General features: G+C 60.0%; 51 protein-coding genes and 4 tRNA genes (1 of these 55 running past the window's edge). 25 read left to right on the forward strand and 30 right to left on the reverse strand.

Annotated elements, in window-relative coordinates:
- The first annotated feature begins 11 nt into the window (after positions 1-11).
- The 4 genes from AB5Y84_RS13620 to AB5Y84_RS13635 all read left to right on the forward strand — a co-directional run bounded on the left by AB5Y84_RS13620 (position 12) and on the right by AB5Y84_RS13635 (position 372).
- Positions 12-87, forward strand: a tRNA-Lys gene (locus tag AB5Y84_RS13620).
- A gap of 17 nt (positions 88-104) precedes the next feature.
- Positions 105-180, forward strand: a tRNA-Val gene (locus tag AB5Y84_RS13625).
- A gap of 24 nt (positions 181-204) precedes the next feature.
- Positions 205-280: transfer RNA gene (locus AB5Y84_RS13630), tRNA-Lys, on the forward strand.
- A gap of 16 nt (positions 281-296) precedes the next feature.
- Positions 297-372, forward strand: a tRNA-Val gene (locus AB5Y84_RS13635).
- Between the two features lie 305 nt (positions 373-677).
- Here the strand turns inward: AB5Y84_RS13635 and AB5Y84_RS13640 are convergent.
- A complete protein-coding gene (locus AB5Y84_RS13640) occupies positions 678-1,991 on the reverse strand; it encodes a sodium-dependent transporter (protein WP_368177166.1) in 1,314 nt (437 codons plus the stop codon).
- 431 nt (positions 1,992-2,422) lie between these two features.
- Here AB5Y84_RS13640 and AB5Y84_RS13645 point away from each other — a divergent pair, with 431 nt between their 5' ends.
- Positions 2,423-3,142: an ABC transporter substrate-binding protein gene (locus tag AB5Y84_RS13645; RefSeq protein ID WP_058059681.1), complete on the forward strand. Its 720-nt coding sequence runs from the start codon at positions 2,423-2,425 to the stop codon at positions 3,140-3,142.
- Positions 3,143-3,145: 3 nt separating this feature from the next.
- Here AB5Y84_RS13645 and AB5Y84_RS13650 read toward each other — a convergent pair whose 3' ends face one another.
- Together AB5Y84_RS13650 and AB5Y84_RS13655 are read right to left on the reverse strand one after the other, a co-directional pair.
- Positions 3,146-4,459, reverse strand: a complete 1,314-nt coding sequence (locus AB5Y84_RS13650; RefSeq protein ID WP_368177167.1) for a sodium-dependent transporter — start codon at positions 4,457-4,459, stop codon at positions 3,146-3,148.
- A 211-nt stretch (positions 4,460-4,670) separates the two neighbouring features.
- Positions 4,671-5,510 (reverse strand): isopenicillin N synthase family oxygenase, encoded by an 840-nt coding sequence (locus tag AB5Y84_RS13655; RefSeq protein ID WP_124928531.1) that lies wholly within the window; start codon positions 5,508-5,510, stop codon positions 4,671-4,673.
- A gap of 207 nt (positions 5,511-5,717) precedes the next feature.
- On the opposite strand from AB5Y84_RS13655, the gene AB5Y84_RS13660 reads away from it, so the two are divergent.
- A complete protein-coding gene (locus tag AB5Y84_RS13660) occupies positions 5,718-6,281 on the forward strand; it encodes a DUF2799 domain-containing protein (RefSeq protein ID WP_236269543.1) in 564 nt (187 codons plus the stop codon).
- A 51-nt stretch (positions 6,282-6,332) separates the two neighbouring features.
- On the opposite strand, the gene AB5Y84_RS13665 is transcribed toward AB5Y84_RS13660, so the two are convergent.
- Both AB5Y84_RS13665 and AB5Y84_RS13670 read right to left on the reverse strand, forming a co-directional pair.
- Positions 6,333-7,151: a Cof-type HAD-IIB family hydrolase gene (locus AB5Y84_RS13665; protein WP_110303556.1), complete on the reverse strand. Its 819-nt coding sequence runs from the start codon at positions 7,149-7,151 to the stop codon at positions 6,333-6,335.
- 110 nt (positions 7,152-7,261) lie between these two features.
- Positions 7,262-8,491 carry an MFS transporter gene (locus AB5Y84_RS13670; RefSeq protein WP_368177168.1) on the reverse strand — a complete coding sequence of 410 codons (1,230 nt, stop codon included), beginning with the start codon at positions 8,489-8,491 and terminating at the stop codon, positions 7,262-7,264.
- Between the two features lie 106 nt (positions 8,492-8,597).
- Here AB5Y84_RS13670 and AB5Y84_RS13675 point away from each other — a divergent pair, with 106 nt between their 5' ends.
- Together AB5Y84_RS13675 and AB5Y84_RS13680 are read left to right on the forward strand one after the other, a co-directional pair.
- Entirely contained in the window at positions 8,598-9,221 is a 624-nt protein-coding gene (locus AB5Y84_RS13675) for a helix-turn-helix transcriptional regulator (RefSeq protein WP_368177169.1), read from the forward strand.
- A 311-nt stretch (positions 9,222-9,532) separates the two neighbouring features.
- Complete coding sequence (locus tag AB5Y84_RS13680) at positions 9,533-10,009, forward strand: Lrp/AsnC family transcriptional regulator (protein WP_005304871.1); 477 nt, start codon at positions 9,533-9,535, stop codon at positions 10,007-10,009.
- Between the two features lie 131 nt (positions 10,010-10,140).
- Here AB5Y84_RS13680 and AB5Y84_RS13685 read toward each other — a convergent pair whose 3' ends face one another.
- A complete protein-coding gene (locus tag AB5Y84_RS13685; RefSeq protein WP_101529649.1) occupies positions 10,141-10,458 on the reverse strand; it encodes a hypothetical protein in 318 nt (105 codons plus the stop codon).
- Between the two features lie 145 nt (positions 10,459-10,603).
- On the reverse strand, positions 10,604-10,831 hold the full coding sequence (locus AB5Y84_RS13690; RefSeq protein WP_040068243.1) for a hypothetical protein: 228 nt from the start codon (positions 10,829-10,831) through the stop codon (positions 10,604-10,606).
- A gap of 206 nt (positions 10,832-11,037) precedes the next feature.
- Here AB5Y84_RS13690 and AB5Y84_RS13695 point away from each other — a divergent pair, with 206 nt between their 5' ends.
- Together AB5Y84_RS13695 and chrA are read left to right on the forward strand one after the other, a co-directional pair.
- Positions 11,038-11,493, forward strand: a complete 456-nt coding sequence (locus AB5Y84_RS13695; protein WP_167574215.1) for an NUDIX hydrolase — start codon at positions 11,038-11,040, stop codon at positions 11,491-11,493.
- A gap of 58 nt (positions 11,494-11,551) precedes the next feature.
- Positions 11,552-12,718 (forward strand): chromate efflux transporter, encoded by a 1,167-nt coding sequence (chrA, locus tag AB5Y84_RS13700; protein WP_368177170.1) that lies wholly within the window; start codon positions 11,552-11,554, stop codon positions 12,716-12,718.
- A gap of 74 nt (positions 12,719-12,792) precedes the next feature.
- On the opposite strand, the gene msrB is transcribed toward chrA, so the two are convergent.
- The 4 genes from msrB to malQ form a co-directional block, all read right to left on the reverse strand.
- Complete coding sequence (msrB, locus tag AB5Y84_RS13705) at positions 12,793-13,179, reverse strand: peptide-methionine (R)-S-oxide reductase MsrB (RefSeq protein WP_368177171.1); 387 nt, start codon at positions 13,177-13,179, stop codon at positions 12,793-12,795.
- Between the two features lie 68 nt (positions 13,180-13,247).
- Positions 13,248-15,404 carry a glycogen debranching protein GlgX gene (gene glgX, locus AB5Y84_RS13710; RefSeq protein WP_103250917.1) on the reverse strand — a complete coding sequence of 719 codons (2,157 nt, stop codon included), beginning with the start codon at positions 15,402-15,404 and terminating at the stop codon, positions 13,248-13,250.
- A complete protein-coding gene (gene glgB / locus AB5Y84_RS13715) occupies positions 15,404-17,581 on the reverse strand; it encodes a 1,4-alpha-glucan branching protein GlgB (RefSeq protein ID WP_167574211.1) in 2,178 nt (725 codons plus the stop codon). The genes glgX and glgB overlap by 1 nt, the downstream gene beginning before the upstream one ends.
- Positions 17,582-17,663: 82 nt before the next feature.
- Positions 17,664-19,853 (reverse strand): 4-alpha-glucanotransferase, encoded by a 2,190-nt coding sequence (gene malQ / locus AB5Y84_RS13720; protein WP_368177172.1) that lies wholly within the window; start codon positions 19,851-19,853, stop codon positions 17,664-17,666.
- 348 nt (positions 19,854-20,201) lie between these two features.
- On the opposite strand from malQ, the gene gap reads away from it, so the two are divergent.
- Positions 20,202-21,197, forward strand: a complete 996-nt coding sequence (gene gap / locus AB5Y84_RS13725; RefSeq protein WP_005335708.1) for a type I glyceraldehyde-3-phosphate dehydrogenase — start codon at positions 20,202-20,204, stop codon at positions 21,195-21,197.
- Positions 21,198-21,283: 86 nt separating this feature from the next.
- On the forward strand, positions 21,284-22,150 hold the full coding sequence (locus AB5Y84_RS13730; protein ID WP_335817628.1) for a D-hexose-6-phosphate mutarotase: 867 nt from the start codon (positions 21,284-21,286) through the stop codon (positions 22,148-22,150).
- Positions 22,151-22,220: 70 nt separating this feature from the next.
- Here the strand turns inward: AB5Y84_RS13730 and nadA are convergent, their stop codons facing one another.
- Positions 22,221-23,294: a quinolinate synthase NadA gene (nadA, locus tag AB5Y84_RS13735; RefSeq protein ID WP_167574208.1), complete on the reverse strand. Its 1,074-nt coding sequence runs from the start codon at positions 23,292-23,294 to the stop codon at positions 22,221-22,223.
- 140 nt (positions 23,295-23,434) lie between these two features.
- Between nadA and AB5Y84_RS13740 the strand changes: the two genes are divergently transcribed.
- Positions 23,435-25,540, forward strand: a complete 2,106-nt coding sequence (locus tag AB5Y84_RS13740) for a methyl-accepting chemotaxis protein (protein ID WP_368177173.1) — start codon at positions 23,435-23,437, stop codon at positions 25,538-25,540.
- Between the two features lie 69 nt (positions 25,541-25,609).
- On the opposite strand, the gene AB5Y84_RS13745 is transcribed toward AB5Y84_RS13740, so the two are convergent.
- On the reverse strand, positions 25,610-26,065 hold the full coding sequence (locus tag AB5Y84_RS13745; protein WP_005354718.1) for an NfeD family protein: 456 nt from the start codon (positions 26,063-26,065) through the stop codon (positions 25,610-25,612).
- Positions 26,062-26,985, reverse strand: coding sequence for an SPFH domain-containing protein (locus AB5Y84_RS13750; protein WP_201978555.1), 924 nt, complete (start codon positions 26,983-26,985; stop codon positions 26,062-26,064). The genes AB5Y84_RS13745 and AB5Y84_RS13750 overlap by 4 nt, the downstream gene beginning before the upstream one ends.
- Before the next feature lie 197 nt (positions 26,986-27,182).
- Here AB5Y84_RS13750 and cysG point away from each other — a divergent pair, with 197 nt between their 5' ends.
- From cysG to cysC, 5 genes are all read left to right on the forward strand, one after another.
- Positions 27,183-28,619: a siroheme synthase CysG gene (cysG, locus tag AB5Y84_RS13755; RefSeq protein ID WP_368177174.1), complete on the forward strand. Its 1,437-nt coding sequence runs from the start codon at positions 27,183-27,185 to the stop codon at positions 28,617-28,619.
- 72 nt (positions 28,620-28,691) lie between these two features.
- Complete coding sequence (gene cysD, locus AB5Y84_RS13760; protein WP_332306478.1) at positions 28,692-29,624, forward strand: sulfate adenylyltransferase subunit CysD; 933 nt, start codon at positions 28,692-28,694, stop codon at positions 29,622-29,624.
- A 12-nt stretch (positions 29,625-29,636) separates the two neighbouring features.
- Positions 29,637-31,064 carry a sulfate adenylyltransferase subunit CysN gene (gene cysN / locus AB5Y84_RS13765; protein ID WP_368177175.1) on the forward strand — a complete coding sequence of 476 codons (1,428 nt, stop codon included), beginning with the start codon at positions 29,637-29,639 and terminating at the stop codon, positions 31,062-31,064.
- 4 nt (positions 31,065-31,068) lie between these two features.
- Complete coding sequence (locus tag AB5Y84_RS13770; RefSeq protein ID WP_005362933.1) at positions 31,069-32,793, forward strand: SLC13 family permease; 1,725 nt, start codon at positions 31,069-31,071, stop codon at positions 32,791-32,793.
- Positions 32,794-32,931: 138 nt separating this feature from the next.
- Complete coding sequence (gene cysC, locus AB5Y84_RS13775; RefSeq protein ID WP_368177176.1) at positions 32,932-33,522, forward strand: adenylyl-sulfate kinase; 591 nt, start codon at positions 32,932-32,934, stop codon at positions 33,520-33,522.
- 340 nt (positions 33,523-33,862) lie between these two features.
- On the opposite strand, the gene AB5Y84_RS13780 is transcribed toward cysC, so the two are convergent.
- From AB5Y84_RS13780 to AB5Y84_RS13825, 10 genes are all read right to left on the reverse strand, one after another.
- Positions 33,863-35,032 (reverse strand): DUF4062 domain-containing protein, encoded by a 1,170-nt coding sequence (locus tag AB5Y84_RS13780; protein ID WP_368177177.1) that lies wholly within the window; start codon positions 35,030-35,032, stop codon positions 33,863-33,865.
- Positions 35,033-35,482: 450 nt separating this feature from the next.
- Positions 35,483-37,120, reverse strand: a complete 1,638-nt coding sequence (locus tag AB5Y84_RS13785; RefSeq protein WP_368177178.1) for a PAS domain-containing methyl-accepting chemotaxis protein — start codon at positions 37,118-37,120, stop codon at positions 35,483-35,485.
- A gap of 276 nt (positions 37,121-37,396) precedes the next feature.
- Positions 37,397-38,257, reverse strand: a complete 861-nt coding sequence (locus AB5Y84_RS13790; RefSeq protein ID WP_064341696.1) for a TIGR03899 family protein — start codon at positions 38,255-38,257, stop codon at positions 37,397-37,399.
- A 104-nt stretch (positions 38,258-38,361) separates the two neighbouring features.
- Positions 38,362-38,835 (reverse strand): DUF3299 domain-containing protein, encoded by a 474-nt coding sequence (locus AB5Y84_RS13795; RefSeq protein WP_026034852.1) that lies wholly within the window; start codon positions 38,833-38,835, stop codon positions 38,362-38,364.
- Between the two features lie 31 nt (positions 38,836-38,866).
- Complete coding sequence (locus AB5Y84_RS13800) at positions 38,867-40,114, reverse strand: ABC transporter permease (RefSeq protein ID WP_043821722.1); 1,248 nt, start codon at positions 40,112-40,114, stop codon at positions 38,867-38,869.
- On the reverse strand, positions 40,108-40,797 hold the full coding sequence (locus AB5Y84_RS13805) for an ABC transporter ATP-binding protein (RefSeq protein WP_021229566.1): 690 nt from the start codon (positions 40,795-40,797) through the stop codon (positions 40,108-40,110). The genes AB5Y84_RS13800 and AB5Y84_RS13805 overlap by 7 nt, the downstream gene beginning before the upstream one ends.
- 4 nt (positions 40,798-40,801) lie before the next feature.
- Positions 40,802-41,416 carry a DUF2796 domain-containing protein gene (locus AB5Y84_RS13810; RefSeq protein ID WP_368177179.1) on the reverse strand — a complete coding sequence of 205 codons (615 nt, stop codon included), beginning with the start codon at positions 41,414-41,416 and terminating at the stop codon, positions 40,802-40,804.
- A 32-nt stretch (positions 41,417-41,448) separates the two neighbouring features.
- On the reverse strand, positions 41,449-41,748 hold the full coding sequence (locus tag AB5Y84_RS13815; protein WP_199427620.1) for a DUF2607 family protein: 300 nt from the start codon (positions 41,746-41,748) through the stop codon (positions 41,449-41,451).
- A gap of 44 nt (positions 41,749-41,792) precedes the next feature.
- A complete protein-coding gene (locus tag AB5Y84_RS13820) occupies positions 41,793-42,335 on the reverse strand; it encodes a YtfJ family protein (protein ID WP_266135247.1) in 543 nt (180 codons plus the stop codon).
- A 220-nt stretch (positions 42,336-42,555) separates the two neighbouring features.
- Entirely contained in the window at positions 42,556-43,446 is an 891-nt protein-coding gene (locus tag AB5Y84_RS13825; protein ID WP_005335678.1) for a hypothetical protein, read from the reverse strand.
- A gap of 139 nt (positions 43,447-43,585) precedes the next feature.
- On the opposite strand from AB5Y84_RS13825, the gene AB5Y84_RS13830 reads away from it, so the two are divergent.
- The gene (locus tag AB5Y84_RS13830; RefSeq protein WP_150389616.1) at positions 43,586-43,933 is read left to right on the forward strand and encodes a hypothetical protein; all 348 of its coding nucleotides are present in this window, start codon (positions 43,586-43,588) and stop codon (positions 43,931-43,933) included.
- Positions 43,934-43,961: 28 nt separating this feature from the next.
- On the opposite strand, the gene ppa is transcribed toward AB5Y84_RS13830, so the two are convergent.
- The 3 genes from ppa to AB5Y84_RS13845 all read right to left on the reverse strand — a co-directional run bounded on the left by ppa (position 43,962) and on the right by AB5Y84_RS13845 (position 47,279).
- Positions 43,962-44,492, reverse strand: a complete 531-nt coding sequence (gene ppa / locus AB5Y84_RS13835; protein ID WP_005335667.1) for an inorganic diphosphatase — start codon at positions 44,490-44,492, stop codon at positions 43,962-43,964.
- Between the two features lie 215 nt (positions 44,493-44,707).
- Positions 44,708-46,288, reverse strand: a complete 1,581-nt coding sequence (locus AB5Y84_RS13840) for a DUF3369 domain-containing protein (RefSeq protein WP_368177180.1) — start codon at positions 46,286-46,288, stop codon at positions 44,708-44,710.
- Positions 46,289-46,397: 109 nt separating this feature from the next.
- A complete protein-coding gene (locus tag AB5Y84_RS13845; RefSeq protein ID WP_005354677.1) occupies positions 46,398-47,279 on the reverse strand; it encodes a LysR family transcriptional regulator in 882 nt (293 codons plus the stop codon).
- Between the two features lie 158 nt (positions 47,280-47,437).
- On the opposite strand from AB5Y84_RS13845, the gene AB5Y84_RS13850 reads away from it, so the two are divergent.
- Both AB5Y84_RS13850 and AB5Y84_RS13855 read left to right on the forward strand, forming a co-directional pair.
- The gene (locus tag AB5Y84_RS13850) at positions 47,438-47,824 is read left to right on the forward strand and encodes a multidrug efflux SMR transporter (protein ID WP_368177181.1); all 387 of its coding nucleotides are present in this window, start codon (positions 47,438-47,440) and stop codon (positions 47,822-47,824) included.
- A complete protein-coding gene (locus AB5Y84_RS13855) occupies positions 47,821-48,141 on the forward strand; it encodes an SMR family transporter (RefSeq protein WP_005335659.1) in 321 nt (106 codons plus the stop codon). Before AB5Y84_RS13850 ends, AB5Y84_RS13855 begins: the two co-directional genes overlap by 4 nt.
- A 78-nt stretch (positions 48,142-48,219) precedes the next feature.
- Here AB5Y84_RS13855 and AB5Y84_RS13860 read toward each other — a convergent pair whose 3' ends face one another.
- The 3 genes from AB5Y84_RS13860 to hrpB all read right to left on the reverse strand — a co-directional run bounded on the left by AB5Y84_RS13860 (position 48,220) and on the right by hrpB (position 53,519).
- Entirely contained in the window at positions 48,220-48,621 is a 402-nt protein-coding gene (locus AB5Y84_RS13860; RefSeq protein ID WP_005362902.1) for a VOC family protein, read from the reverse strand.
- Between the two features lie 58 nt (positions 48,622-48,679).
- A complete protein-coding gene (gene mrcB, locus AB5Y84_RS13865) occupies positions 48,680-50,998 on the reverse strand; it encodes a penicillin-binding protein 1B (RefSeq protein ID WP_368177182.1) in 2,319 nt (772 codons plus the stop codon).
- A 73-nt stretch (positions 50,999-51,071) separates the two neighbouring features.
- A complete protein-coding gene (hrpB, locus tag AB5Y84_RS13870; protein ID WP_368177183.1) occupies positions 51,072-53,519 on the reverse strand; it encodes an ATP-dependent helicase HrpB in 2,448 nt (815 codons plus the stop codon).
- 178 nt (positions 53,520-53,697) lie between these two features.
- On the opposite strand from hrpB, the gene thpR reads away from it, so the two are divergent.
- The 4 genes from thpR to gluQRS form a co-directional block, all read left to right on the forward strand.
- The gene (thpR, locus tag AB5Y84_RS13875) at positions 53,698-54,240 is read left to right on the forward strand and encodes an RNA 2',3'-cyclic phosphodiesterase (protein ID WP_368177184.1); all 543 of its coding nucleotides are present in this window, start codon (positions 53,698-53,700) and stop codon (positions 54,238-54,240) included.
- Positions 54,237-54,980, forward strand: coding sequence for a DNA/RNA nuclease SfsA (gene sfsA, locus AB5Y84_RS13880; RefSeq protein WP_368177185.1), 744 nt, complete (start codon positions 54,237-54,239; stop codon positions 54,978-54,980). Before thpR ends, sfsA begins: the two co-directional genes overlap by 4 nt.
- 119 nt (positions 54,981-55,099) lie before the next feature.
- Positions 55,100-55,549, forward strand: coding sequence for an RNA polymerase-binding protein DksA (gene dksA / locus AB5Y84_RS13885; RefSeq protein WP_005335644.1), 450 nt, complete (start codon positions 55,100-55,102; stop codon positions 55,547-55,549).
- Between the two features lie 111 nt (positions 55,550-55,660).
- Positions 55,661-56,009 carry the start of a tRNA glutamyl-Q(34) synthetase GluQRS gene (gene gluQRS / locus AB5Y84_RS13890; RefSeq protein WP_257725352.1) on the forward strand. The gene runs 560 nt beyond the window's last position, so 349 of the gene's 909 nt are visible here — the first part of the coding sequence; its start codon is at positions 55,661-55,663; its stop codon lies off the right edge, out of view.

The raw sequence follows: 56,009 nt of genomic DNA on the forward strand, positions 1-56,009 counted from the left end.
ATGATTTAGATGGGTCGTTAGCTCAGTCGGTAGAGCAGTTGACTTTTAATCAATTGGTCGCTGGTTCGAATCCAGCACGACCCACCATCATTTCAAGAATCCCAGGTCGTTTAGCTCAGCTGGGAGAGCACCTCCCTTACAAGGAGGGGGTCACTGGTTCGATCCCAGTAACGACCACCAGTTTGTAGAAAAAATGATTTAGATGGGTCGTTAGCTCAGTCGGTAGAGCAGTTGACTTTTAATCAATTGGTCGCTGGTTCGAATCCAGCACGACCCACCATCATTTCAGAATCCCAGGTCGTTTAGCTCAGCTGGGAGAGCACCTCCCTTACAAGGAGGGGGTCACTGGTTCGATCCCAGTAACGACCACCATATTCGCAAGCGAGGCTGAGATATCAGCTGCGGTTGCAGAGAAAGTCCCCACTCAGATGGGGATTTTTTTTGCCCGCAATTCAGTACTCCAGCTTCTTCTGTTGCCGTTGTGGCGAGCCAAGCACCACTTCTTATAGTGCCACTCTGCCACTCCGATCCTTCTTCATCCTGCTCTTCCGAGATTGTTCGACGGCCACTGACTTCACTCCTGTCCATCGTGATGCTGCTTATATGAACGCCTGTTAAAGCAAACGCTAGCAATAAAAAGGGCAGGCCAAAGCCTGCCCGCAAAGATGCGTAAGGTGCTACATGATCCCGCGGATCAGGATCCCGCTGATCAGCAGCGGCGCCACCACGCGCCAGCACCAGAGCAGCGCCAGACGCAGGGCGGGTGACAGGCCTACAGGGAGAATGGCATCACCCAGGCGCCAGCCCAGCAGCAGGGTCAGTACCAGACCAAACAGCGGCATCATCAGGTTGGAGGTCAGATAGTCGAGCAACTCGAAGATGGTCTTGCCAAACAGGGTCAGATCACTCCAGGGGCCGAACGACAGGCTCACCGGAATGCCGGAGGCCATGATGAGCAGAGTCAGTACCCTGCAGGCGCCACGACGCGACCAACCCCACTCCTCGGTAGTGAAGCGCACCAGATGCTCCAGCATGGAGATGGAGGAGGAGAGAGCGGCGACCAGCAGCAACAGGAAGAAGATCACCCCCAGCCCCTGACCGAACGGCAGATGACTGAACACGGCAGGCATGGTCATAAAGGTGAGCCCTGGGCCCGCGGTGGGATCGATGCCGGTGGAGGCCAGCGCCGGGAAGATCATCAAGCCCGCCAGCACCGAGATAAGGCTTGCCAGTGTGACCACCCAGACCCCGGAGCGCAGCACCCCTTCGCTATTGGGCAGGTAGGCGCCATAGGTCGTGTGTACCCCGAGCCCGATGGAGAGGGAGAAGAAGGCCAGTCCCAGCGCGTCCAGCACGCTCTGGCCGGTCAGCATGGAGAAGTCCGGCAGCAGCAGCTGGCGTACACCCGCCATGGAGCCCGGCATGGAGAGGCCAACCCCCACCAGCAGCAGCATCATGATGAAGAGCGCGGGCATCATCCAGCGCAGTGCCCGCTCAACCCCTTTCTGAATACCCCCCTGCACGAACCACCAGGTCAGGCCTGCGAAAATCAGATGGGTCAGCACCGGCCACCAGGGGTTGCTGACATAGCCGTTGAACAGGGCGGTGAGGGCGCTCCCCTCGCTCAGGTTGAGCTTGCCAGCCATCGCCAGCGCGGCGTAACCCACGGTCCAGCCGCCCACCACGCTGTAGAAGCTGTAGATAAAGAAGCCGCAGGCGATCCCCATATACCCCATCCAGCGCCAGTTCGGCCCCACCAGTTTGCGAAAAGCGCCGAGCACCCCGCGCTGGCTATGGCTGCCGAGCAGGGTTTCGCCGACCTGTACCGTTACCCCCAGGGTGAAGCTGAACAACAGAAACACCAGCAGAAAAGCGCCACCGCCATTGGTGGCGGTCACATAGGGAAACTTCCAGATGGCACCAAGGCCAATCGCTGTGCCTGCTGCGGCCAGCACATGACCGAGACGGGAAGACCACTGAACCTGGCTCATACAACCTCCGGGTAACACGACATCGAAGCAATACTCCTGAGTAGCAATAAACGACAGACCATAAAAAAGGCCGCCTGAGGCGACCTTTGCAATGAACATTCAGAAAAACTGTGCGTGCAAGGTCACCTCTCTTGCGAGCTAAAAAATCGACCAAACAGCACGAGGATGGCAGACATGAGGTGGCAACCTGACTAATGAATGAGGAAACAGCCTAAACCATGGAAAGAATAATTGACACATAAAATCAAAATTTTTTATGTGTGCCGCTGTCACCACTCTGGCTATACGTACAACTCAGTGGGGGAAAACCTCGCCGAGCCGCATCTTTTCTACCTTGTGGCTATTTACTGGGCGATAATCGACGTAGCTTCTTCTGGAACTAGTGACCGCTACATGGCGCTGACGGGAACAACGATGAAACAGGATGTCGTATGAGATGGATGGTGCTGCCCTGGTTACTGATCAGCCTGAGTGTGTCGGCGCAGCCCGGATTAACCCTGCTGAGTCACGACTTACCCCCCTTTACCGAATACCGCGATGGCAAGCTCGACGGATTTGCCATTCGCCTGATCGATGAGGTGCAGGAGGAGCTTGGCACCCGTTATCCGGTGCGGATTTACCCGCTCAAGCGGGCGCTGGCGCTGGCACGGGTCGAGCCCGGTTATGGACTGTTCGTGGTACAGCGGCTCCCGGAGCGGGAGTCCCATTTCAAATGGGTTGGCCCGCTCTTTATCAATCGGGTCTTTATCTATCAGGCGCCGGATAGTCGCCATCCGCTGACCTCGCTGGCGCAGCTGCGAGATCTGCCCAGAGTGGGGGTCGTGCTGGGTAATGCCGATGATGTGCGGCTGACCCATGAGGGCTACACCAATCTGGTGCGCTACAAGACGGTCGGGGAGGCGATAGAGCGGCTGATGCTGGGCAAGATCGATGCCTTGCCGATGGCGGAGCTGGTGATGGAGGCCACCCTCGACAAGATGGGGTTATCCCGGCGCAGCATCGTCAGCAGTGGCGTACTGCTCCATCAGGCCGGTCTCTATATCGTCTTCTCCAAGGGAACGGATGATGCCGAGATCACCCGCTGGCAGCATGCCCTGGAGGCCGTCAGAGCCGCACAGGGGCGGGCCGATGAGCCCACCCGCGAAGAGTAACCGTCACACCAGACCGCGAATCAAGATCCCGCCGATCAGCAAGGGGGCAATCCAGCGCCAGCAGTTCATCAGCAAGTGATGCCAGTGGCTGGCAATCCCTTGCGGCAATGCCTTGCGTCCCAGCTTCCAGCCCAGCAGCAGCGTCAGCATCAGGCCGAACAGCGGCATCATCAGGTTGGAGGTGACAAAGTCCAGCAGTTCGAAAATGGTTTTGCCAAACAGGGTGGCGTGTTGCAGCGGGCCAAACGACAGGCTGACCGGAACACCGCTAACCATGACGAATCCAGTGATGGCGCTGCAGGCCGTGCGGCGTGACCAGCCCCAGGTCTCGCACAGGAAGCACTGCAAATGCTCCAGCAGGGAGATGGCCGAGGAGAGCGCCGCAAAGACCAGCAGGGCGAAGAAGATCACCTCAAGCACCTGACCGAAGGGCAGCAGCTGAAACACAGCCGGCATGGTCATAAAGGTGAGACCGGGGCCGGAGGCCGGGTCGATACCGGTCGAGGCCAGCACCGGGAAAATCATCAAGCCCGCCAGTACTGCCACCATACTGGCCAGCAGCACCACCCAGAGGCTGGAGCGACCAACCCCTTCGCTGGTCGGCAGATAGGCACCGTAGGTGGTGTGAATGCCCAGACCGATGGAGAGGGAGAAGAAGGCCAGCCCCATGGCATCGAGCACGCCGGACATCCCCAGCTTGCTGAAGTCGGGCATCAGGAAGTGACGTACTCCCGCCATCGCATTGGGTAGGGTGAGGCCAAAGGCGACCAGCATCAGGATCATCAGGAACAGGGCCGGCATCATCCAGCGCAACGTACGCTCCACCCCTTTCTGAATGCCCCCTTGCACCACCATCCAGGTGAGGGCGGCAAACAGCAGGTGAGTGAGGATTGGCCAGACGTCGCCGCTGACATAGTCATTGAAGTGGGCGGTGAGGGCCGCCGCATCGCCATGGTTGAGCTGGCCTGAGATGGCCATGCCGGTATAACCCAGGGTCCAGCCGCCCACCACGCTGTAGAAGCAGTAGATGAGCAGGGTAGAGATCACCCCCATTACCCCAACCCAGCGCCACTGTTTGCCGAGCAGATCGGAGAAGGCACCCACTACCCCGCGGCGACTCATGCTGCCGAGCAGGGTTTCCCCCATCAGTACCGCCACCCCCAGGGTGAAGCTGAACAGCAGAAAGACCAGCAGGAAGGCGCCGCCGCCGTTGACGGCGGTGACGTAGGGGAATTTCCAGATTGCGCCGATACCGACCGCGGAACCCGCTGCGGCGAGGATGTAGCCGAGTCGGGATGACCATTGGGACTGCTTCATAAGAACTCCAATCGAGCGCCCCTTGGCAGGGGCAGAATGGCGCTCATGTTACGGAGGTCACGGCGCAATCACTACGACGGTTATCAGGCATAAATGCGATTTATTGGCACGATTGGCTAATTTAATTCTGTTTTTTGCCCAATCCTGCCACCAAATAAAAACCGGAGCGAGATTGCTCCGGTTTGGTCTCTGACAACTGCTCGTCGGTGGACTAGATCACCCCCAGCTCCCGCAGCCGCTCCATCAGGTAGCTGTGGGCAGTATGGCGCTCGGAGAGCACCACATCCGGGCGCGGATGGAGGAACAGCGGCAGGGAGATACGCGACTTGGCGGCGCTGCCACCGGTCGGGTTGATGACGCGGTGAGTGGTGGAGGGATAGTAGCCGCGAGAGGCCTCCTGCAGCATGTCGCCGATATTGATGATGAGGGTGCCAAAGTCGCACGGCACGTCCATCCACTCGCCATCGGAGCCCTTCACCTGCAGCCCCGGCTCGTTGGCGGCGGGCAGAATGGTGAGCAGGTTGATATCCTCGTGGGCGGCGGCGCGGATGGCGCCCGGCTCCTCGGTACCATCGAACGGCGGATAGTGCAGCACCCGCAGCAGGGTCTTCTGGCTCTCTTCGATCATCGAGGAGAGGGGGCAGCTGTAGTTGGCGGCGATATCGGCCGGGGTGTACTGCTCCACCCAGCCCAGCAGCTCGGCGGCCAGACCGTTGGCCAGACGATAGTACTCCATCGCCTGCTCTTTCAGCTCTTCCGGCATCTGGCCCCAGGGGTAGATGTGGAAGTACTCCTTGATGTCTTTCTGGCTATGGCCCTTGGCCACCTCGGAGACCGACGGCGGGAAGTAGCCATCCTGGGTTTCGCGGTTGAACAGGAAATCCTGCTTCTGCTCGCTCATGAAGAAGCGATACCAGTTGTCGTAGATGGACTGCACCAGCTCTTTCGGAATGGGGTGGTTGGTCAACACGCCAAAGCCGGTGGTTCGCAGGGATTCGGTGAAGCGTTGGGCCGCATCGGGTGAGCGGTAATCGACGGTCAGGACTTTCATTGTTTTTGTTGCGCGTCAGTTAAAAGATGGCGCAGTTTACCTTGCACCTGATAACAAGGAAAGCGGGTTGGCCACCCCGTCTGGCACGGCGTTGAATAGTGACAAAAACATCAAATAAACCGCACCAGACCGCACGGGAGCGGATCCCTTGTTATGGCCTTTTATCCTCTCTAGAATGCCGCTCACTATCTTTTCCGGAGTCTGTTCATGTCCCCCAAAATCCTGTTGCTGACCCTGCCGGTATTGCTGGCGGGATGCAGTGCCCTGTCAGAAGATGAGTGCCGCACCATGAGCTGGTACAACCTGGGTTATCAGGATGGATCGGAAGGCAAAACCCGTCAGGCGAGCCGCGATTACGTTTCGTCATGCAGCGAATATGGCCTCAAAGTGGATGAAGCCGAGTGGAAACGGGGCTACGACAAGGGGCTGGAGCTCTACTGCATCCCCGAGCTGGCTTACAGCAAGGGCAAGGAGGGGCAGGCTTATCTGGGGGTATGCCCCAATGACGCCAGCTTCCTCAAGCAGTATCAGCGTGGCTACGAAGAGTACAAACTGGCCGCCCGCATGCGGGAGATCAGCGACGAGCTGGAACGTACCGAGCGGGATATCGATACGCTGGAGCGCAGCATCCGCAACGAAACCAACACGGAACAGCGTGACTATTACCGCGCCAAGCGCGATCGGGCCATTCGCCACTACGAATCCCTGCGCCGGGAGTACAACCGTCTGCGTTATCCGGATCGGGTGATCCAGTTTTCCTTCGGCGGTTAATCCCTCTCTTCATGGCCAGCCCGCGTGCTGGCCATGTTGCATCCTGTCAGCTCAGGGCAGTACCCAGCGCTGCAGCGCCAGTGCGATACCATCTTCGTTGTGGTCGGCCGTGACCCGATGGGCATGGCTCTGGATCTGCGGGGCCGCATTGCCCATGGCCACCGCCAGCCCCACCTGCTCGAACATGCTGATGTCGTTGTTGTTGTCCCCAAACGCCACCACCTGCTCCATCGCAATTCCTTCGCTGGCAGCCCACTGGGCAAGCCGGTTGCCCTTGCTGCAACCGGGCTGTACCAGCTCTACCGCATAGGGGGCCGCCCAGTCACGGGTAAAGGGCATCTGCTTGACCACCTCGCCCATAAAGGTGTGCAGGCGTGCCGGATCCTGATTGAACAACTCCAGCTTCCAGACCGGGTTGTCGAGCCAGCCTGCCAGCTCCTCGACCGGGTGGAGGGCGATCTTGAGGTGGTCCGGCTGATTGGCCGACCAGTGGCGGATGCGGGTGACATGCTCTTCGCAGCCGATGTAGCCGATCCCCTCGCTCAGGTGGAACAGGGCGCCCATCTGTTGTGCCTCGACCGCGGCCAGCAGCTCGGTAAGCGGGGCGGCCGCCAGCGGGTCGCCACTTAGGATCCGGTTCTGCACCGGATCATAGAGATAGGCGCCGTTGCTGCAGATGAGGGGCGTATCGAGGGCTAGCTCGTGGTGGAAGGGGCGCGCCGTCATGTAGTGGCGCCCCGTGACCAGCAGCACCTTGATGCCGTGGGCGCGGGCCTGCGCCAGGGCTGCCCGGGTGGCCGACGAGATCTTGTGATCCCGGGTCAGCAGGGTGCCATCCATATCGAGCGCGATGGCCTTGTACTCACTCATAGCTCCTCCAGCATCGAACAAATCCGCAAAGAGCTTTACCGTCCCAGACCCGGCGCCCCGATGCAAGTCTTGCCCGCAGCCGAAGCGCCGAACTGTGATCCCTTCGTGGCTCAGGTGCAGCTGGCCAGCTGTTGACGACGGTCGGCACGGCGACGCAGCAGATAGAAACCGGCGGCACTGGCAAGGGAGCAGAGGGTGGCGAGATAGAAGGGCCACTCGGTACCGGCCAGCAGCACCAGACTGCCGAGCAGCACCGCCAGGATCTCGCTGCCCACGGCGAGGGCTCGGTAGAGCCCCATCGCCTGCCCCTGCTGCTCCGGGTGACTGCGGTTGGAGATCGCCACCGAGGTGGCCAGCTCCCCCAGACTCATGCCGATGCCAGCGGGAACGAAGGTTAGTGCCAGCCCCCACCAGTGCACGGGCAGGATAAAGAGCAGCATGCCGCTCGCCATCACCAGATGGCCGACAATCCCGAGGGTGCTGCCGCGCCAGTGACGGGCGATGCGGGAGCCGAGCCAGGAGCCTGCCATCATGGGCAGGCTCACCAGCACCGCCGCCTGCGCCAGCTGGGCCGGATCCCAGGCCAGCCTCTCCACCAGCCAGATATTGAAGTAGGTGAAATAGAGCTGCACGGCGCCATAACTGATCAGGGTAAGTGCGAAGTAGGGCAGCAGGGCCGGTTGCAGCAACAGCTGGCGGCTGGAGAGGGTCGGGGCCTGCCGGGTGGCCGCCACCGGAGGACGATAGGGGATCAGCCAGTAGACCAGCAGCAGGTTGAGCAGGGTCATTCCTACCGCCAGCCAGGCGGCCAGACTGTAATCCCCCGAGATCACCGCGGCGTAGCCACCGATCATCGGCCCCACGACCCAGCCCAGATTCATGCCGATGTTGATCCAGGCGAAGCTGCGGGCCTTGTGCTCCTTGCCGGCGAGATCCGCCGCCATCGCCTGCACGATGGCGATGTTGCCGTTGCACAGCCCCTCCACAATCCGGCTGAGCAGCAACAGGGGGAGTGAGCGCCAGGCGATACCGAGTGCCATCAGGGCATAGCCTGCCAGTACCCCCGCCAGCGAGAGCAACAGCAGTGGCTTGCGGCCATAGCGGTCGGAGAGGCGCCCGAGCCAGGGGCTGCCCACCAGCTGGAACAGGGGATAAAGCCCCATGATGACCCCCAGCCACACTTTGCGGCTCCAGTCGGAGGCTTCCGGCGTCAGCATGCCGTGGGCCGGATCCAGCAGCAAGGGTGCCAATACCGGGGAGGGGAGACTGAAGCCTGCAACTGCCAGCGTGACCGTCATGACCAGCACCCAGAGGGGATTTTTGTGCCCGTGTTTCTCCATGTTGCCCCCATTAAATAAAGTTATTGGTTTATTTATGCTGATTCATAGACGGGGTTAAGTAAAGTGAATTATTGATTTAATAAAGGGTGCTCCCCATAATGAGATCATGAACGCAAGCACCGACAAGATCCTGTTTCTGCTCAAGAGCCATGGCCCGCAGAGCGCCGCCGCGCTGGGGGAGCAGTTGCAGATGACCTCCATGGGCGCCCGCCAGCACCTGCTCACGCTGGAGCAGGAGGGGTGGGTCACATTCAGCGACGAGGCGCGCGGGCGCGGTCGTCCCGTGCGGCTGTGGCAGCTCACCGAGCAGGCCTGGCAGCGCTTCCCCGATACCCATAGCGACCTGACCGTGCAACTGATCGACAACGTGCGCGAGCTGTTTGGCGAGGAGGGGATGGAACGGCTGATCCAGCAGCGGGAGCAGCAGATGCTTGCTCGCTATCAGGAGGCGCTGGGGTCCCATGGCCTCTCTGGTCGGTTGGCGGCGCTCAAGGAGCTGCGTACTCGCGAGGGCTATATGGCGGAAATCCGCTGTGAGGAGGATGGCAGTTGGCTGCTGTGGGAGAGCCACTGCCCCATCTGTGCGGCGGCGCGCACCTGCCGTGGTTTCTGTCGCAGCGAGCTGGCGCTGTTTCGCCAGCTGCTGGCGCCGGCGACGGTGGAGCGGGAGCAATATCTGCTGGAGGGGGCGCATCGCTGCCTCTATCGCATCACGCCGCCCGCGCTCTGATTGCGCCAAACGCCCAAAAACAACAAAGCAGGCGCCGGGATGCCTGCTTTGTTGCCTTCGGGGAGGGGGTTCTCTCGTTCCAGCCCGTCGTTTCTCGATAAGGTAAGACGGCTGATGGGGCTCTTGACCCGGTAAGGTCCTTCACCGCAGAGACCCGGTCAGGTATCTGCTTTGCCACCGGAAGATGTAACCATAGTATCCCTCCCGTGCCGGTGAGTGGTTGCAAAGTAACCACTTATTTCGGTTGTTTTTGCAATAGTTCACCCTTAATCTAGGAAAAGTGGATTAGTCATTGCAACGAGGAAGGGTAAATGCTGAAACTTGATCGCATAGACAGACATATTCTCGAGCTGATGCAGGAGAATGGCCGCATCAGCAATCTGGAACTGGCCGAGCTGGTCGGGCTCTCACCGTCCCCCTGCTCCCGCCGGGTCAAGGCGCTGGAGGATGCCGGCCTCATCGACACCCACGTTACTCTGCTCAACGCCCGCCAGCTTGGCCTCACCCTCACCGCCTACATTCACATCTCCATGGACAGACACACGCCCGAGCGGTTCGAAAACTTCGATCGCGCCATCAGCGAGTTGCCCGAAGTGCTGGAGTGTGACCTCATCACCGGCAACGATGCCGACTACCAGCTCAAGGTGGTGGTGCGCGACATGGAGCACTATCAGCACTTCCTGCTGGACAAGCTGACCCATATTCCGGGGGTGACCGGGGTGCGCTCCAGCTTCGTGCTGCGCCGCATCAAGCACAAGACGGCGCTGCCGCTCAACCATCTGGGTTGAGGCTGCGCAAACCGCTTAATAGAAACAGAAAGAGGAGGCCACTGGCCTCCTCTTTTGCTATTCGCTCTTGGTTATTCGGTAGTGGTTATCGGTCTGGATTAGCTGTCGCGGTGACGGGGCGACTGCCGCTGTCAGACGCTGACCTGGCTGATGTCTTCCACCTGCAGCAGCCAGCCGCTCAGCTCCTGCTGCGGTTCGCCGCTAACTCGCAGCCGCTCGCCGGTCGGCACCCACTGCCCCTCGGGCAGGGAGACCAACAGGCTCTCGCTGCCGTTGTCGAACAGCCAGCGATCTTCGCCAAGCGATTCAATCAGATAACCTTCCATCTCCACTCTGGACTCGGCTTGCCAGGATGGCGCAACGGAATCACGGCTCTCGATGAAATCCCCCTGAACACCAAAACTGGCTAGCCCCCACAGAATGGAGAGCCCGACGATGGATGTTTGCATCTTGTCTCTCCTCTTTTGGAACTGTAGGGCCAGTATGGGAACAGAAAACTGAGCGCACCATGAACAAGGTGGCAAAGTGCTGGCGAGATCGCGAAAAAATCCGGTCAATTGGCCGGCAGTGTCATTTTATGGTGCCTGGATCACACTATTTGGCGGCTTCTTCTGCCATCCGTTCAGCTCTTGGCTTATTCGTCCACATGGCTACCCCGCGATGATCCCCACAGATCCCCTCTGCCACCACGGCGCGAACCCGGGTGCCATCTTTGCAAATGGCCTGCCAGGCGTCGGCATCATCGATGGCGAGCGAGTTGGGGGACGGCGTGGTTTGGCAAGCCGTGAGCAGCAGAGCGCACAGGGGGAGCAATTTTTTCATGGCGGACTCCTCGGGGTGATGGGGGACTGAGAGGATTGGGATGACCTCTCCATCCGGGCTTCACTCCCCAGCATCAGTGATAACCGGTTAAGGGGCAAGGGGAGGTGCCACCGACAGGCGCAGGTGCCGTGCAGCCGGGGCTTGCCCTGTGCCCTCCTTGGGCCTAAGGTGGGGCCGTTTTACTGCCTGATTGAAGGAGCGTTTTCATGTCCACTCTCTATCCCCGTGTCGGGGTCGGCGTCATCCTGACCAACGCCCAAGACCAGGTGCTGCTTGGCAAACGCAAAGGGAGCCATGCCCCCTACTGGTCGATCCCGGGTGGTCATCTGGAGTTGGGGGAGAGCTTCGAGTCGGCGGCGATCCGCGAGGTGGCCGAGGAGACCGGACTTGAGATCCACGGGCCCGAGGTGGTAGCGGTGACCAACAATCTGGAGACCTGGCGCGAGAGCGGGCTGCACTATATCTCGGTGACGCTGCATGCCCGGGCCGATGGCGAACCGCAGCTGCTGGAGCCGGAGAAGTGCGAAGGCTGGGTCTGGTGCGATCCGCGCGAGTTGCCCGAGCCCCATTTCGACGCCAGCCGTCAGTCCATCGCCTGCTGGCTGGCGGGACGCTGCTATCTGCCGGGTGATGTGCCAATGGTGTCGGCCGAATCAGCCTGATTGTCATAAAACGATCATCGCGCTGTCATAATATCCCCTCTCCATCGGGAGAAGAGAGATGAGGGAGAAGAGCGTGGGACAGGTATTTATTCAGTTTTTATGGCTGGGATGCATCAGTTTTGGTGGTCCGGCCGCTCATATCGGTTATTTCCAGCGCGCCTTCGTCCAGCGGCTCGGTTGGCTCACACAGGCCGAATTTGCCCGCTTGCTGGCGCTGTGCCAGCTGCTGCCGGGACCCGCCTCCAGCCAGCTTGGTTTCGCCATCGGTCGTCATCGCGCCGGTCTGGGTGGGGCGCTCTCTGCTTTTGTTGGCTTCACGCTTCCCTCATTTCTTCTGCTACTGGCGGCTGCGATCGGTATCGGTCAGCTGGGCAGCAATCTGTGGCTTGATGCGGCGCTGCACGGCCTCAAGCTGTTGGCGCTCATCGTGGTGGCCGATGCAGTGCTCACCATGAGTCGTCAGTTCTGTGCCACTGGAATGACCCAGGGGATCATGGTGGTGACCGCTGCTGCACTCTGGTGGCAGCCCGGTCTGCTGACTCAACTGTTGATGCTGGCGGGAGCGGCGCTGATCTGCGCCCGCAGCCAGTGCGGGGCGGGTAGTCGCCCTGCCTCCGCCGAGTTGCCTTCTGCCGCCAGCAGTCAGCCTCATTGGCCGACCCTGTTGCTGTTTGGCATCCTTTTTATCGGCCTGCCGCTGCTCGGCAGCCCGCTTGGCCAGCTGGTTGCTGACTTCTATCGCGCCGGCAGTCTGGTGTTTGGCGGTGGCCATGTGGTGCTGCCGCTGCTGCAAGAGAGCGTGGGCCACACTCTCAACGAGCAGCAGTTTCTGACCGGTTACAGTCTGGCGCAGTTGGTGCCGGGCCCCATGTTTACCCTTGCCACCTATCTTGGTGCCCAGTTGTTGCCAGGGACGCCACTGCTCGGTGCAGTGTCGGCGACCCTGGCGCTCTTTGCGCCCGGCTTTCTGCTGCTCTGGGCGGTGGGCCCCTGCTGGCAACAGTGGCTGGCCCGGCCCCGTCTGGCGGGGGCCGTCACTGGTATCAACGCCGCCGTAGTGGGCTTGTTGCTGGCGGCCCTCTATCAGCCGGTGTGGCAGAACGCGGTGCTGGCGCCGACCGATCTGGCGCTGGCGGCCATAGGCTTTTATCTGCTGCGGGTGGTGAAGTTGCCGGTGCCGGCCATCGCTGCACTGCTGGTGATGGCCGCCATCCTGCTGGCGTGAATGCGTTGAAATCCCGATAAAAAAACGGCGCCTCCATAACGGAGGCGCCGTTTTTATTGCAATGGGTAAGCCGCTTAAGCGTCGGGATCGAAATCCAGACTCAGGCTGTTGACGCAGTAGCGCTGGCCAGTCTCGGTCGGTCCATCGGGGAAGACGTGACCAAGGTGAGAGCCGCACTGGCGGCAGGTGAGCTCCACCCGCTTCATGCCGTGGCTGTTGTCCTCGGTGTACTCCACCGTCCCCTCGATGGCCTTGTCGAACGAGGGCCAGCCGCAGCCGGAATCAAACTTGGCTCCTGAGTGAAACAGCACGCTCTTGCAGCAGACACAGAGGTAGTCGCCGCTCTTGCGATTGTGGAGCAGGGCGCCGCTGTAGGGGCGCTCTGTGCCCTTCTCCCAGCAGACGTGAAACTGCTCGGGGGTCAGTTTGCTGCGCCACTGTTCCGGATTGTTACTGCTCATACCGACTCCTTGCCATCCATACCGGAGCCCAGCATAGCGGCTCCGTAAAGCTGACTCCAGCATGCCTCTTATGCTTTGCCTGTATCTGTGATCGAGGTGGCAACCATCTCCTCACCGGATGCAGGGAGAATTTCCTGCTGCGGTGGCTGGGCATCCTCCGCCGTGCTGGCCAGCGCCACCCGCTCCAGCAGTTTGAGGGAGTGGGCCCGGCCGACCGCCACCTGCCGTTTGATGTCATCGGGCAGAAAGGGCAGCCCATCGTTGGTGGCGGTGTCGATGGTCTGGATCCACTCCAGCCCTTCCCCCGGAGGCGGCAGGCGGAACTGGATATCGTAGTCGCTGGCGTTGAACAGCACGTACCAGCGCTCGCCGACACAGTTGATCATGCCGATATCCATGGCGAACGCCTGCCCCATGGGGGCGTGCCAATCCTGATCGGTGAGCTGGTGGCCGTCCGGGTGATACCAGTTGACCTGATGGCAGCTGGACGGGGTGCCATTCCAGCTGTCGTCGCTCAGCTGCAGGTTGGAGAAGACGCAGGACTCCGCCCGCAGCGCCATCATCTGCTGTGTGAAGGCGAACAGCCGCTCATCCTCCGGTCGCCACTGCCAGTTGACCCAGCTGATCTGGTTGTCCTGACAGTAGGCGTTGTTGTTGCCAAGCTGGCTGCGGCCCATCTCGTCGCCGGCGAGGAAGTGGGGAGTACCTTGGGAGAGCAGCAGGGTGGCAATCAGATTGCGCTTCTGCTGCTGGCGCAGGCTGTTGACCCGCGGATCCAGGGTCGGCCCCTCTACCCCGTGGTTATAGGAGAGGTTGTTGCCGTGGCCGTCCCGATTGTCTTCACCGTTGGCCTGATTGTGGCGCTGGTTGTAGGAGACCAGATCCTCCAGGGTGAAACCGTCGTGATAGCAGAGGTAGTTGACGCTGGTGTGGGGGGAGCGCCAGTTCTTCGGGAAGATATCCCGCGAACCCACCAGACGGGTGGCAAAGTCCCCCATCTTGCCCGCATCACCGCGCCAGAAGGCGCGCACCGTATCGCGATAGCGGTCATTGATCTCCTGCCACTGGCTCGGGAATTGACCCAGCCGGTAGCCGAAGGGGCCGATATCCCAGGGTTCGGCGATGAGCTTGACCTGTGACAGCACAGGGTCGGCCATCACGGCCTTGAAGAAGGCGCCCATGGGCTCGAACTCTCCCGCTTCCCGCGCCAGCGTCACCGCCAGATCGAAACGGAAGCCGTCCACCTGCATCTCGGTGACCCAGTAACGCAGAGCATCGAGCACCAGTCGCAGGGTGTTGGGGTGATCCAGATTGACGCTGTTGCCACAGCCGGTCACGTTGGCGTGACGGGTGTAGTCCGGGCCGTGGGGGCCTGCTTCGAAGGCGTAGTAACCGGCGTTGTCAAAGCCCTTGAACGAGAGGGTAGGGCCGTCGAAGCCAGAGGCGGCAGTGTGGTTGTAGACCACATCCAGGATCACCTCGAGCCCGGCCCGGTGCAGCTCGCGCACCATGGTCTTGAACTCGGTCACTGCCTCGTCGGCCCTGGTGCTGTAACGCGGCTCCGGGGCGAAGAAGGCGATGGGGTTGTAGCCCCAGTAGTTGGTCAGTCCCAGCTGTTCCAGTCGCGGTTCCGACATGAAGGCGGCCACCGGCATCAGCTGCACCGAGGTGATGCCGAGACTCTTCATGTGTTCGATAACCAGCGGGTGACTGATGCCAAGGTAGGTGCCCTGCAGCGCTTTGGGGATCCCCGGGTGCTGCTTGGTAAAGCCTTTGACGTGGGTCTCGTAGATAATGGTGCGGGCCGGACTGATCCCGGGTTTGCCAACCCCTTGCCAGTCAAAACGGTCATCCACTACCACCGACTTGGCTATCATCCCGGCACTGTCCCCCTGATAGAGGGCTTCATCCCAATAGGTGGGACGGCTGAGTGCCCTGGCGTAGGGGTCAATCAGCAGTTTTTGCGGATCGAACAGCATCCCCTCCTGCGGGGTGCCATAGACCCGATAGCCGTAGCGCTGACCGGCCTTTACACCGCGCACGTAGCCAAAGCGATACTGGCCACGGCGGCCGGGCAACTCCAGCCGCATCAGCTCCTGCTCCTGCTCGTCGTACAGGCAGATCTCCACCTTGTCCGACTGGGGGGCCCAGACGCAGAAGTGGCAACCGTTCTCGTCAAGGCGGGCCCCCAGCGGGTGGCCCACCCCTTTTTCCATTACAAGCATCAAGACTCCTGTTTGATAAACAAGGTCGCCAGCGGCGGCAGATCCAGCACTATGCTGTGTGCCATCCCCTGCCAGGGGGTCGGCTCGGCAGCGAATACCAGACCTACATCATAGTTACTACCCCAGTAATACTCGCTGTCGGTGTTGAGCACCACCCGATAGTGGCCCGCAGCTGGGACGCCGATCCGATATTCGAGACGGGGCACCGGGGTGAAGTTGCAAGCCACCACAATAGCCTGCTTGCCCTCTTTGTCCGCCCGCAGCCAGGCAAAGATGCTGTTGTCGGCATCGTTGTGATCCAGCCAGCGGAAGCCGGTCTGCTCATAATCGGCCTGATACAAGGCAGGCTCATGACGGTAGAGGTGGTTGAGATCGTGGATCAGCCGTTGCTGACCGGCATGCTTGGGATATTGCAGCAGATGCCACGGCAGCTGGGCATCGTGGTTCCACTCGTTGCTCTGGGCGATCTCGGTGCCCATGAAATTGAGCTTCTTGCCCGGATGGGCGTACATGAAGCCCATGTAGGCCCGCAGGTTGGCGGCTTGCTGCCACTCGTCGCCCGGCATCTTGTAGAGCATGGAGTGCTTGCCGTGTACCACCTCGTCGTGGGAGAGCGACAGGATGAAGTTCTCGTCATAGTGGTAAACCATGGAGAAGGTCATGTCGTTGTGGTGGTAGCGACGGTGGATCGGCTCTTTCTGCATATAGGTGAGGGTGTCGTGCATCCAGCCCATATTCCACTTGAAACCAAAACCCAGGCCGCCGAGGAAGGTGGGGCGGGAGACCCCGGCAAAGGCGGTGGACTCTTCGGCTATGGTCATGGCGTGGGGATACTTGCCGTAGACCTCCTCGTTGGTCCACTTGAGCAGGCTGATCGCCTCGTAGTTGTGGTTGCCGCCATCGACGTTCGGTACCCACTCACCGGCGTTGCGGGAGTAGTCCAGATAGAGCATGGAGGCGACCGCATCCACCCGCAGGCCGTCGATGTGGAACTTGTCGAGCCAGAACAGGGCGCTCGCCACCAGGAACTGGCGCACTGTGTCGCGGCCGAAGTCGTAGATGTAGGAGTTCCAGTCCGGGTGCCAGCCACGGCGCGGATCCTCGTACTCGTAGAGCGGGGTGCCATCGAAGCGGGCCAGCCCGTGGGCATCAGACGGGAAGTGGGCGGGCACCCAGTCCAGAATGATGCCGATCCCGGCCTGGTGGCACTGGTCGACGAAGTATTTGAAATCATCTGCGGAGCCGTAGCGGCTGGTGGGGGAGAACATGCCCACCGGCTGGTAGCCCCAGGAGCCGCTGAAGGGGTGCTCGGAGACCGGCAGCAGCTCGATGTGGGTGTACTCCATCTCCTTGACGTAGGCGACCAGCTCCACTGCCAGCTCGCGCCAGCTCAGGCTGTCGCCGTTGGGGTGGCGCTTCCAGGAGCCGACGTGCAGCTCATAGATGGATAGGGGTTGCTCACGCTTGTCGTTGTGCTGGCTGGCAATCCACTCGGCATCCTGCCACTGGTACTGGGCGTGGTCATAGACCACGGAGGCGAACGACGGATACTGCTCGCAGTAGAAACCGACCGGATCGCTCTTGTGGGGCAGCCGGTTGCCCATGGGATCCTTGAGCTCGAACTTGTAGCGATCCCCGGCCTTGAGGCCCGGCACAAACAGCACCCAGTGACCGCAGAGGCTGCGCTGCATCGGGTGGCGGCGGCCATCCCAGAAGTTGAAATCGCCGATGAGGCTCACGGCGGTGGCGCTCGGTGCATAGACCGCAAAACGCACCCCTTCCACCTGCTGGCCAAGATGCTCCACGGTGCGCAGCTGGGCGCCAAGGGTGTGGTAGAGATTTTCCGGCTGGGCGGTCAGTTCGGCCAGGCCTGCCCAGGCGGCATCCTGAAACTGATAGGGGTCGATGACCTCGGTGGTGGCATCTTGGTAGCTGGCGATCAGCTGATAGGGGAAGGAGTTTTTGCGGCGGGTGAAAACAGTTTCAAAAAGACCCGATTCATCGGTGGGCGCCAGGGTGGCAACGACTTTGCCCGACTTGAGATCTTTGACGCGAACTTCGAGGGCATCAGGCAACCAGGCGGTCAGTTTGAGGCCGGGCCCATCCGGATTGGCCTGCAGGCCTAAGTGAGAGAAGGGATCGGAACAGCGGGCAGCAACCAAACGTTCAACGAGCATCGAGATTTCCTTTCATGACAGAGCATCCACTCCGGCCGAAGCCGGAGTGGATTTAGGTGAGAACGCTGTGGGAGACAGCGTCTCAACGACTGGCCTCATCACGGGCTTGGCTCATCTTGCCAGCCAGTGCCTTGAGTGCCTCATTGGCAAAAATATCTTCCAGATCAGCGGAAAGCTTGCGGCGCCAGTTGGGGTATTCGTAACTGGTTCCCGGTACGTTGACCGGCTTGTCCATCTCCAGCCAGTCTTCCAGCTGGGTACTGAACAGGGCGCAGCTGCCGCGGGACATGTGGATCTGCAGACCGTGGTTGAGTTCGGTGTTCATGCCGACCCAGTTCACGTCATGACTGATGTTGTCAGAGATGACCTTGTGGGCATGCAAGCTGTCGATGATCCGCTGTTTGGCCTGGTGACGATCAGCATACAGAGTCTTCAAAACATCTTCATCCGGATACAGACCCAGTTGACGGCCGAGCGCCAAATCGTCGCAATGCCAGAAGCCCTTGAGGGTCGGCATGTCGTGAGTGGTCAGGGCCGACATCGCCTGCTCGGTGTAGTGCGCCGGGGAGATAAAGCCGCCATCTTCCTTGGAGCGCTCGAAGAAGAACACCTTGTAGGAGTGAACGCCGTTCTCTTTCAGGGTCACGTCGATCCCCTCCGGTACGGTACCCAGGTCCTCGCCGATCAGCAGGCACTGATTACGGTGGGATTCGAGGGCCAGAATGCCCAGCAGATCGTTGACCGGATAGTAGATGTAGGCGCCCTTGGCGGCGGACGCTCCGGGCGGTACCCACCACAGGCGCAGCAAGGCCATCACGTGGTCGATGCGCAGTGCGCCGCAGGAGCGCATGTTTGCACGGAACAAGTCCACCATCGGCTGGTAGGCCGCTTCGAACAGCTTGTTCGGGTTCATCGGGGGCAGGCCCCAGTTCTGACCGAGCGGGCCGAGGATATCGGGCGGCGCACCGACCGAGGCTTTCGGGCAGTAGAGATCCTGGTTGGCCCAGATCTCGGTGGAGCCTTCGGAGACGCCAACTGCCAGATCCCGGTAGATCCCCATCACCATGCCGGCAGCCTTGGCACGGGCATCGGCTTGCGCCAATTGCTCATCAGCCAGGAACTGCAGATAGAGGTAGAAGTTGACATCTTGCGGGTGCTCAGCCATCCAGGCAGCAACTGCAGGGTTGTGGTAATCGCGCAGCTCCTGCGGCCATACCGGCCAGCCCCAGGCATTTTCGCCTTTGGCATAGAAGTGGGCCTGCAGGGCATCAAATGCTGCCTGCTGTTGCAGGCTGTCGCCACCGGCGGCCACGAAGGCATCAAAGGCGGCCTGACGCTCGGTGCTCAGGGTGGCTTCGTCGAACACCTGACGCAGCATGCCGAGTTTGGTCTGGATCACGCCGGTATAATCGACGTTCTCTTTGGCGCGCAGATCGGCCAGATGTTGCTGGAAGGCAGGACTTGCCACTTCCGCCTTCAGGCCATCGCTCTGCTGGAATTCGGGCACCGCTTCCACATTGATATAGGCCACGTTGAGCCAGCGACGGGAAGAGGGGCTGTATGGACTGGCGCTCTCCGGATTGGCCGGATAGAGGGCGTGGATAGGGTTGAGGCCGACGAAGTGGGCACCCCAGGCGGCTGCTTTCTCAACCAGCTGGCCCAGATCGCTGAAATCACCGATACCCCAGTTGTGGCGGCTGCGCAGGCAGTAGAGCTGCACGCTCGGGCCCCATACCTTGCGGCCATCGGCAATCGGCGCCTGCTTGTAGCAGGCCTTGGGGGCAACGATGAGGCGCATGGTGGCCAGCGGCTCGTCATTACCCTCTTCCAGCAGCACCAGCTGGTGATAACCCAACTCCGGGGCCATATCTAGCGTGACACGATAGGCCTGGCACTCCATCTCTTCAAATTCGGCCACGCCGACCAGCTCACCCTCGATGGGGGTGAATTGACCGGACAGCACTGCACCCTGCTCCTGCTGAAGCTGCCAGGTGAGGGCGTCGTTGACGAATTCGATGGGGAGGCGAACCTCAAGGGTAACGGCGTCGCCAGTGCGAACCACCATCACAGGATCCAGCGCCCGCAGCCAGTGCTGGCGATGCTCCTCTTCCAGTTGCTGCACCAGTGCGGCCTCGTCATCGACGCGGTAGCCCATGGCGCCCAGCATGGCGGCCTTGCTCTCTTCTGATACCTGGGCCGGGTGGCCCCAGGCATCGACATACTCGCTGGCGATACCTTTTGCGGCAGCCAGCTGTTCAATCAGGGTGGTCATAGTTTGAGAATTCCCGCTGTGGATTCTATCTATACTATTTTGTTTGATTTTTATGGGGTGGTACTTGAACAGTGGCTCTATGGGCCATGCTAAACCGCGCACATTTTTACATATCTCTGTGAATGGTTGTGTGACCGAGTAGGCACTATTGTTGATATCTGCGCGATGCCACGATCTGGCACTTTTTTCGTCAAAACGTGGTAATCAGTTACATAAACAGAAAATTAATTTCACAGTTTTTCATGATATAGCGCAATTTCAGACAGAATGTTGGTTGACTCACCGGAGAGTTCTAGTAAATTTACAAGCGGAATTTTCTTTGACTACTGAACAGTTAGGTAACTAAATATGACTATCAAAGTAGGTATTAACGGTTTTGGCCGTATCGGTCGTTTCGTATTCCGTCTGGCTTGCGAGCGTGCAGACATCGAAGTTGTTGGTATCAACGACCTGATCGATGTTGACTACATGGCTTACATGCTGAAGTACGATTCAACTCACGGTCGTTTCAACGGTACCGTTGAAGTTAAAGACGGCAACCTGGTTGTAAACGGCAAAACCGTACGTGTTACCGCTGAGCGTGACCCGGCCAACCTGAAGTGGGGCGAAATCGGTGTTGACGTTGTTGCTGAAGCTACCGGTCTGTTCCTGACCGACGAGACTGCTCGTAAGCACATCGCTGCTGGTGCCAAGAAAGTTGTTCTGACTGGCCCGTCCAAAGACGCTACCCCGATGTTCGTAATGGGTGTTAACGACTCTACCTACGCTGGCCAGGACATCGTTTCCAACGCTTCCTGCACCACCAACTGCCTGGCACCGATCGCCAAGGTTCTGAACGATACCTTCGGTATCGAGTCTGGCCTGATGACCACCGTTCACGCTACCACTGCTACCCAGAAGACCGTTGATGGTCCGTCTGCCAAAGACTGGCGCGGTGGCCGCGGTGCGGCTCAGAACATCATCCCGTCCTCTACCGGTGCTGCCAAAGCTGTTGGCGTAGTTATTCCGGAACTGAAAGGCCTGCTGACCGGTATGGCTTTCCGTGTTCCGACTCCGGACGTGTCTGTTGTTGACCTGACCGTTAACCTGAAGAAAGCTGCCACCTACGCAGAAATCTGCGAAGCGATGAAAGCTGCTTCCGAAGGCGCTATGAAAGGCGTTCTGGGCTACACCGAAGACGAAGTTGTATCTACCGACTTCCTGGGTGAGCGTCAGACCTCCGTATTCGACGCCAAGGCTGGTATCCAGCTGAACGACAAATTCGTTAAAGTTGTATCCTGGTACGACAACGAAATGGGCTACTCCAGCAAAGTTCTGGACCTGATCGCTCACATCTCCAAGTAATTTGGGATGCGCAATCGCGTAGCTTGAAAAAGGCGGCCATTGGCCGCCTTTTTGTTTTTCGGTTTCCCCTGATGACAGGAGTCCACATGCAATCCATTCGTCCCCTGACAGCCAATTGCAAGCTTGCCAACAATGCCGCCGGTCTGCCGGTTCTCACCATCAACAACGACTATGCCAAGGCAGAAATCAGCCTGTTTGGCGCCCATGTGCTGAGCTATCAGCGTCATGGCGAGCCAGCCTCCATCTGGTTGAGTGACAAGGCGGTGCTGGATGGCAGCAAGCCTATTCGCGGTGGTATCCCGATCTGCTGGCCCTGGTTTGGCCCGGCGCCCGCCCGCGTCGGTAGCGGCAAGCCCTCCCACGGTTTTGCCCGTACCACCCTCTGGATGCTGGACGGGGTCTCCGATCACGCCGATGGCACGCTTGTTCATCTCTCCCTGCGCGACAGCGATGCGACCCGTGCCCTGTGGGATCACTCCTTCGAGCTGGAACTGGACGTGCTGGTGGGCAAAGAGCTTTCGCTGGTGCTGACCACTCGCAACACCGGTAGCCAGCCGCTGACTTATAGCGGTGCGCTGCATACCTATTTGCAGATCAGTGCACCAGAGGCGGTAAGCATCACCGGCCTGGGCGAGCCCTATGCCGACAAGCTGACCGGACAGGATGCCAAGCAGCAGGGGGCATTGACCCTGAGCGGGCCGCTGGATCGGGTCTACTGGCAGCCAGAGGCGCTGGTGAGCGTGCAGGATGGTGAGCGCGAGACCCGGGTTGTCAGCGGCAACCACGACAGCGTGGTGGTCTGGACCCCCTGGCTGGAAGGGGCCACCGCCATGGCCGACATGAGCGACGATGGCTATCGCACCATGCTCTGCGTCGAAGCGGCCATCGCTGGCGAGGCGGGTGTGACCGTTGCGCCGGATGAAGAGCACAGTCTCTCCACCGTAATCATCTGAGTTGGATGAGGCTCAGATAAATAAAGAGGGCTCCCGCGGGAGCCCTCTTTGCATCTCGTGACGGCGGCAATCAGGCGTTGCCCTGGGTCTTGAGCTTGAGTTCGGCGGCGAAATTGAGCATCCGGTCTAGGGGGATCAAGGCTTTGACCCGCAGCGCTTCGTCGACATGGATCTCGTGGCGCTCGGCACCGTCGGTGAGGGCCTCCTTGATCGCCACCAGACCGTTCATCGCCATCCAGGGGCAATGGGCGCAGCTGCGGCAGGTAGCGCCATCGCCACCGGTCGGTGCTTCCACCATCTCTTTCTCCGGACAAGCCTGCTGCATCTTGTAGAAGATGCCCCGATCGGTCGCCACGATCAGCTTCTGCTGGGGCAGCTCCTTGGCTGCCTTGATCAGCTGACTGGTGGATCCCACCGCATCGGCCAGCTCGATCACCGAGGCGGGGGATTCCGGATGAACCAGCACGGCGGCGTCCGGATTCTGCTCTTTCAGCTCGCGCAGGGCACGGGCCTTGAACTCGTCATGGACGATGCAGTGGCCCTGCCAGCGCAGCATCTGCGCCCCGGTCTTCTTCTCGATATAGGCGCCCAGATGGCGATCCGGGCCCCAGATGATCTTGTGACCCAGACTGTCGAGGTGTTCGACGATCTCGAGTGCGATGCTGGAGGTCACCACCCAGTCAGCCCGCGCTTTGACGGCGGCCGAGGTATTGGCATAGACCACTACGGTATGGTCGGGATTGGCATCGCAGAAGGCGGAGAACTGTTCGATGGGACAGCCCAGATCGAGGGAGCATTCGGCCTCCAGAGTCGGCATCAGCACCCGCTTGTGGGGGCTCAGGATCTTGGAGGTTTCCCCCATAAAGCGCACCCCGGCGACGATCAGGGTTTGCGCCTCGTGATCGCGGCCAAAGCGGGCCATCTCCAGCGAGTCACCGACGAAACCGCCGGTGGCTTCGGCCAGCGCCTGGATCTCGGGATCCGTGTAGTAGTGGGCAACCAGTACCGCTTTGCGCTCCTTGAGCAGCGCCTTGATTTCTGTGGTCAAGGTCATTCTCTGCTCGGCACTCAGGGGAAGAGGTTTGGCCGGAAAGGGGTAGTCCATCGCGACTACCGGCGGGACACTGCTCAGTGCATTGCTCATTGCGACTGTTCCATCAACGCTCGGGAAGGCAAAAATTATAACCAGAAGCCTGCCACAAACCCATCAACAAATCGGGTGAAGCGCAAGTGGGCGAATATACTCAAGTAATTCGTTGTTATTCTGCCATAAGGAGTTGTCGCATGAAGCAACGTTCCCTCAAGTTCAAGTTGTTGTGCCTTACCATGGGGCTGTTTCTGCTGACCGGGCTGGCCATGACCCTGTTGCAATCGGCCTCTTTCAGCTCCCTTCGCAACATGGTGATGACCCAGACCAGCGATGCATTGGAAGAGGAGGTCTCCCGCAGCCTGCAGTATCAGGCAGAACGCTATGCCATCCAGATTGCCTCGCTGATGCAGAACTCCTATCAGATCCCCCTGACCGTGACCGCCCAGATTGAAGCCGGTATGGCCAAACCGGAACTGCGCTTGTCGCGACCCCAAGTGGAGTCTCTGCTCGGCAGCAGCCTGCAGCAGGCGAGCGGGATCAGCTCCATTTATGCCCAGTTTGAACCGGATGGCTATGATGGCGAGGATGGCAACTGGCTGGGCGGGGCCAGCCACTCGGTGGCAGGCAAGGGGAGTCTGGAGGTCTATTTCACCAAGGATCAGGGAGGGGCCGTCGCTCAGCAAGCGGTGGACGCCGCTGCCAGCGAGGCCAAGTTTGATACCTCCCTCAACGAGTTCGGTATTCGCAACAGCGAGTGGTATCTCTGTGGTCGCGATACCCGCCAGCCCTGCCTGATGGAGCCCTACCTCTACGAAATCAGCCCGGGCAACAAGATGCTGATGACCAGTCTGACGGTGCCCGTGCTGCGTGACGGCAAGTTTGTCGGGCTGGCTGGGGTGGATATGAACCTGCCCATCTTCCAGCAACTGGCTGAAAACCTTGGCAAGAGCCTCTATGACAACAAGGCGGATGTGACTCTGGTCAGCAAGATGGGGCTGATTGTGGGCAGCAACCGCTATGCCGACAAGCTGGGCCGTCCACTCAAGGAGGTGGGCCTGACCCTGCCTGACGGTCAGCCGGTCAGCAGCGACAGTGACTTTATTCTTCATCAGCCCATCCGGGTTGAGGCAGCCAATACCCAGTGGTGGTTGATGATCAAGGTGCCCAAGGCGCTGGCGCTCGGCAAGGCGCATGCCATAAGCAATGAACTGGGCACCCTGCTGGTGGATGGCCAGCGGCAGCAGATCATCGCCATGGGCGGGATTACCCTGTTGGTGCTGGGGCTGCTGGTCTGGTTTATTCAGACCATCACAGCGCCGCTTTCTCTTATCAGCCGCCATGTGGGCCATCTCTCCAGCAACGAGGGGGACCTGACCCAGCAGATGGAGATCGACACCCATCAGGAGCTGATCGATCTGGGTTCCCAGCTCAATGCCTTTCTCGGCAAGCTGCGGGGCATGGTGCAAATGAGCAAGGGGATTGGCCAGCAGGTCTACCAGCAGGCGCGGGAGATGAAACATACCGCAGACACCATGCGCAACAGTCTGGACGAGCAGAATCTGGAGCTGGAGAGCGTGGTGAGCGCCATGCATCAGATGAGCACCACGGCAGTCAGCGTGGCGGGTTATGCCGAGCAGGCGGCGCAGGAGTCGGAAGCGGCGACCCACCACATCAATACCGCCCAGCAGACCCTCAGCAATGCCCGCAACGAGATCCATACTCTGGTCGGAGATATGCATGAGGCGGATAAAGCGGTGGCGCTGGTGGCCCAGCGCAGCACCAATATCAGCCGGATCCTCGATGTGATCCGCGCCATTGCCGAGCAGACCAACCTGCTGGCCCTCAACGCCGCCATCGAAGCTGCACGGGCAGGGGACATGGGGCGTGGCTTTGCAGTGGTGGCGGACGAGGTGCGGGCGCTGGCCAACAAAACTCGTGAATCGACCGACGAGATTGGCCAGCTGATTGGCAGTTTGCAGACCGAGGTGAGCAGCAGCCAGCGTCTGATGAATACCGGCATCGAGCGTTCCACCACCACGGTACAGGGTACCGAGCAGGCGTTTGAGGCACTCAATCGGGTGGTGGCCCAGATCCAGCAGATCCACGACCACATCAGTCAGGTGGCTACCGCCGCCGAGCAGCAGAGCGCGGTGAGCGATACCATCAACCAGAACCTGATGCGGATCGGCGATACCGCCAATGTGATCGGGCAGGAGGCCAGCTCCAGCCATCAACTGAGCGAAGCGCTGGAGCAAGCGGCCACGGCGCTGGCCAGTCAGCTCGATCGGCTGCGTACCTGAGTGGCCGCCAGAGAGACAAAAGCCCGCGAGCGATCGCGGGCTTTTTTATGACTCGATGGCAGAGTTGTGTCAGTTGCGGGGTTCAACCAGCAGGATGTGGGAGTCGGCCCCCACCACCCTGACCTTGCTGCCTGCAGGCAGCGACTCGTCGCAGCGCACCGTCCAGACCGTGTCGTCCAGATGTACCCGGCTGGTGCCTTGGGCGACATCATCCAGCAGGGTCAGCTCGCGACCCATATAGCTCTGCATCCGCTCGTTGATGGTGCTGGCAGCATCCTGACCCGAGTTGTCACGCTGGTGCTGCCAGCGCCACCAGGCCCAAGTGGTGAGCAGGGATTGCACCGCAAATAGCAGCAACTGCGCCTGCCAGCCAAAGGGCCAGATCAGCAGCAGTAGCCCCACTTCCAGCGCGGCGATGCCGGTCCAGAGCAAAAAGCCCACCGAGCCGAGCACCTCGATGGCCAGCAGAATGAAGCCGAGTCCCAGCCAGTGCCAGTGGGTCAGCCCCTCTAACAGGGCTGTCATGACTTGCTGCCCTTGCCATCTTTGTTGAACAGCTCGGCCATACCAGCCACCGAGCCAATCAGGCTGCCTGCTTCCAGCGGCATCATGATGATCTTGCTGTTGGGGCCTTCACCGATGCGGGCGAGTGCCTCGGTATATTTCTGAGCCACGAAGTAGTTGATGGCCTGCAGGTCTCCTTCCGCAATTGCCTGGGAGACCATATGAGTCGCCTTGGCTTCTGCCTCGGCAGCCCGCTCCCGCGCTTCGGCTGCGAGGAAGGCGGCCTGACGCTCACCTTCGGCTTTGAGGATCTGGGACTGCTTTTCGCCTTCCGCTTTCAGGATTTTGGACTGGCGCACCCCTTCGGCTTCCAGTACCTCGGCCCGTTTCTGGCGCTCAGCCTTCATCTGGGCGTTCATCGCCTCGACCAGTGCCAGCGGCGGGCGCACATCTTTAATCTCGATGCGGGTCACCTTGATGCCCCAGGGGGCGGTGGCGGCATCCATGGTGCGCAGCAGCTTCTCGTTGATGGTGTCGCGCTGGGAGAGCATCTCGTCCAGCTCCATGGCGCCGAGCACGGTCCGCATATTGGTCATGGTGAGATTGCGAATGGCGCTGGTCAGATCGTTGACCTCGTAACCCGCTTTGCGGGCATCCACCACCTGCACAAAGCTGATGGCGTCGATGGTGACGTTGGCGTTGTCGCGGGAGATCACCTCTTGTGCCGGGATATCCAGCACCTGCTCCATCATGATGATCTTGTGGCCGACCCGATCCACGTAGGGGATCAACAGGTTGAGGCCCGGGGTCAGGGTGCGGGTGTAGCGGCCGAAGCGCTCCACCGTCCAGTTGAAGCCCTGGGGCACTATCTTGATGCCCGCGCTCAGGGTGGCGAGCACCAGGAACACGAAAATCCCTAGCACAATCAATGATTCATTCATCATTTAGCTCCTTATGAAACACAGTCCCTAGCCTATGGTCTGGCGTCAGGTACCACAAGTGACTTTGTACGCCTTTGTCATGAATGGGCTTTGCTAATTACCAAAACGCATTAAAAAGCATTTTTTATTATTTTGAGGGATAAGCTGCCCTGCCTATAGTCGCCCCATATTAGTCGTGTTCCGAGGGATGGGCCGAAATGGATTATTTACCTATGTTTGCCAAGTTGGAAGGCCGCCCGGTACTGCTGGTGGGCGGGGGCGAGGTTGCCCTGCGCAAGGCGCGCCTGCTGCTGGCGGCCGGTGCCCGGCTGACCCTGGTCTCCCCGGAGCTTGAACCGGAATTTGCGGAATTCACCGGTCGTTTCACCCATCTGGCCGAGCGCTTCACCCTGGCCCATCTGGCAGGTCATATTTTGGTGGTGGCGGCGACCGACAACCTCGAAGTCAATGCGCTGGTTTATCAGAGTGCCAACCAGCTGGGTCTGTTCGTCAACGTGGTGGATGACCCCAAGCGCTCCAGCTTTATCTTCCCCTCGATCATCGATCGCTCGCCGCTGATGGTGGCGGTCTCCAGCGGCGGCAAGGCGCCGGTGCTGGTGCGCCTGTTGCGCGAGCGGTTGGAGAGCCTGCTGCCGCGCCATCTTGGCGGGCTGACCGAGCTCTCCGGCCGGGTCCGTGACAAGGCCAAGCGGGTGCTCTCCTCGATTTCCGATCGCCGCCGCTTCTGGGAGCGCGCCTTTGCCTCCAACACCCTCGCCAGCCTGATTGAAAAAGAGGATTGGCAAGGTGCCGAGCAGTGGCTGAGTGATGGCCTCGATCAGGCGAAAAGCGAAGTGGGCGAGGTGGTATTGGTCGGCGCGGGCCCCGGTGATCCGGGCCTCATGACCCTCAAGGCGCTGCAACAGATTCAACAGGCTGAAGTGGTGCTCTACGACCAGCTGGTCTCCGCCGAGATCCTCGATCTGGTGCGCCGCGACGCCACTCTGGTGTCGGTCGGCAAGAAGGCGGGAGCCCACAGCGTGCCGCAGGAGGAGACCAATCGCCTGCTGGTGGAATACGCCAAAGCGGGCAATCGGGTGGTGCGGCTGAAAGGGGGCGATCCCTTTATGTTTGGCCGGGGTGGCGAGGAGCTGGAAGTGCTGGCCGATGAAGGTATCCCCTTCTCGGTGGTACCCGGCATCACGGCCGCCGCCGGTGCCACCGCCTATGCAGGCATTCCGCTGACTCACCGTGATTACGCCCAGAGTGCCGTCTTTATTACCGGCCACTGCCAGAAAGAGGGCAAGGAGCCCGACTGGCAGCAGCTCGCCGCCACCAGTCAGACCCTGGTCATCTACATGGGGCTGATGCGCTCCGAGCATATCCAGCAGCAGCTGGTGGATCACGGCCGAAGCCAAGCCACCCCCATCGCCATCATCGAGCGCGGCACCACATCCCGCCAGCGGGTGCTGACCGGCACCTTGGCTGATCTGGCCGAGCTGGCCAAACAGGCGGTGAGTCCGTCGCTCATCGTCATCGGCGAAGTGGTTGCCCTACGCGATCGGCTGGCCTGGTTTGGGGAACAGGGCGGCGATCAGCCGCGCGCTAACCCGGATCTCGATGGCTGCGACCTCAAGCTGGTGCAGCTGGCCTGACCCGGAAAGAGATATTTGATGCGGCTGCCAGCGCGGCCGCGCACTGAACCACCCAGCGCCCCGAGCAGGCGCATAAGCAATGACCCGAGGACCAACATGGACCGTGAAAGATTGACGCACTTGCAGCAGCTGGAAGCCGAGAGCATCCATATCATCCGCGAGGTGGCTGCCGAATTTGAAAACCCGGTGATGATGTACTCCATCGGCAAGGACTCCTCCGTCATGCTGCACCTGGCCCGCAAGGCCTTCTATCCGGGCAAGATCCCGTTCCCCTTGCTCCACGTCGACACCGACTGGAAGTTCAAGGAGATGATCAAATTCCGCGACGAGACCGCCAAAAAGTACGGGCTGGATCTGATCGTCCACAAGAACCCGGATGGCCTCGCCATGGGCATCAACCCCTTCGTGCACGGCAGCGGCAAGCACACCGACATCATGAAGACCGAGGGGCTCAAGCAGGCGCTCAACAAATATGGCTTCGATGCCGCCTTCGGCGGTGCCCGCCGAGACGAGGAGAAGTCCCGCGCCAAGGAGCGGGTCTACTCCTTCCGTGACAAGTCCCACCGCTGGGATCCGAAGAACCAGCGCCCCGAGCTGTGGCGGGTCTACAACAGCCAGGTCAACAAGGGGGAGAGCATCCGGGTGTTCCCGCTCTCCAACTGGACCGAGCTGGATATCTGGCAATACATCTATCTCGAGAACATCGACATAGTACCGCTCTACTTCGCCGCTTACCGTCCGGTGGTGGAGCGCAACGGCATCAAGATCATGGTGGATGACGAGCGCATGCCGCTCACCGCCGAGGATGAGGTGAAGCAGGAGCTGGTGCGTTTCCGCACCCTCGGCTGCTACCCGCTGACCGGGGCCATCGAATCCGATGCCACCACCTTGCCGGAAATTATTGAAGAGATGCTGCTCACCACCTCGAGCGAGCGGCAAGGGCGGCTGATTGACCACGATCAGGCCGGCTCCATGGAGCAGAAGAAGCGTCAGGGATATTTCTAAGGAGTCGTCAGCATGAACAGCCATATTCAGACCGCCATCACCGAACAGGGCATCGAAGCCTATCTGCACGCCCAGCAGCACAAGAGTCTGCTGCGTTTTCTCACCTGCGGCAGCGTGGATGACGGCAAGAGCACCCTTATCGGTCGCCTGCTGCACGACTCCCAGCAGATCTATGAAGATCAGCTCAAAGCGCTGGAGTCCGACAGCCAGAAACTCGGCACCACCGGCGAGAAGCTGGACCTGGCACTGCTGGTAGACGGCCTGCAAGCGGAGCGCGAGCAGGGCATCACCATCGACGTGGCCTACCGCTATTTCTCCACCGCCAAGCGCAAATTTATCATCTCGGATACCCCGGGCCATGAGCAGTACACCCGCAACATGGCCACCGGCGCCTCCACCTGTGATCTGGCCATCATTCTGATCGATGCCCGCAAAGGCGTGCTGGATCAGACCCGCCGCCACAGCTTTATTGCGAGCTTGCTCGGCATCAAGCAGTTCGTGGTGGCGGTCAACAAGATGGATCTGGTGGAGTTCAGTCAGGAGGTGTTCGAGCGCATCAGTGCCGATTACCGCGAGTTCGCCAAGAAGCTCAGCGTCGACACCATCCATATCGTGCCGGTCTCGGCGCTGGACGGTGACAACGTGGTCAACCAGAGCGACAAGCTGGCTTGGTACGAAGGCGAAACCCTGCTCTCCCTGCTGGAGTCTGCCGAGGTTGAGCGCGAGCTGGAGCGCCACCCGGTGCGCCTGCCGGTGCAGTATGTGAACCGCCCCAACCTCGATTTTCGCGGCTTCGCGGGGACGCTCGCCTCCGGCATTCTGCGGGTGGGCGACCGACTTGCTGTGTTGCCGTCCGGCAAGGAGAGCACTGTGACCCGCATCGTCACCTTCGACGGGGATCTGGAGTACGCCCTGCCGGGTCAGGCCATCACAATCACCTTCGCCGACGAGATCGACATCAGCCGCGGCGACCTGCTGGTGGATGCGGCCAAGCGGCCGCAAGTGACACAGAATGTGCTGGCCCATATCGTCTGGATGGGGGAGGAGTCCCTGCAACCGGGCCGGGTCTACGACGTCAAGCTGGCCACCAAGAAGAGTCGCGGTCAGGTGGAGGGCATTCGCCATCGCATCGAGATCAACAAGCTGGACGAGTTGGACGCGAGTGAACTCAAGCTCAACGAGATCGGCCTGTGCGAGCTGAGCCTGACCGACCCGGTGGCGTTCGACCCGTATCAGGAGATCCGCGATACCGGCAGCTTTATCCTGATCGACCGGCTGACCAACGTCACCGTCGGCGCCGGCATGATAGTGGAAGGCTTGGCCGCGAAAGTGGTAAAAGGGCACTACAGCGAGTTCGAAATCGAGCTCAATGCGCTGGTGCGCAAGCACTTCCCGCACTGGCAAGCCCTTGCCATCGGTAACGACACAAGCAAGGAGTAAGCCCATGACCTGGCAACAATTCCTGGTGCTGGGTCTGCTGGCTGCTCTCGTGGCCCTGCTGATCCAGGGCAAACTCCGCCCGGCGCTGCTCTTCTCGGGCGCCGTGCTCATCACCTACCTGAGCGGGCTGGCGGATATCAATGCTGTGGTGGCGGGCTACACCAACAGTGCCCTGCTGACGTTGGTGCTGTTGCTGCTGGTGTCGCTGGCGGTGGAGAAGACCCGCATCATGAGCTGGTTCGCCAATCTGGTGGGCACGGGTTCATTCAACAAGGTGCTGGTGAAGGTGTGGTTCTCCACCGCCTTCCTGTCGGCCTTCGTCAACAACACCGCCGTGGTGGCCTCCATGCTGGGAGCAGTCAAACGCAACCCCAACCATGCGCCGTCGCGGCTGCTGCTGCCCATGTGCTTCGCGGCCACCTTTGGCGGGGTGCTGACCCTGATCGGCACCTCCACCAACCTGATCGTCAACAGCTTCCTCATCAAGATGGGGGCGCCGCCGCTCGGCATGTTCGACTTCTTTATGGTGGGAGCGGGCACCCTGCTGACCGGTCTGGTGGCCGTGCTGCTGTTTGCCCGTCACCTGCCGGAGCAGGATACCGAGATGAGCCGCGAATCCGGCTACTTTCTCGAAGCCAAGGTAGGCGCCGGTTCGCCGCTGGCGGGGCGCAGCGTCAAGGAGAACGGCCTGCGCAGCCTGAAAAGCCTCTATCTGGCGGAAATCATTCGCGGCGATCAGGTGATCTGCCCGGTGCAGCCGGAACACGAGCTGCACGAAGGGGACGTGCTGCTGTTTTGCGGCGATGTGGAGAGCGTCGGCGTATTGCAGGAGATGAAGGGGCTGGATCTCTACGGCCAGCACCGCCTCAACGGCCAGCATCTGGTGGAGGTGATCGTCAGCCACAGCTCGCGGCTGGTGGGTCAGACCATCAAGGATGCCGAATTCCGTACCCACTTCGATGCGGTGGTACTGGCGGTGCGCCGCGGCGAAACCCAGCTCACCGGTGGCCTCGGCCAGATTGAACTGCACGCCGGTGATACCCTGCTGCTGGCTCCTGGCCCCCAGTTTGCCCGCAACAAGTCGCTGGGGCGGGAGTTTGTGGTGGTGAGCGGGCTGGAAGCCTCCACCCGTCTCGATGGCAAGCGCAGCGCCGCCGTGGTGCTGGGGTTTCTCGGGGTGCTGGCGCTCTCGGTGTTTGATCTGGTGCCGCTGTTCAAGGGCTTGCTGCTGATGCTGGTGGCGCTGCTGCTCACCCGCATTCTGACCCTGGACGAGATCCGCCGCCGCTTCCCGCTGGATATCTGGCTGGTGGTGGGCGGGGCGCTCGCCATCGCCGATCAGCTGGAAAAAAGCGGACTGGCCAAGCTTATCGCCGACTGGCTGATGGGGGAGTTCAACGGTGCCAGCCCCATCATCGCCTTTATCGGTATTTATGTGTTTACGCTGGTGCTGACCGAGCTGATGAGCAACAACGCAGCCGCCGCGCTGGCCTTCCCCATGGGTTACCAGCTGGCGCTTAGCATGGATGTCTCGACCATGCCGTTTATTCTGGCGGTGCTGTTCGGGGCGAGCTCCAGCTTTATCCTGCCCTACGGCTACCAGACCAACCTGATGGTCTATGCCGCGGGCAACTACAAGATGCCGGACTACCTCAAGCTGGCGCTGCCGGTCTCGCTGGCCTATAGCCTCGGGGTGATCGTGATGGTGCCCCTGCTGTTTCCGTTTTAAGGCGTGAGCGCCAATCAAGGAGTGTTGGGTGAGCAATGCTATGGCATCAGCACGTTGTCGGCTGAAAGTTCGAGGCGGCTCCCCGTGGTGCCGGACAGTTTAAGTTTTGAGGCGCGAGCGCCAATCAAGGAGTGTGGGATGAGCAATATCGTGTGGCACAAGCATGCCGTGGACAAGCAGAGCCGGGCCGAGCTTAAAGGGCAAAAACCGTTGGTGATCTGGTTTACCGGGCTCTCGGGGGCAGGCAAATCCACCCTGGCGGGGGCGCTGGAGCAGGCGCTGGCGGCACAAGGCAAGCACACCTATCTGCTGGATGGGGACAATGTGCGCCACGGCCTCTGTGGCGATCTCGGTTTCGATGATGCAGCCCGTCAGGAGAATATCCGCCGGGTCGGCGAGGTGGCAAAACTGATGGTGGATGCGGGCCTTATCGTGCTCACCGCCTTTATCTCGCCGTTCCGTGCCGAGCGGGCGCTGGTGCGCAGCCTCTTGGGCGAAGGTGAATTTGTCGAGGTATTTGTCGATGCGCCGCTCGCCGTCTGTGAAGAGCGCGATCCCAAAGGACTTTACAAGAAGGCTAGGGCAGGGGAAATTCGCAATTTTACCGGTATCGACTCCGCCTATGAGGCACCAGAGCAGCCGGAAATCCATCTGCTTAATGCCGGTAAACCGGTAGATACGCTGGTGGAGGAGTTGCTGACCGCCCTGCGGCAGGGGAACTACCTGTAGTTGGATCGGAAGAACCTATAACAAGCGCCCGGCAGCCGGCCAGTTAGCTACCACAGGCGCTGCTAGGCTGGAAGCAACCACTATAAGAAAAATCTGGGTCATTATCGTAAAACCCATAAATACAGCTTCTTATAGTGGCACCGGCAAGTCTTGAGCCACTCCGAGGCGGTCGATAGCAACCCCGCAAGGGGATCTTCCGATCCTTGCTTATATCGCGGCGGGGTTATTCGCGATTGTCAGAATACGCAGCGCTATTCGAACCTACGGGCTTAAAAAATAAACGAAGCGCATAGGGGGTTTAATTCGCTGCGAATCACACATGAAGTTTTGTCAGAGAGCATTAGAAATAAAAATCACTAAGTTTTTTTAGTTCTCGGTTAAAGCCATTAATATCTGGTGACTCCAACGAAAATGTAAAGTCCAATTTTATTTGCTCACCATTTCGCGCGATGCTATTCAAGGCTTCAGGAATTTCAAAATAGACACGGTTAATAAAAAGGTCGATTTTTGAAAGAGGGTCATCTGCGAAGCCTGACAAAATCCTTAGTATTGGCTCAAATTTTTCATTGACCTCTAATGTGGTAAATGAAAGCTTCCAGTTGATAATTTGTTCATAAACTTCTAGCAATCTCTGGCAGACATGCTGTATTTTGCGATAATCACCTTCTTTTCCTAGTTCGCCCAGCGACTTGATTGCAGCATCATTGATCAAGGTCGTTGTGATTCTGATCAGTTTAAGCATTTCGTGATTGTGTGCTGTAATCCAGTTAAATACTTCTTGCGGCTCTTCAATTTCAACAACATTGTTAAAAGAAATTCCATATTCTAGGTCGAATTTTTTATGCTCCAAGCGGTCTAGATATTCTTTACATAGAAAAGCAAAAAGTAAGTATTCCCAGCCATCTGGTTTTTCAATGACTAACCTTGCTGCTTTAGGTGGAAAGAGGTTTGAAGGCAGATTGACTTCATTAACCTTCATTTTTTTCCTTGCCTCTAAAGCCTCCATAAAAAGATAAGGTATTTGTTGGAGCAAAGCTGATTTTATGTCTGAGGCTGAGTCGAATTTGTATACCCAGTTTGACTTAAAATGTGAAACGGTTTCAACAAACTCGAACACTTTTTTATTTTCTACGTGGCTTGAAAAGTCAGCATCTGGGTTATTTCTCCAAATAGGAAGGATATTCATGACGCCAGTATTTATAAATACGTAAACAGGTATTCCTTTTCTTTTTGCTTCTAAATACTCTAGGTTTGTTATTGACTTTCCATTGTCAGTTTGAAATCCGTAGCGACCACCAATTATCAGTACAAAGATGTCTGCTTTCTCTCGAACATTTCGGAGACAATTAGAAATAGTATCTGTGTCAGGAGAAACTGGGAATGAGTTATATTCTGACAATACAGGTTCGAGACCAAATGTTTGGATTAAATCCTTGATGTCAGATCGAACTTGGCCTAAGTCGAAACACGTTGAGCTGACAAAAACTGCTGGTTTATATCCAACTGGCATATTTTATCCTCACATTTTTTATACATGCGTTATAGCGTTTAGTTTAAGGAATGCTTTATCCTGTTTCATCTCATATGTTGGACTTTGCACGCTCTGCACCAACCAGCAAAAACCACGCTACCGCCCCTGAATGTCAGCCTCCAGTCTGCTACTTGTTACCTGCGTTTTGGCACTGGTTTGGCTCATGGCTGACTCCTGCGAGAGGCCGCCAAGCGGCTATGTTACCGAACGGGGCTGGGGTGAAAAGCGCAAGCGGGCCGTTTCCTGCGCAAGATCAACAAATTAGTCATTAATGGGTTTAAATGTGGTCGCTCAACCGCTTGGGCCCATCAGCGCAGGGGAAAATCGGACGGTGAAGCGGGAGTCTCTCCCTCTTTTTGGCGAACACTAAAAAACCCTATGGGCCTGCGGGCCCATAGGGTTTTGCTGCGCTGATTGTTTGGGTTGTGGTTATCTGGCTTGGCGTACCGGCACGGCGCGGGTGGCGGCCACTTCGTAGCGGCTTTGGCTTGCCGGAGCCCCCTTCTGGAACTGGCGTACCAGCCGGTCGAGATCGCTCAACTGGTTGACCAGCTGGGTGATGCCGTGCACGGCGTGCTGGCTGCCGACGCTGGAGTCATCGGCCAGGGTCTTGATGCTGAGCACGTTGCGGTTGATCTCGGCGGTAACGTGGGACTGCTCCTGCACCGCCTGGGCAATCTGGCTGCTGCCGGAGGCGACCTGCTGCAGCATATTGTTGATTTGCTGGAGTATGTTGCCGGTCGCGGTGGCCTTCTGCTGGCAACTGTCGGCAAGTTGGCAGCCCTTCTCCATCGCTTGCTCAGCCTCGCCAGAGCTGTTTTGCAGCTCGGTGATCATCTTCTGGATCTCGCTGGTCGAGGATTGGGTCTTGATGGCGAGGGTGCGGATCTCATCGGCCACTACCGAGAAGCCGCGACCCGCTTCGCCAGCCCGGGCCGCTTCGATGGCGGCATTGAGGGCCAGCAGGTTGGTCTGGTTGGCGATGTTGTTGATCACATCGAGGATGCCGTCGATATCGCGGCAGTGGCCGACCAGCGCACTGATCACGCTCTTGGAGGTGATAAGTTCGCTGTTCATGCCCGCCACGGCAGCCACGGTTTCGGCCACGCTACTGTTGCCGCTCTTGAACAGCACGGCCGTTTCATCCAGCAGGCTGGAGGAGTCAGTCGAGCTTTGTGACACCTCGCGAATGGACTCCGACATTTCGGTCACGGCGGTCGCTACCTGATTGGTTTCGGCCTGCTGCTGTTGCAGGTTGTCGGTGATGGATTCGGCGTTGCGCAGATCCCCCTCGGCGGCTTGCAGGATCTTGCTGCAAGTCTGTTGGGTGCGGGCCAGCACGGCGTTGAACTCGGCCTGATTCATCACCATCGAGAGTTCGATGGCGGCGATGTTGTCCACCTTGTTGGTATAGAGCAGCTGCATCAGCGGGTTGTCAAAGCGGCTGCGGGCCATCTTGTTGAGCTTGCCGAGGCGACGGGAGAGGGCATTCAGGGTGATGGCCGCTATCGCCAGCGGCAGGGCGGCCAGCGCCAGTTGCCAGTTCATATCGTGACTGTAGCCCAGCGCAAACATGGCGAGCAGGCTCAGCAGCAGACAGAGGTTGATGGCCAGGGTATGGGAGAAGGTGGGCAACTTGAGCGCCAGCGGCAGCTTGTTGTTGCGCAGCTCGGCATAGACCTTCTCGGCCCGCTGCTTGATCTCCTCGCTCGGGGCGGTGCGTACCGACTGATACTCCACCACCCGGCCACTGGCATCCTTGATGGGGGTGACAAAGGCGCTGACCCAGTAGTGATCGCCATTCTTGCAGCGATTTTTCACCGGCCCCATCCAGCTCTTGCCATCCCTGATGTGACCCCACAGATCGGCAAAGGCCTGTTTCGGCATGTCAGGATGGCGCACCAGATTGTGGTGTTCCCCCTTCAGCTCGTCGAGCGAGAAGCCTGCAATATCGCAGAACTCATCGTTGGCGTAGGTGATGCGGCTCTCCAGATCCGTGGTGGAGATGAGGCTCTGGTGGTCTGGATAGAGACGCTCTCTTTGGGTAACCGGTTGATTGATTCTCATGGCCTTGCTCCCGAGCTGTGGTGGTTAAATTTTGATCTGCATCAAGACGTGTGCAAAGGGCGGGCCAGCTGGCAAAAGCTAATGATTGATGTGTTATTAGTGTCGTTTTGGCAGGAAAAGACCGTTGCTGTTTGCAATATGCAACGGAGCAGGCGGGGTGTGCCTCTGCGGCATCTGCAATTTGCAACCTATTCTGGACAAGCCCATGAGCTTGGAGCCAGCAGCTTGATGCGAAGGAGCCATGAACCGACGGGGCATCCGCTGCCCCGCCAGAGATCAGGGGAGAGGGTCGGGAGCGGGTGAGGAGGGGGGGCTGACGAGCTGCATCACTTCAATCTGGATACCCTGCACCAGCACGGTTTTCAGATCCTGCAGGTACTCCTCCAGCGGCGACTCTTGCAGCAGCTGGGCGAGCTCGTTGCCCACCGGGGTGAGGCGGTAGTAGAGCAGGGTGATGTTGTTCTGCTTGCACTGCAGCCGCCAGCGCTGGTTGCCAAACTCCAGCTCGACCCCATCGGCGGGCAGCGGGCCGGACTCCAGCTCCGCGCGATGCAGCAGCCCCAGCTCAAACAGTTGCAGCAGGGCGTTGTAGGGCAGTCGGTATTTGCCAAGGCCAAGGCGCGTTGCCTTGGCGCGACTCAGCAAACTGGCCCCCTTGTGCAGCCCCAGCAGCAGTCGCTGCTCGTCGCTGCCGGTGTAGTGGCAGGTCAGTGAACAGATGCGCTGGAACAGCTGGGCCTCGCGCTGGGTCATCTCTTTGAGGGTGGCGAGCGCCCGGATGGAGAAGCGGCCCGGCGTGGCGACTTCCAGCGCGAAGATCCGCCCCCACAGCTGCTGCATCGGTACCATGCTGATATCTTCCGCCAGTTGCAGGAAGCGGGTCAGCCAGTCGCTGTCCATCTCGCCGCCGGCAGCGGTCTCTTCGCAGTGACGGGAGGCCATCACCATGATGGCTTCCAGATTGCGCTGGCGGGCGGCCTGATCCGCCAGATGGCGAAAGGTGGCGCGCTGTTCGAAGGTGCTGTCGGTGTTGCGGGTGAGCATGCCGTCGATACCGCGACTGCGGGCCAGACGCAGGGTCTGCTCCTGGCTGCTCAGGATCGAACTCTCTTTCTTCGGGGGGGGGAGGTCTGCCATGCTGACTCCATTCGCACAGGTTCTGGAGCTGAATGTTACTCCAACCGGGATGCCAAGATAACAAAGCGGCCTCCGTGGAGGCCGCTTTTTTTGCAACGGGAGGATTACTCCTCGTAGACGCTCACCTCGACCGCTTCCATCGAATAGGAGGCGGTGGCCATCTCGTGGCTGGAGCTGACCGTGCGCATCTTGCCCTTCACCCAGATGGCGTCCCACAGATCATCCACCGGCGCACCCTTGGGGTAGCTCACATAGATCACCTGATTGGTGGGGGGCGGAGGCACATGGATGCAGGCGCCGAAGTAGGGTACCAGCAGGAAGGCGGTGATCTTCTTGGCATCCCCTTCCAGCGGCACTACGAAGCCCGGAATGCGCACATCCTGGTTGTCCAGCTTCTTGTTTACCCCGCCCACCGGTTGCGGAACCGACATGGGATCTTCGTGATTGACCTGGGGCGGTGGCAGCAGTTTTTCCCCTTCCGGGATAAGCACATCCCAGTCGATGGTCTTGTAGTCGGCGGCCAGGGCGGGCAGCACCAGCAGGCTGGCGAGCAGCGCCACAATTTTCCACTTCATCATCTGTCCTTCTGTTTCTATTTTGGGCGTCTCGCTAGACGCGAATGCTCATGCCATCGCTCAGGCTGTAGCGGTAAGCGCGGGCGGCAGGGAGCAGGCCGATCACCATGCCTGCCAGCCACACTACCCCCAGCAATTGCCACTCGTAGGTGCTCGGCAGCCCCAGACTCAGTTGCAGGCCATAGTGGCTGAGCAGCCAGGGCGAGGCAAGCCCCTGCCCCAGATAGAGCACGGCGACCCCGAGAGCGATACCGACCGTGGTCAGCGCCATGGCCTCCAGCGCCAGCAGCAGGAACAGGTGGGCAGGGCCCGCGCCGAGGGATCGCAAAATAGCGAGCTCCCGGCGCCGCTCGTTAAGCCCTGCCAGCAGGGTAGTCAGCATGCCGATAAGGCCCGCGACTACCACGAAACCGGCGATGACCGAGAGGGCGGTTTCCGCCACGCTCATCAAGCTCCACAGCTCCTGCAGGGCGGCCCCCGGCAGGATCGCCATCAGCGGCTCCTTGGGATAGGTGTTGACGCTGCGCTGCAGCTGGAACGCCAGGATCCGGTTGCTCAGCCCCACCATAAAGGCGGTGATGGTTTTCGGGGTGAGATCCTGCGCCAGTGCCTGCTCCGGCGTCACGTTCTTGCTGTGGCGGCCGGTATCCCAACCAAGATGGATCGCCTCTATCCCCGCCAGCGGCACATGGATGGTGCGATCGATGGGCGTGCCGGTCGGCGCCAGAATACCCACCACCTTGAACGGCAGGTTGTCGTGCTGGCTGAACGAGGTGTTGCCAGCACCGTGGGCGATGACGATGGATTGGTCGAGGTGATAGCCGAGCTTCTCGGCCACCTGAGCGCCGAGCACAGCTTCAAACGGCGTGTCGAAAGGCCGTCCTTCGCGCAGTTGCAGCGACTGCTGCTGACCGTACTTCAGGTGAGTGAAGTAGTCACCATTGGTGCCGAGCACCCGAAATCCCTTGTGGGAGTCACCAAGGGAAAGCGGGATGGTCCAGGCGACGCCCGGTTTCTGTTTGATGGCCTGATAGGAGTCCCACCCCACGTTGTTGGTGGGGTTGCCGATGCGAAACACCGAGTAGAGCAGCAGGTTAACCTGACCGGAGCGGGCGCCGACGATGAGATCGGTTCCCGAGACGGTGTTGGAGAAGCTTTCGCGGGCCTGGGTGCGCACCCGCTCCACCCCGAGTAGCAGGGTGACGCTGATGGCGACGGCCAACAGGGTGAGCCCGGCGGTGAGTCGGCGGGCCCAGAGACTTTGCAGGGCGAGCTTTAGCATGATGCCCTCCGGTTGAGCTGTTGCAGGTTTTCTACCCGCGGGAACAGGGGTTCGAGATAAGGGTCGTGGCTGACGAAGATCAGGGTCGAGCCCTGCTTGTCGCACTCCTCGAACAACAGCTTGATAAAGGCCGCCCGGTTGTCGGTGTCGAGGGCCGAGGTGGGCTCGTCGGCAATCACCAGCGGTGGCGAGCCGATCAGCGCCCGTGCGGCTGCAACCCGCTGCTGCTGGCCGATGCTGAGTGCATGGACGGGGCGATGCAGTGCGTCATCCGGCAGTTGCAGCTCCGCCAGCAGACGGCGCGCCTCCTGCTCCGGACTCCCTTGCAGGCGGGCCCGTTTGGCAGGCGAGAAGGTGAGGGCCGCGGTCACGTTGTCCTGCACCGAGAGAAAGGGCAGCAGATTGAACTGCTGGAAGATATAACCCAGATTGGCCGCCCGGAAGTGGTCACGGGCACGGCCAGAGAGCCGGGCCAATGGTTGGCCCAGCACCTCCAGGGTGCCGTGGTTGGCGGTCTGGATCCCGGCCAGCAACCCGAGCAGGGTCGATTTGCCGGAGCCCGATGGGCCCTTGATAAAGACCCGCTCACCCTCGCGGATGGTGAGGGCGGGCAGATCGAGTACAGCGTCGCCACCTGGCCAGGAAAAGGCCAGATCGCGGATCTCAACCACGGCTTTTTTCATGGCGTTACCAGCTCAGCTTGTTGGCGGACGGGGTCAGCTCGCCCGCGGTCTGGCCGGTAGGCAGAATGCCCTGCACGCTCAGCTTCTCAAGGCTCGGATAGACGCTGAAGAGGGTCGCCTCAAGGCCGGTCAGTTTGGCTGGTGTAGCGCAGGTGTAGGTGTACATGGCGCCCATATCGGCGTGACCCGCTTCGTCATGATCATGGTGGTCTTCATGTTTGTCGCTGGCAGCCTTGTCATGGTCATGGTCATGGTCATGGTCATGGTCATGGTCATGGTCATGGTCGTGATCATGCTCTTCTTTGGCGGCTTGCAACTCCTGCTGGGTCAGTTTGCAGCCAGCGGCCGGGTCGAAGCGGAACAGGGCGTCAGGTTGCTGGAGGCGGGCGACCGCCTTGGCATACTGCGCCTTCTCTTCATCGCTCTTGGCTGCGTGCTCGAAGCCCACCAGATCGGCTGCGGGTGCCTGCAGCTCGATCATCAATTGGTCGCCATCGACCACCAGATTGAGGTGGCCGTGGCCATGCTCGTGGGCGCCGTGGCTGTGGCTCTCGTGTTCGTCGTGATTTGCGTGTGCGCTAAAGGTGGCTACCGCCAGCAACAGAGTAACTGCTTTCATCTTTAATCCTTTTTTCAAAACAAATAGTGAACTTAAACAAAGGGATAGATAAAAACAGAGGCGGGCGGCGCACGGATGGCATAGCTGTGAAGCGTGGCGGTATCTGCCGAGCGTTGCATGGTTGCAACTGCGGGCAGAACAGAGGTCGAACCGGGGAAACAATAGGGGGTGGCGGTGATGACCTGTTTGCCATCCAGATGGAGGGCGCAAACCAGGCAGTGATGGTCGTCATGGCCGGGCAGGGCGGATTCAAACTGGTGCCGGGCAAGGGCAGGCTGCAGCCATAACCAGCCCAGCAGCAAGATCCAGATTTTCAGCTTGATACGACCCATAGACCCTTATGGAAAGGGCGCCATCAGCGCCCTTTCTCTCTGACTTAGAGATGGGACTTGATGAGCCCCATCACGGTAGCAATGTTGTTGGCATCGAGCTGGCCATCTTTGGCAAACAGCACCTTGCCCTCTTTATCCAGCAGGATGATCGCCGAGCTTTCCGGCGTCAGATCCCAGGCGTTGCGCGCCATGCCCTTGGCATCCAGCACCATGGCGGACCAGGGGAACTCTTTCTTGCTGTCCTCGGCACTGCTCTTCACGAAGCCGGAGGTGCCCCAGATGGCGTCATTGCTGTTGATGACGGTAACGGTCTGGTACTTGTCTTGCGGCAACTTGGCGGCCTTGATCGCCTCGATCATCGGGGCGTTCAGCTCCTTGGCACTGGAGCGACCGGCAATATGCTGGATCAGGAACACCTTGCCGGTGAGCGAGGTGCTCTGCCACGGCTGGTAACCGATATCCTTGCCGTTCAGTACCAGCTCGCCCTTGTCACTGACATTGACCAGCGGCACCGGGTTGCCATCCTTGAAGTTGTGAGCAAAGGCCAGAGATGGCAGCAGCGCCAAAGTAAGTACGAGATGTTTCATCCTGATGACACTCCATTTGTTATGTTATAACGAGTTTCGGATTGAGGGAATGGGCGAGCTTCATCCTAAACTGATCGGATCTGTTTAAAAAGTGTTAAATAAAATCGCAATTCAGAAGCGTCGGCGCCCCGCCAGTCAGGTGGTTGGCTGGCAAGGGCGGCTAGGATGGCATGACATCGATAAAAATCAATGAATTGGCTGCTGGTCTGAGCTGTCTGCGTCAGTAGAGCGATTCGCTGATGAGGGGGATCTTGGCCATGGTCATCTGCTGGGCCAGCAGGGACGAGCCGGTCAGCAGTACATGGCGCTGATTGTTGATCACCACCACATCACCGGGTACGCCACTGTCTGCCGTAATGGCCAACCAGGCAGGGGAGACGCTGCCGATGCTGATATCCGGATAGATGATGCTGAGCACATATTGCGGCGCCAGCTCCGCCAGCAGACTGGCCATCAGCAGCGCCTTCTCGTCGCTGTCGGCCTTGTTATCTTGCAGTGCCTGCAGCGGCGGCGCGAAGTGATCCAGCTGCTCCGGCTGAGTGGGGATGGCGTTTAGCCACTCCTGCAGCAGGCTGACGCTGGTGGCGAGATCCTTGGCCGCAAACTGCTGCGCCAGCGGCTTGAGATGCCCCTTGAAGTGGTAGAAGAGCTGGGAGTAATCGGGTCGCACGCAAGGCAGTTTGCGATTGGCCGGATGGACGCAGGGGATCACCCTCATCTGGTAGAAGGCATCCTCCTGATACTGCTGGTAGGCTTGCCAAAACAGCAGCGACTCCATGCTGTCGTCCCGCAGGGTGAAGGCCTGCTCCAGATTACGAAATTTGGTAGCGGTCTCGGGGCTGCTCTGATTGATCAGGTTGATGCTGTTGTAGAGCCGCGGGCTGATGTAGGCGTAAAGGGTCTCCAGCGGATTGGTGAGGGAAGCCTTTAGCAGGCTCATCTCGTGGCGACTGGCGGCCATCACCTGATCGTCGGTGGTCAGCTGGAAGTGCTTGCGCTGGCCATCGGTGGATTGCCACTGCCAGCTCATGTTGATCTCGCTGGCGTTGCTTGTAGCACCAAGAGTGGTGCAGAGAGTGAGGCTGAGCAAGAGCGCGGGGGTCAGCTTCATGGTGGTGCTTCCTGCCGTGGACGATAATTAACAACTAGGTGAGCCGGCACCACTTTGGTGATGTTTCGTTTTGTGATCTGGATAACAGATTGATGTGACTTTTAATTTAATTGTGAAATTAAGTCACTCTGGAGGGGTTATGAAGCCTTGGATCATAGTGTTGTTTGGGCTGCTCAGCCTGCCAGCCATGGCGGGTCAGGTGATCGTCAACAAGGGGATGTCCGTTGCGGATACCTTTGCTCTGCGTGACCAGCTGGTGCGCGAACACGAATGGCAGGAGTGGCTGCGCTACCAGCAGGCCATCAAGTGGCTGGAGGTGTTGCCGGTCAACTGCGAGCTGATGAGCCAGCCGGGCGGCGGCTATCGCTGTGGCGGTGATTACTATCGGCCTTACCAGAAAGATGGCCGTGAAATATACATTCAGGGCAATCCTGCCGGAGATGCAGCCGGTCAGCTGCCGCAAACACCGACAAAAAAGGCGCCATAAGGCGCCTTTTTTACAAGCCGAGTGATGCTTACTTGGCAGCGTAACGCTCGGCAGAGGTTTTGATCTCGGCTTCGGCAGCGGCCTTGTCGCCCCAGCCTTCCACCTTGACCCATTTGCCCGCTTCCAGCTCTTTGTAGCGCTCGAAGAAGTGCTGGATCTGGGCTTTCAGCAGTTCCGGCAGATCGTTCACATCCTGGATGTGGTCGTACTGCTTGGTCAGCTTGGAGTGCGGTACAGCAACGATCTTGGCATCTTCGCCAGATTCGTCGGTCATCTTCAGCACGCCAACCGGGCGGCAGCGAATGACGGAACCGGCCAGCAGCGGGTAGGGGGTCGGAACCAGTACGTCGACGGGGTCACCATCCAGAGAGAGAGTCGCGTTCACGTAGCCGTAGTTGCACGGATAGAACATCGGGGTAGACATGAAGCGATCGACGAAAATAGCACCGCTGTCCTTGTCGACTTCGTATTTGATCGGGTCGGCATTCTGCGGGATTTCGATGATGACATAGATATCGTCGGGCAGGCTCTTGCCGGCCGGTACCAGGTTCAGGCTCATGATAATTCCTTCGTTGTTAGTATCAGGTTTGCAGGCCGATATTATAGCGATGTGATGTTAAATGACCATATTTCAGCGGCTATCGCTAACAAAGAAGGGGGATGTTTCCTGTTTGCGGCGCGTTGATGTGTGCAGGATGCAACAAAACGGCTGTTTTGATGCCCTGCCGCTGACCTTGGTCACCGGCAGGGCATGTGAAGTGCGAGCAAAGGCGGTCAGAGCGAGTAGGGGAGTCTCGATTCGTTGACCAGTCGCGACAGGGCTGTCACTACATGAGGGTCAAACTGGGTGCCGGAGCGGGACTGGATATACTCCATGGTCTGCGCCAGCGTCCAGGGCTCCTTGTAGGGGCGCTTGCTGAGCAGGGCATCGAATACATCGACTACCGCCACAATCCGCGCCGACAGCGGGATCTGCTGGCCTGCCAGCTGCTGCGGGTAGCCTTTACCATCGAAGTGCTCATGGTGGCCCCGGGCGATCTCTGCCCCCAGCGAGAGGTAGCTGGTTCCCTCCACCATTTCGCCCGCCTTGTGCAGGATATTGGCGCCGATACCTGCGTGCTGCTCCATGATGGCCCGCTCTTCCGGGTCGAAACGGCCGGGCTTGTGCAGGATATGATCCGGGGTGCCCACCTTGCCCACATCGTGCAGGATGGAAGCCATGCCGATCATCTCGACAAACTCCGAGGTCAGCTGCTCGGGATAGGCCGCCATCTTCTTCAATTCGGCCACGATGGCATCCGAGAGCTTCTGTACCCGCAAGACATGCTCGCCGGTATCGGAGTCGCGAAACTCCGCCAGCGCCGCCAGTGCCACCACGGTGGCCTCTTGGGCGCGCAGCAACTGGTTGTAGAGATAGAGGTTGTCGTAGGCCGCCGAGATGCGCTGGCAGAAGACATCCAGCAGATCGCATTCGAGGGGATCGAGAGGCTGGGTCGGGGTAAAACTCAACACGAACTCGCGACCATTCTGGGCGGCGATATAGAGGGAGTCCTGCGGGTGTTCAAAGCGGTTGCTGCGCGCCGCCAGTGCCTTCAGAACCGAGTCATTGAGGGTGGGGAAGTCGGTGATCTTGCCATCATCCAGCAGAGTCTCGTAGTCGCCGGTGGCGGCGAGGATCTCCAGCCCCTGTTCGCCGGGACGGCGCTCGGCGCAGATAGCCCCTTCGGTGCCCACATCGAGAATGGCGCTGATCTGTTTCAGCACGCCGGAGGCAAACTCCTTGAGTGAATGAAGATGGTAGAGATCTCCCGCCCCTTCCAGAATTTTGCCGAGCCCCTGCCGGCTCTTGTCGATGGCACTGAGAGTTTCGTATGAACGAAGGGATGCGATGACGGTGGTGTACAGCTTTTGTACCGTCAGTTCGGTCTTGGTCTTGTAGTCATTGATGTCGTAATCGAGGATCACCCGCTGCTCGGGGGCCTGACCGGGCTGGCCGGTACGCAGCACGATCCGCACCAGCGAGTTGTGTATTTCGTTGCGGATCCTGTGCACCAGCCGCAGACCTGCATCTTCGGTCTCCATCACCACATCGAGCAGGATCAGCGCAATCCTGGGATTGGCCTCCAGCATGCGGCCAGCTTCGGCGCCGCTGTAGGCATTGAGCAGCTCCAGCGGGCGGGATTTGTAGTGAATGTTGGAGAGGGCCAGGCGGGTGGCATGATGGATATCCGGCTCATCATCCACGATCAGCACTTGCCATGGGTTGAGTGCCTTGGGGACCACGACCTCCTCATCATCGAGTTCGATGATGTCGTCGTCCAGCAAGATATCGTCCTTGTCTTGGGCACTGCTCATATCGGTTACGCCTCCGGCGCTCAATGAGTATGTGAACAGTATGCACGATCACATCCTCTCGGATCATCAGGATAAGTAGATATCGTGAGCTGGCTCCGCCTCTTTATCGCTACTCGAAAGGTTCCAGATACCCCTGGATCGACTTCTTCAACCAGGCCAACACCTTGCCGTGATAGGCGTTTTCCGCCAGATAGACCCCGTAATCCCGCCACTGCAGGCTGAACTTGTGTTTCAGGGTCAGCAGGGAGCCTTGTCGCAGCTGGCTCTGGATCAGTGGCGAGGGGAGTACCGCCCAGCCCAGTCCGTCCAGCACCGCATTGCGCATCAATTCGAAGCTGGAGAGGCCGATATGCTGGCCTCCCACAGGTAACAGGCTTTTTACCGAAAATTCATCTACATACGAGAGGGTTACCTGGGTGTGATCGGTCAGATCCTGCTGTTTGACCCGCTTTAGTCCGGCCAGCGGATGGCTGGGTGCCACCACCATCAGGGTGCGGATCGGGTTGAGCACGTCGATATTGAGGCCGCTGCGCTCCTGATCCTCGGTAATAAGGCCAAAGGCGGCATCGACGAACCCCTCTTCCACCAGCGCCGGTAGTTCGGGTGGGGAGGCGAGCACTAGCGAGATACTGGTACCGGGAAACTGATTGTGCAGGCTGGCCAGCATCTCGCGCCACACCGGCTCGGGAATGGCGTCATCGCGGGCAACCCGCAGCGCCACTTCGGCCCCAGAGGCGTAATGTTTGCACTTCTGCTGCAGGCTGTTGGCTGCCTGCAGCAGGCGAGTGCAATCATCAAGCACCAGCTCGCCGATCTCGGTCAGGCGACTCTGATTGGCGCCTCGTTCAAAAAGTTCGACGCCAAGCTCAACTTCCAGCGCCGCGATGGCGGTGCTGACGGCGCTGCGGCTTTTGCCGAGGCGACGGGCGGTGTTGGCAATAGAACCGCTATTGGCTGACTCTACAAAGAGTTCTATCTGATATAGCTTCATCTTTTACAGGCCATGACGGATTTTTTCACCATCACCTTAGCGTGCCGAACCAAGGCAAGGCAAACCTGTGGCGTCGGAATAATCGACGCTGAGCGATTGTCGCGAGTTGCTTCTCCCCGTTTACCATCTCTCCCGTCGAAGCAACAAAGGCATCTTATATGTTATTAAGTCGTATGTTTCTGGCCCGGCTGTTTTTGACCGGCTCCATCGTGACCGAGGTCGCCGGTACCTCCAGCATGGCCATGATCCCCGAGCAGGGAGCTGGCTGGATGAATTACATCCCGATGTGGCTGTTGATCGGCTTCTCGTACTGGTTGCTGGCGAAAGCCGCCAAAACAATCTCCATTGGTATTGCGTTTGCGCTCTGGGAGGGGCTCGGGATCACCCTGATCACCATAGTGTCGGTCATGTTCCTTGGTTACGATGTGACCGTTCAGGAGCTGATTGGCCTGGCTCTCGCGATAGTGGGGATTGTTATGGTGACCATGGGGGAGACCCATGATGAGCCTGCAGACAAGTCAGTAGAAGCGGAGGCCACTGCATGAGTCCGTTTGTGATTGTACTGGGCGCCGCACTGATCGATATCGGCGCCAACATGGCCATCAACCGCTCCAAGGGGTTTCGTTACAAGGGGTGGGGATTCCTGGGGATCATGCTGGTACTCGGCGCCTTTACCCTGCTCTCGGAAGCGGTAAGTGGCGGCCAGATTGACCTGGCTGTTGCCTACGCCACCTGGGGGGCTATCGGCATCGTCGGTACGGCGCTGGGCGGTTTGCTCTTCTTCGGTGAGCGGCTCAAGCCCATCGGCTGGGCTGGCATGATGGTGATGGCGCTGGCTGTCGTTATGCTGACTACCGCCTGATAACCTGAAGCAATAAGAAAAGCCGCCCGGTTGCAACCGGGCGGCTTTTGTTTGGCTGATTGCTTGGTCGATGCAGGCTCAGCGCGGCGCTTCGTAGAGCTCCAGCGGCAGGCCGTCGGGGTCGGCGAAGAAGGTAAAGCGCTTGCCGGTCAGCTCGTCCACCCGTACCGGCTCTACCTCGACCCGATGGGCCAGCAGATGGGCGATGACCCGGTCAAGATCGCTGACCCGAAAGGCAAGATGGCGCAGGCCGCACGCCTCGGGGCGGGAGGGGCGCTCGGGAGGCGAGGGGAAGCTGAACAGCTCCAGCTGGCTGCCGTCCGGCAGGGCCAGATCCAGTTTCCATGACTGGCGCGCTTCGCGCAGGGTCTCGGCGATGATGGGCAGCCCCAGTACCTCGTGGTAGAAGTGGCGCGAGCGTGGGTAATCGCTGGCGATGATGGCCACATGGTGGATGGCGTCAAACAACGGAAAGGTCATGGTGTTTCCTTGTCAGCAGCATAGTGAACGGGCAGCCTGCGCTGCCCGTGTCGTTGATCTAGTTGAAGAAACCGCCGAACCAGTCATCCAGTGCACTGCGCGGCGACGCACTGCTGGCGCAACCGGCCGGGGAGCCCATGGTGGATGCCTTGGCCGGCACCTGCAGGCTGCCTGGGCAGTCGCTGGCGACGCGGGTGCCGCTGGCGCGGGAGAAGTTGGCCCAGGTGACCCCTTCCGGCATCTTCAGTCCCAGACTGTTGACGCCGCGCTGGCTCATGTAGCCGCTAAAGAGCTGCAGGGCACCGCTGGCACCGGTCAAACCTGCCGGGGTGTTGTCGTCGCGACCGACCCAGATACTGACCAGCTCGTTGTTGTCCATCCCGGCAAACCAGGAGTCGCGCAGCTCGTTGGTGGTGCCTGTCTTGGCCGCCATGGTGGCGCCCTGGAACTTGGCACTGAGGGCGCGGGCCGTGCCCTGACTCACCGTCTTGGTCATGGCGAACAGGGTCAGCCAGCTTGCTTGCTGGTCGGTGACCCGCTTGGCGGTTTGATCATGCTGATAGAGCAGGCTGCCATCTCCGTTCACCACGGCGCGAATGGCCGACAGCGGCTGGGTCAGCCCCTGATTGGCGATGGGCAGATACATCTGGTTCACCTCCAGCGGGGAGAGGGCGACCGCCCCCAGCACCAGCGACGGATAGGGCTGGATCTCCTGCTGGACTCCCAGCTTGTGTAGGGTATCGACCACTTTCTCCAGCCCCACCTGCAGACCCAGATTGACGGTCGGCACGTTGAGGGAGCTGGCCAGCGCATCCATCAGCGGTACGCTCTGGCGGAACTTGCGATCGTAGTTTTGCGGCGTCCAGACCTGACCATCCTGACCGCGAATACGGATCGGCTGATCTTTGAGCGGGGTCGCCAGGGTCAGGCCGTTGGAGAGACCGGTCAGGTAGACCGCCGGTTTCACCAGCGAGCCGATCTGGCGGCGGGCATCCAGCGCCCGGTTGAACCCGGCGTAGCGGGGATCGCGGCCCCCCACCAGCGCGACCACTTCGCCCTTGTGCCAGTCGGAGACCACCATGGCCGCCTCCAGCTTCTTTTTGCCGCGCAGTTTCTCGATATCGGCGAGGCCCGATTCGACCGCGCGCTCGGCCGCATGCTGGGCGATGGGGTCGAGGCTGGTGAAGATCTTGAGGCCAGACTGCTTGAGCAGATCGGCGCCGAAGCGGCTCTGGATCTCTCGCTTGAGCAGTCCCATAAAGGCCGGGGTGCGGCCATAGCTCATCTGGCCGCGGGCGATGATGCCGAGGGGCTGGCGGCTGGCCAGTTCATACTCGGCCTGGGTCAGGCTGCCGTGATCCATCAGCAGCTTCAGCACCAGATCACGGCGGGTCTTGGCCCGCTCCGGGAAGCGCCATGGGTCGTAATAGGAGGGGCCTTTCACCAGACCGACCAGCAGGGCGACCTGATCGATATCCAGCTCGTTGACCGGAATGCCGAAGTAGAAGTAGGAGGCGAGGCCGAAGCCGTAGACCCCTTGCGAGAAGTTCTGCCCCAGATAGACCTCGTTGAGGTAGGACTCCAGGATCTCGTCCTTGCTGTAGCGATAGTCGATCAGCACCGCCATATAGGCTTCCTGCAGTTTTCGCCACAGGCTGCGCTCACGGGTCAGGAAGAAGTTTTTGGCCAGCTGCTGGGTCAGGGTACTGCCCCCCTGCACGGTACGGCCCGCGATCAGGTTGGCGAACATGGCGCGCATGATGGCCACTGGCGAGACGCCGCCATGCTGGTAGAAGTCGCGATCCTCGGTGGTGAGCAGGGTCACCAGCAGGCTGTCGGGTACTTCGGCGATACGCACCAGCAGGCGATCTTCCCGATCTTCGGTATTGAGGCGATCGAGCAGCACCGGGTCCATCTGGGCGTAACCGAGCTGGCGCTGGTTCTCCAGCGACTGGATCCCCTCAAGGCGCGGGCCGTTGAAGGTGAGGCGCAGGCCGCGGGCTCCATCGGCGCCGTCATAGAACTCGAACGGACGGCGAATCAGCTCGATGCGGTTGCCGTTGATGGTGTATTCACCCGGCGTGTGAGGCTGGCGCACCTGCTTGTAGCTCAGCATGTTGAGCTCGCGCAGCATCTGGTCCCGCGACAGGCGCTGGCTGGGGTAGAGCTCCAGCGGGCGGCTGTAGACCATCACCGGCAGCTGCCACTTCTCGCCATCGAAGCGCTCGCGCACCTTGGTATCGAGGTAGATGCCAAACACCACCATAAAGGCCGCTACCACCAGGGAGAGCTTGAAGCCAAGCCAGAACAGCTTGCGCCAGATGGTGCGTTTGGGCGCTGCCTTCTTGGGGGCACGCTTGCGTCGTTGGGTTGCCATAAATCCTCTTTGCTTTCCTTTCTACTTGTTATGTCGCATTCGCGAACGTCCGAGCGGGATTAACCCGTCGAACCTAGATGCCCATCTTCTTCTTGGTGACCCTGGTCGGCATCGCTTCCAGCGGGTTATCCGGCCAGTAGTGGCGGGGATAGCGCCCCTTCATCTCTTTCTTCACCTGCTCGTAAGAGCCAGCCCAGAAGGCGGCCAGATCGGCGGTGATCTGCAGCGGTCGCTGGGCGGGGGAGAGCAGCTCCATCACCAGCGGTACCCGGCCATCGGCCACACAGGGGGTCGAACCTTGCCCGAACATCTCCTGAATACGTACCGGGATTACCGGTGCCTGCCCCGGCTGATAGCGGATCCGCACCCGGCTGCCGGTGGGCGCCGCAAAGTGGCTCGGCAGCGCCTCGTCCAGCCGTTTGGGCAACGGCCAGGGCAGGGATTGGCGCAGGATGTCGCCGAGGTTGAGCTTTTTCAACTGCTCCAGCCGGGTCATGCCGCTCACCGCTGGCAGCAGCCACTGTTCTAGGTCGGCCAGCAGGCTGTCGTCATCCATGGCTGGCCACTCCTCATCAGGCAGCCACTCACGGGCGCAGCGCAGACGGGCCAGCAGCCCTTCGCTGCTCTCGTCCCACGGCAGCACATGCAGCCCCTTGCGGCGGATGCCCTGCAGCAGGCAGCGCCCCTTCTGTTCATCCGAAAGGTCCGTCAGCGGTCGCTGGTTCAGCACCAGCTCGCCGATCACCTGCTGGCGCTCGGCGCGAACCCGCTCTTCCCGCTCATCCCAGTCGAACCACTGCCGTTCGCTTACCAGTTCCGGCAGCAGGCGTACCAGCTCGTCCAGATCGACCGGTTCGGCGATAAAGATGCGGCTGCCGCGATCGTTCTGCCCCATCTCGATGGCGATAAGGGCAGCTTGCCCCTGACAGGGATGACCTTCTACCAGATCGCAGCTCACCCCACCACTGAGTTGATAGCGACTGCCGCTACGCAGTTTGCCGATGCGATCCGGCCAGGCGAGGGCACAGAGCAGCCCCAGCCACTGGCCCTGTGCATTGGCAGGGCGGGCGCCAAGCCGTTCAAACCAGCGGGCAGCGTTCTGGCGCAGGGCGTTTTGACGGCGGTGGAACAGCACAGAGAGGCGCTCCGATCCTCGCAGATCTTCTTCCTGCAACGCCACCAGATAAGCGGCATCGGCGACAATCCCTGTCAGACCCTCTGACTCCAGCTCGCGGGCGCGCAGCAGCATGCGGGCGAGACGAGGGTGGGTACCGAAGGCGGCCATGGCACGACCAGCGGGAGTGAGTTGTTGCTCACCCTCCGGCTTCATGGCGCCAAGAGCCACCAGCAGCCGCTGGGCGCTGACCACCGCAGCGGCTGGAGGCATATCGAGAAGCGGCAGATCTTCCACCTTTGCCCCCCACTGGGCGGCGTCCAGCAACAGGCTGGTCAACTCCTGAGTGAGAATGTCTGGCGGGCTCTGCTCGGCGAGCCGCTCCTGCACTTCGTTGCTCCAGAGCCGGTAGCAGACACCGGGGCCGAGACGGCCAGCGCGGCCTGCCCGCTGGGTGGCGGAGGATTTGGCTATCTGGCGTGTCTCCAGTCGGGTGACGCCGCTTTTCAGATCAAAGGAAGCCCGTCGTTCCAGCCCGCTATCGATAACGACAGAGACCCCTTCGATGGTGAGGGAGGTCTCCGCCACATTGGTGGTGAGCACCAGCTTACGGCGGCCGGCAGGCGCCGGTTCGATGGCTGCCTGCTGGGCCGCCATGTCGAGACGGCCGTAGAGGGGGGCGAGGATCACGTCGTCCGGCAGTTTGTCTGCCAACCATTGCGCCAGCCGCTCGATCTCACCCTGCCCGGGCAGAAAGACCAGCAGGCTGCCGCGGTGGGCGGCCAGCGCTTCGAGTACCACGGCGCCGACCTGCGGTTCCAGCCACTGCTGGCGATTGGCGGGGCGGTAGTGATAGTCGATGGGAAAACCACGCCCCTCGGAGCGAACCACAGGGGCATCCGGCAACAAGGTCTCGAGTGCCATGCCATCCAGGGTTGCGGACATCACCAGTAGCTTGAGGTCATCGCGTAATCCCTGCTGGCTCTCGATGGCGAAGGCCAGCGCGGTATCGGCGTGCAGACTGCGTTCATGGAACTCATCGAAGATGACCAGCGAGACGCCAGTCAGCTCGGGATCCTGCTGCAACATCCGGGTCAGCACCCCTTCGGTGACGATCTCGAGCCGGGTCGCTGAGCTGGTGCGGCTCTCGCCACGCACCCGCAGGCCGATGCGCTCGCCCACCTTCTCCCCCAGCTGGCGCGCTAGAAAGCTGGCGATATTGCGCGCCGCGAGGCGCCTTGGCTCCAGCATGATGATGCGGCCGGGCAGCCGGTTCTGACGCACCAGCTCCAGCGGCAGCAGGGTCGATTTGCCCGCGCCGGGTGGCGCCTGCAGGATCACGCTGCTGTGGCTGTCGAGGGCGGCAAAGAGTTCGGGCAATACCGAAACGATGGGGAGCTGGGACAAAGCGATGAGCACCTTCTGTGGCAACCGGTAAAACGGCGCCTATTCTGCCACAGCCACCCGCGCTACCGTGAATGGATGTGCGGATATGGCCACTCTGGCGGGAGGCTGGCGAGACATGGCCGGATGGCTGCCATAGAATGGGCTCATCCAATGAGCGTGAAAAAGGCATTATCACCACATGGCCAAACTCTTCTTTGCCCTGCCCGTCAAGGAGCTCGCCCCCGAGCTCATCGCCTGGCGCGATCAGCTGCCCTGGCCCGGTCAGCCGGTGCCGCAAGCCAACCTCCACCTGACCCTCGCCTTTCTGGGGGAGGCTGACGAGTTGACCACCCGCCGCCTGATCGCCGCCGTGGAGCGTCAGCACTGTCCGCCGCTCTCCATCAGGCTGGATGAGACCGGCTGGTTCAGCCGGGCCAAGGCCGCCTGGATTGGCCCGAAAGAGTGGCCCAACGAGCTGACCGTGCTGGCAAAGGCGCTGCGCCGCCACGGCGAGAAGTTGCGCCTTGGCAATGGCGAGCAGGGTTATCGCCCCCACGTCACCCTGTCGCGCAAGGCGGTCGAGGCCCCTGCCATCCTGCCTGCCCCAAATTTTCTGCTGCAGGCCGATGAGTTCTGCCTCTATCAATCCATCTCGACCTCGGACGGGGTGCGCTACGAGCCGCTCGCCTGCTGGCCGCTGCGCGCCCGGGTAAAAGAAGATGCGCGGAGGGCTAACCCGTGATCTTTGATCCCCCCCTGCAATCGGGCCAGCTGGTGGCCCGCTACAAGCGCTTTCTGACCGATGTGCAACTCGATAACGGCGAGGTCATCACTATCCACTGCGCCAATACCGGTGCCATGACCGGCTGTGCCGATCCGGGCACCCGGGTCTGGTACTCCACCTCCGATAACCCCAAGCGCAAGCTGCCCAACAGCTGGGAGATCGCCGAGAGCCCGGCGGGCCACTTTATCTGCGTCAACACGGCGCGCGCCAACCAGATTGCCCGGGAGCTGATCGAGCAGGAGGCCATCGCTCCGCTGGCGGGTTACAGCCGATTGCGCACCGAGGTGAAGTATGGCGAAGAGAACAGTCGCATCGATCTGTTGCTGGAAGATGACGAGAAGGGCAATTGTTACATCGAGGTAAAATCGGTCACCCTGCTCGACGAACGTGAAGATCCGGGTATGGGCTACTTCCCCGATGCGGTCACCGCCCGTGGTGCCAAGCATTTGCGCGAGTTGATGGCGATGAAAGCGGCGGGCCACAGGGCCGTGCTGCTCTTTATGGTGTTGCACTCCGGAATAAGCCGGATGCGCCCTGCAACCCATATAGATCCGCACTATAGTCTGCTAATTGAGCAGGCAATCGCGGCGGGGGTTGAAATTTTATGCTATCGGCCCCATGTTGGGGTGCAAGGCATGGTGGCTCAAGGGTTTATCCCGTTTGAATCTGGTCACCTGTTACCCGATGGGAGTGCATAAATATTGGAGTGGGTAACATTATTGGTACGGCTCGTTTGCTTACCCGTTACCCTTCTGCTATAGATGTCGCCCTCAATTTATGGATGGCACGGGTAGCGTGCTGAATTAGGAGACAGGGCATGCCAACAGGCGAAAACAGGAAATCTCTGGGCCCCCTGGCCATTGCGGGTGTCGCGCCTTACCAGGAAAAGCCGGGTGAGGAGTACATGAATGACCAACAAAAGGCGCATTTTCGCAAGATCCTGGGTGCCTGGCGCAACCAACTGATGCAGGAAGTTGATCGTACCGTCGACCATATGAAAGACGAGGCTGCCAACTTCCCGGATCCCGTGGATCGTGCCGCGCAAGAAGAAGAGTTCGCTCTTGAACTGCGTACCCGCGACCGTGAACGCAAGCTGATCAAGAAGATCGAGAAGACCTTGCAACTGCTTGAAGACGATGATTTCGGTTACTGCGAACACTGCGGTATCGAGATCGGTATCCGTCGTCTGGAAGCCCGTCCGACTGCCGACCTCTGTGTCGATTGCAAGACGCTGGCCGAGATCAAGGAAAAACAGATGGCCGGTTGATCCCGACCCTCTGGTATATGAAAAAGGGAGCTCGCGGGCTCCCTTTTTTATTGAGCTTTTGGCGGTCGCGCCCCAGAATGCAGCCTCAATGAATCGCTTACCCGAATAGTCATGCCAGTGAATTCCCCGTCCTCACCCCTTGTGCGCCCCTATGTCGGCCGCTTTGCCCCCTCACCCTCAGGCCCGCTTCATTTCGGTTCGCTGATCGCCGCCCTCGGCAGCTTTTTGCAGGCCAGAGCGCAGCAGGGACGCTGGCTGGTGCGCATCGAAGATATCGATCCGCCGCGGGAGATGGCAGGGGCTGCGGCCCTGATCCTCAAGACTCTTGAGGCATATGGCCTCGAGTGGGATGGGGAGGTGATGTTCCAGAGTGCGCGCCACGGCCGTTATGACGAGATCATCGACCAGCTCTATCGGGCGGGGGACCTCTACTGGTGCCGCTGCACCCGGCGCGAAATCA

This window comes from Aeromonas sp. s11 (genome assembly GCF_040907945.1).
In the GTDB taxonomy this organism is placed as follows: Bacteria; Pseudomonadota; Gammaproteobacteria; order Enterobacterales; family Aeromonadaceae; genus Aeromonas; species Aeromonas veronii.

What these genes read in the sequence shown, in the direction of transcription:
- AB5Y84_RS13640 (WP_368177166.1), bottom strand. Translation starts at nt 1,991, where the DNA reads ATGAGCCAGGTTCAGTGGTCTTCCCGTCTCGGTCATGTGCTGGCCGCA.
- AB5Y84_RS13645 (WP_058059681.1), top strand. Translation starts at nt 2,423, where the DNA reads ATGAGATGGATGGTGCTGCCCTGGTTACTGATCAGCCTGAGTGTGTCG.
- AB5Y84_RS13650 (WP_368177167.1), bottom strand. Translation starts at nt 4,459, where the DNA reads ATGAAGCAGTCCCAATGGTCATCCCGACTCGGCTACATCCTCGCCGCA.
- AB5Y84_RS13655 (WP_124928531.1), bottom strand. Translation starts at nt 5,510, where the DNA reads ATGAAAGTCCTGACCGTCGATTACCGCTCACCCGATGCGGCCCAACGC.
- AB5Y84_RS13660 (WP_236269543.1), top strand. Translation starts at nt 5,718, where the DNA reads ATGTCCCCCAAAATCCTGTTGCTGACCCTGCCGGTATTGCTGGCGGGA.
- AB5Y84_RS13665 (WP_110303556.1), bottom strand. Translation starts at nt 7,151, where the DNA reads ATGAGTGAGTACAAGGCCATCGCGCTCGATATGGATGGCACCCTGCTG.
- AB5Y84_RS13670 (WP_368177168.1), bottom strand. Translation starts at nt 8,491, where the DNA reads ATGGAGAAACACGGGCACAAAAATCCCCTCTGGGTGCTGGTCATGACG.
- AB5Y84_RS13675 (WP_368177169.1), top strand. Translation starts at nt 8,598, where the DNA reads ATGAACGCAAGCACCGACAAGATCCTGTTTCTGCTCAAGAGCCATGGC.
- AB5Y84_RS13680 (WP_005304871.1), top strand. Translation starts at nt 9,533, where the DNA reads ATGCTGAAACTTGATCGCATAGACAGACATATTCTCGAGCTGATGCAG.
- AB5Y84_RS13685 (WP_101529649.1), bottom strand. Translation starts at nt 10,458, where the DNA reads ATGCAAACATCCATCGTCGGGCTCTCCATTCTGTGGGGGCTAGCCAGT.
- AB5Y84_RS13690 (WP_040068243.1), bottom strand. Translation starts at nt 10,831, where the DNA reads ATGAAAAAATTGCTCCCCCTGTGCGCTCTGCTGCTCACGGCTTGCCAA.
- AB5Y84_RS13695 (WP_167574215.1), top strand. Translation starts at nt 11,038, where the DNA reads ATGTCCACTCTCTATCCCCGTGTCGGGGTCGGCGTCATCCTGACCAAC.
- chrA (WP_368177170.1), top strand. Translation starts at nt 11,552, where the DNA reads ATGAGGGAGAAGAGCGTGGGACAGGTATTTATTCAGTTTTTATGGCTG.
- msrB (WP_368177171.1), bottom strand. Translation starts at nt 13,179, where the DNA reads ATGAGCAGTAACAATCCGGAACAGTGGCGCAGCAAACTGACCCCCGAG.
- glgX (WP_103250917.1), bottom strand. Translation starts at nt 15,404, where the DNA reads ATGCTTGTAATGGAAAAAGGGGTGGGCCACCCGCTGGGGGCCCGCCTT.
- glgB (WP_167574211.1), bottom strand. Translation starts at nt 17,581, where the DNA reads ATGCTCGTTGAACGTTTGGTTGCTGCCCGCTGTTCCGATCCCTTCTCT.
- malQ (WP_368177172.1), bottom strand. Translation starts at nt 19,853, where the DNA reads ATGACCACCCTGATTGAACAGCTGGCTGCCGCAAAAGGTATCGCCAGC.
- gap (WP_005335708.1), top strand. Translation starts at nt 20,202, where the DNA reads ATGACTATCAAAGTAGGTATTAACGGTTTTGGCCGTATCGGTCGTTTC.
- AB5Y84_RS13730 (WP_335817628.1), top strand. Translation starts at nt 21,284, where the DNA reads ATGCAATCCATTCGTCCCCTGACAGCCAATTGCAAGCTTGCCAACAAT.
- nadA (WP_167574208.1), bottom strand. Translation starts at nt 23,294, where the DNA reads ATGAGCAATGCACTGAGCAGTGTCCCGCCGGTAGTCGCGATGGACTAC.
- AB5Y84_RS13740 (WP_368177173.1), top strand. Translation starts at nt 23,435, where the DNA reads ATGAAGCAACGTTCCCTCAAGTTCAAGTTGTTGTGCCTTACCATGGGG.
- AB5Y84_RS13745 (WP_005354718.1), bottom strand. Translation starts at nt 26,065, where the DNA reads ATGACAGCCCTGTTAGAGGGGCTGACCCACTGGCACTGGCTGGGACTC.
- AB5Y84_RS13750 (WP_201978555.1), bottom strand. Translation starts at nt 26,985, where the DNA reads ATGAATGAATCATTGATTGTGCTAGGGATTTTCGTGTTCCTGGTGCTC.
- cysG (WP_368177174.1), top strand. Translation starts at nt 27,183, where the DNA reads ATGGATTATTTACCTATGTTTGCCAAGTTGGAAGGCCGCCCGGTACTG.
- cysN (WP_368177175.1), top strand. Translation starts at nt 29,637, where the DNA reads ATGAACAGCCATATTCAGACCGCCATCACCGAACAGGGCATCGAAGCC.
- AB5Y84_RS13770 (WP_005362933.1), top strand. Translation starts at nt 31,069, where the DNA reads ATGACCTGGCAACAATTCCTGGTGCTGGGTCTGCTGGCTGCTCTCGTG.
- cysC (WP_368177176.1), top strand. Translation starts at nt 32,932, where the DNA reads ATGAGCAATATCGTGTGGCACAAGCATGCCGTGGACAAGCAGAGCCGG.
- AB5Y84_RS13780 (WP_368177177.1), bottom strand. Translation starts at nt 35,032, where the DNA reads ATGCCAGTTGGATATAAACCAGCAGTTTTTGTCAGCTCAACGTGTTTC.
- AB5Y84_RS13785 (WP_368177178.1), bottom strand. Translation starts at nt 37,120, where the DNA reads ATGAGAATCAATCAACCGGTTACCCAAAGAGAGCGTCTCTATCCAGAC.
- AB5Y84_RS13790 (WP_064341696.1), bottom strand. Translation starts at nt 38,257, where the DNA reads ATGGCAGACCTCCCCCCCCCGAAGAAAGAGAGTTCGATCCTGAGCAGC.
- AB5Y84_RS13795 (WP_026034852.1), bottom strand. Translation starts at nt 38,835, where the DNA reads ATGATGAAGTGGAAAATTGTGGCGCTGCTCGCCAGCCTGCTGGTGCTG.
- AB5Y84_RS13800 (WP_043821722.1), bottom strand. Translation starts at nt 40,114, where the DNA reads ATGCTAAAGCTCGCCCTGCAAAGTCTCTGGGCCCGCCGACTCACCGCC.
- AB5Y84_RS13805 (WP_021229566.1), bottom strand. Translation starts at nt 40,797, where the DNA reads ATGAAAAAAGCCGTGGTTGAGATCCGCGATCTGGCCTTTTCCTGGCCA.
- AB5Y84_RS13810 (WP_368177179.1), bottom strand. Translation starts at nt 41,416, where the DNA reads ATGAAAGCAGTTACTCTGTTGCTGGCGGTAGCCACCTTTAGCGCACAC.
- AB5Y84_RS13815 (WP_199427620.1), bottom strand. Translation starts at nt 41,748, where the DNA reads ATGGGTCGTATCAAGCTGAAAATCTGGATCTTGCTGCTGGGCTGGTTA.
- AB5Y84_RS13820 (WP_266135247.1), bottom strand. Translation starts at nt 42,335, where the DNA reads ATGAAACATCTCGTACTTACTTTGGCGCTGCTGCCATCTCTGGCCTTT.
- AB5Y84_RS13825 (WP_005335678.1), bottom strand. Translation starts at nt 43,446, where the DNA reads ATGAAGCTGACCCCCGCGCTCTTGCTCAGCCTCACTCTCTGCACCACT.
- AB5Y84_RS13830 (WP_150389616.1), top strand. Translation starts at nt 43,586, where the DNA reads ATGAAGCCTTGGATCATAGTGTTGTTTGGGCTGCTCAGCCTGCCAGCC.
- ppa (WP_005335667.1), bottom strand. Translation starts at nt 44,492, where the DNA reads ATGAGCCTGAACCTGGTACCGGCCGGCAAGAGCCTGCCCGACGATATC.
- AB5Y84_RS13840 (WP_368177180.1), bottom strand. Translation starts at nt 46,288, where the DNA reads ATGAGCAGTGCCCAAGACAAGGACGATATCTTGCTGGACGACGACATC.
- AB5Y84_RS13845 (WP_005354677.1), bottom strand. Translation starts at nt 47,279, where the DNA reads ATGAAGCTATATCAGATAGAACTCTTTGTAGAGTCAGCCAATAGCGGT.
- AB5Y84_RS13850 (WP_368177181.1), top strand. Translation starts at nt 47,438, where the DNA reads ATGTTATTAAGTCGTATGTTTCTGGCCCGGCTGTTTTTGACCGGCTCC.
- AB5Y84_RS13855 (WP_005335659.1), top strand. Translation starts at nt 47,821, where the DNA reads ATGAGTCCGTTTGTGATTGTACTGGGCGCCGCACTGATCGATATCGGC.
- AB5Y84_RS13860 (WP_005362902.1), bottom strand. Translation starts at nt 48,621, where the DNA reads ATGACCTTTCCGTTGTTTGACGCCATCCACCATGTGGCCATCATCGCC.
- mrcB (WP_368177182.1), bottom strand. Translation starts at nt 50,998, where the DNA reads ATGGCAACCCAACGACGCAAGCGTGCCCCCAAGAAGGCAGCGCCCAAA.
- thpR (WP_368177184.1), top strand. Translation starts at nt 53,698, where the DNA reads ATGGCCAAACTCTTCTTTGCCCTGCCCGTCAAGGAGCTCGCCCCCGAG.
- dksA (WP_005335644.1), top strand. Translation starts at nt 55,100, where the DNA reads ATGCCAACAGGCGAAAACAGGAAATCTCTGGGCCCCCTGGCCATTGCG.